Origin of the sequence: Bradyrhizobium forestalis (assembly GCF_002795245.1) — a bacterium.
GTDB classification, from domain to species: domain Bacteria; phylum Pseudomonadota; class Alphaproteobacteria; order Rhizobiales; family Xanthobacteraceae; genus Bradyrhizobium; species Bradyrhizobium forestalis.
On sequence record NZ_PGVG01000006.1, the window covers coordinates 31,687 to 89,004 of the forward strand.

Here is a 57,318-nt window from a genome sequence, read left to right on the forward strand (position 1 = left end):
GCTGACGATCACACCGGTGAACGACGCGCCGGTGCTGTCGGTGCCGCTGTCCGACGTCAATTTGCCAGAGGATACCGCGCTCTCCTACACGATCCCGACCGGCCGCTTCACCGACGTCGACGGCAACACGTTGACCTATTCGGCGACGCTGGCGGATGGCAGCCCGCTGCCGTCCTGGCTGACGCTGACCGGCACCAAGTTCGCCGGAACCCCGCCGCTGAACTTCAACGGCGCCATCGACATCCGGGTCACCGCGAGCGATGGCTCGCTCTCCGCCAGCGACGTCTTCACCCTGACGATCACGCCGAAGAACGACGCGCCGGTGCTGTCGGTGCCGCTCCCCGACGTGTCGTCGCCGGAAGATACGCCGCTGGCGATCACGCTTCCCGCCGGCAGCTTCACAGATATCGACGGCGATACGCTGACCTACACGGCGACGCTCTCCACCGGTGCTGCGCTGCCGGCCTGGCTGAGCTTCGACGGCACCACCTTCACCGGCACGCCGCCGGCGAACTACAACGGCACGCTCAACATCAAGGTCACGGCGCGCGACGGCGCGTTGTCGGCCAGCGACACCTTTGCGCTGACGATCACACCGGTGAACGACGCGCCGGTGCTGTCGGTGCCGCTGTCCGACGTCAATTTGCCAGAGGATACCGCGCTCTCCTACACGATCCCGACCGGCCGCTTCACCGACGTCGACGGCAACACGTTGACCTATTCGGCGACGCTGGCGGATGGCAGCCCGCGGCCGTCCTGGCTGGCGCGGACCGGCACCAAGTTCGCCGGAACCCCGCCGCTGAACTTCAACGGCGCCATCGACATCCGGGGCACCGCGAGCGATGGCTCGCTCTCCGCCAGCGACGTCTTCACCCTGACGATCACGCCGAAGAACGACGCGCCGGTGCTGTCGGGGCCGCTCCCCGACGTGTCGTCGCCGGAAGATACGCCGCTGGCGATCACGCTTCCCGCCGGCAGCTTCACAGATATCGACGGCGATACGCTGACCTACACGGCGACGCTCTCCACCGGTGCTGCGCTGCCGGCCTGGCTGAGCTTCGACGGCACCACCTTCACCGGCACGCCGCCGGCGAATTACAACGGCACGATCAGCCTCAAGGTCACCGCCCGCGACGGTGCGCTGTCGGCCAGCGACATCTTTGCGCTGACCATCACACCGGTGAACGACGCTCCTGTCGTCTCGGTGCCGCGGTCCGACGTCAATTCGGCGGAGGACGCCGCGGTCTCGTTCACGATCCCGACCGGCCGCTTCACCGATCCAGACGGCAACACGCTCACCTACACCGCCACGCTGGCGGATGGCAGCCCGCTGCCGTCCTGGCTGACGCTGACGGGCACCAGGTTCGCTGGCAGCCCGCCGCTGAATTTCAACGGCGCGATCGACATCCTCGTCACCGCCAGCGACGGCTCGCTCACGGCCAGCGACGTGTTCACCCTGACGATCACGCCGGTCAACGACAAGCCGGTCGCGGCCAATGACGGTCCGTTCTCCGTCACCCATGGCGACACGCTCGCGATCGCGGGCGCGAGCCTGCTCGCCAACGACACGGATATCGACGGCGACAATCTGGCCATCGTCTCCGTCGGAGCGCCGCCCAAGGGCACCGTCGTGATCGACGGGCAGGGCGTCAGCTACACGCCCGATTTCGGCTACGAAGGATCCGACAGCTTCACCTATACGATCAGCGATGGCGTCGCGACGGCGACCGCCACCGTCAGCCTCACCATCTCGAACGCCTTCGAGGGCTGGGTGGTGGGCACCGCCAGCAACGATACGCTGGTCGGTGACGCGGTTGCCCCGAACAGCATCTACGGCGCCGCCGGAAACGACGTCATCACCGGCGGCGCTGCGGAGGACCGTCTTGCCGGCGGCGCCGGAACCGACACGCTCAACGGCAATGACGGTGATGACTCGTTCTGGGGCATGGCCGGCAACGACACCATCAATGGCGGCAACGGCACCGATACCGCCTATTACAACGGTGTGATGTCGACCTATTCGATCGTCACGTCGGCGGGTTCGGTTCAGGTCACCGACAATTCCACGGCGAACGGCAGCGACGGCATCGACACGCTCACGAGCATCGAAAGGCTGATCTTCCGCAACGGCGAGACGGTCACTCTGGCGGCGCCGATCATCCTCGATCTCGACGGCCTCGGGGTGGAAACCAGAACCGCCAGCCAATCCTCCGCGACGTTCGACATCGACGGTGACGGAACGGCTGACGACACCAGCTGGATCGGGACCACGGAAGCCTTCCTGTTCCTCGATCGCGACCGCAACGGAACCGTGAGCGGTATTTCGGAGCTGAGCTTTGCCGACGATGTGGCGGGCGCGCGCTCCGATCTCGAAGGGCTGCGGGCCTTCGACAGCAACCGCGACGGAATGCTGTCGGCCGACGACGCTCGCTTCTCGTGCTTCAATCTTTGGCAGGATCGCAACGGCGACGGCTCTGTCCAGGACGGGGAGATCCTGTCGCTGTCGGCCGCAGGCGTGCGCTCGATCAATCTGGCGGCATCGGCAACGGAAGGATCCTGGGAGTTCGGCAGCACCGTGATCGTCAATCACGGAAACTATACCCGCACCGATGGGCGCACGATGGACTATGCCGATGCCGCGCTGACGCAAGCCACGGTGCCGCACCCGCCCGCCGCCAACGTCCCGGACGCCGTCACTTCGGCCCAAACTCTGGCCTCGGCGCTCGAGATCCTGTCGGCGAATCCCGCGCCCTCGATCGGCGAGCAATTCTGGCGCGCGATGGACGCGATGAGAGGGTCGGCCGTCACGGATGAGCCGGACGCAACGCGTGGTACGACAGACGCCGCTGTTCCGTCGCGCGCCCGCGCCAACCCGGGCAGCTGGGTCGGGTGCGTGGCAAGCGGTGAGGGGGCAACGGATCAGCCGCCCGCGCTGCTCGCGCTGATGCGGCAGGAGATGTCGGCGTTCGGCACCAATGCGGGTGCGGCCGATCTCGCCTGGCGCAAGGACGCGGCCGCGCACCCGATGGATTTCTTTGCTTGATGAGTCTGTCGATCGGCAAGCCAAGAGGGAACATAAGAATGCCGGCGGCGGCCTAGTAGAGAGTTGCGCCTGAGACTTCGTCTAATGTGGGCTGAAGGCTCACTTATGTTGATGGATTGGACGAACTCTGCTGCGGCGGGATGCAGCTTCTTCTGGCTGCAGCATTTGCGATCGATCTTGCTCGCTCTTCCCCGATTGCAATCTTCAGGCCGATTGCTCGAGAGCGCGATCTTGAGCATGATGCCACGAGACGCTAGGAGGTGAGAGCAATGTATGATCTAGATCGTCACACACAGGTAAATAATTGAAATCGCAAGACTATATCTTTTCTATCGCCCCCATGATGGACTGGACTGACCGGCATTGCCGCATGTTCCACCGTCACCTGACGCGGCGGGGGCTGCTCTATACGGAGATGCTGACCACGGGCGCAGTCATTCATGGCGACCGGGAGCGGCTGCTTGGGTTCGACACATGCGAGCATCCGGTGGCGCTTCAGCTTGGTGGGTCGGATCCGCAGGAGCTGGCGCAGGCTGCGCGGATCGGCGAGGCGTTTGGCTATGACGAGATCAATCTCAATGTCGGTTGCCCGTCCGATCGTGTGAAGGACGGCCGTTTCGGCGCCTGCCTCATGGCGGAGCCGGAGCTGGTGGCGAGGTGCGTTGACGCCATGAAGCGCGTGGTCGCCGTTCCCGTCACAGTGAAGTGCCGCATCGGGATCGACGATCAAGATCCGGAGGTCGCACTCGATGCGCTCGCGCGTGCGGTGGTGGCGTCCGGCTGCGATGCGCTGATCGTGCACGCGCGCAAGGCCTGGCTCAACGGCCTGTCGCCGAAGGAGAACCGCGACATCCCGCCGCTCGACTATGATCGCGTCTATCGGCTCAAGCGCGCGATGCCTGGTGTGCCCGTCATCATCAATGGCGGCGTTCGGAGCATTGACGAGGCAAAGGCGCATCTTGCCCATGTCGACGGTGTGATGCTCGGCCGCGCCGCCTATCAGGAGCCGTGGCGGCTGCTCAGCGTCGATGCCGTCATCTTCGGTGAGGCGGCACCGCACGCCTCCATGCAGGATGCGCTCGAGGCGATGATGCCCTACATCGAGGAGCAACTCGCGCACGGCACGCGGCTGCATGCCATCACGCGACATTTCGTCGGCGCCTTCCACGCCGTTCCCGGCGCGCGCGCATTCCGGCGGCATCTTGCCGAGCAAGGGGTGAAGCCGGGAGCCGGTCTCGACGTGCTGCGCGATGCGATCGCGCGCGTCGATGCCCGCGCGCCGGCCGAGGCGGCGTAGATTCGTCTAGTCGACCGCCGTGCGGGAGCGGCGGGGACTGCCCTGGAGCTCCGGATACCCTGTCAGCATCAGCTTGTCCGCGCGCACGCCCCAGCTTTCCAGGCGGTCGAGGAAGCTCATGCCGAGCAGATTGGTCTTCATCTGGCCGCGTTGCACGACGAGGGCCGGCACCGACTTCTCGACCAGCTTGCCGACGGCGAGACGGTCGAGCGTGAGCCGGGCCGCCTTGGTGTGGCCGCCCGCGGTCTCGAGGTCGACGTCGTATTCCAGCATCTCGAGCGGCAGCCCGATCGCCTTTGCGGTTTCCCAGGTCAGCACCACCGACGTCGCGCCGGTATCGATCACCATCGGTGCTGTGACGCCATTGATCTTCGCGCGCAGCGTGAATTCCCCGCCCTGACCGCGCGGGATCTGGACGGCCGGCGGCGGGGAGGCGGCCTGTGCGCGAAAAATGTGCGAGACCTTGTGGCTGGCTCGCGTGATCTGGTCGGGATCGCCATAGGCGACGACGGCACCTGCCGTGCCCGCGAGCATGGCCAGAACGAGCATGAGGCGGATCATCGCGCGCCTCCGAAGGCACGCAGGCGGATCAGATGCGTTTTGGCGATCCTGCGATCGGCGCCAGTCCAGCTTCCGTCATGCGCGCCGGCAAGAGGGCCATGATCGCGACCCGGTCTGCGCTCTCCATTGCGTGCCAGCGCGCGATCTCGGGCAAGGTGCGGCCGCAGCCGAAGCACAGCTTGGTCTTGGGATCGATCATGCAGACGGCGACGCACGGCGTTTCTTTGCTCATACGGACATAGTGAGGGATGGTCGGGCATGTCTGCAAGCATCTCGTTAAGAGCCTGTGCCAGCACTCATGATCGGCTTGTGGCGCGGCCGGCGCTTCTCGTCGGGAACGAGCGAACTCTCCGGCTGGAGCGGCGGAGAATCATCCGACAGCGGCGCAAGCGCGCTCATCACGCGCTCCGGTGGGAACGTGACGATCACCTCGGTGCCGATGCGCAGCTTCGATTTCAGCGTGAACGTGCCGCCATGCAGGTCGATCAGATTCTTGGCGATCGGCAGGCCGAGGCCGGCGCCCTGTTCAGCCGACTTGATCGAATTTGAGCCCTGGCCGAACGAGGCGAGCACGACCGGGATCTCGTCCTCGGGGATGCCGGAGCCGGAATCCTTCACCGAGAGATATTGTCCGCCGGAAGCGGTCCACCCCGCCTTGAGCCAGATCTCGCCGCCCTGCGGGGTGAACTTGATCGAGTTGGAGAGCAGGTTGAGCACGACCTGGCGGATCGCGCGCTCGTCGGCCCAAAGCCGCGGCATGGCCTGCTCGAACACTTCGTGGATGGTGATGCCGCGGCTCGAGGCACGCAGCTTCATCAGATGATGGCAGTCGGCGACGATGCCGACCAGCGACACCGCTTCCTCGTTGAGCTCGTAGCGGCCGGCCTCGATCCGCGACAGATCGAGGATCTCGTTGATGAGGTTGAGCAGGTGCACGCCGGAATTGTGGATGTCGGCGGAATATTCCTTGTAGACCGGCACCGCGTGCGCGCCGAAGATTTCGCTCTTCATCACCTCGGAGAAGCCGAGGATGGCGTTCAGCGGCGTGCGCAGCTCGTGGCTCATCTGCGCGAGGAAGCGCGACTTGGCGACGTTGGCGGCCTCGGCGCGGTGGCGCGCTTCGTCCGAGATAGCCTTGGCCTGTTCCAGCTCGCCGATCAGCGCGTCCTTCTCTGCACGCGCTTCCAGCGTGGCGAAGGTGGAGGAGTGCAGGCGGTGCGCCAGCAGGACGAAATAGCCTTCGGCGGCGACCGCCAGCGCTGCCAGAATGTAATTGTCCAGCGATCCGGTCATTGCAAAGCTCAGCGCCATCGCGACCGCAACCGGCGCCGTGGCGGCAAGAGCTGCGATCGGCAGATTGGCAGCGAGCATGCTCGATACTGCGATCACCAGCAGCATCAGGAACATCATCAGCGTTTCCGTGACCATGTCGAGCACGGGATGGATCAGGATCGCCATCCAGCACAGGCCATAGAGCAGGTCGAGCACGACGAAGCGCGTCCGCCATGCGCGCGTCGCGGCGGGCGAGGCGGGCTCGCTCAGGAAGCGCCGGCAACTGCGGATCATGGCGCTGTGGATGCAGAGCATGCCGGCGGTCCAGGCCGCGGCCGGGATCGGCTGCATCCACAGCCCGAACAGCACGCCGGTCGCCACCACCAGCAGCATCACGACATAGGAGGCAGACAGCCGTGTCTGGGCGTATTGCCGCAGCATCTCGGCGTCGAAAGCCGGCCGGGTTCCACTGGTCGACGTTAACTTGTCGCGTGCCTCGCGCACCCGCTGCGCCGCAGCCCTTCGGCTGCTCGCCGATGGCGCGCTCACCGGCTCGGCCGGAAGCTGCACAACCTCGGGCTTTTCAGCGGGGTTACTCATCAAGCAACACGATTCCTGCCCACGCCGGACGCGGGCCTTCTGCATTGTCTATCTGTGGCAAGAAATCCTTAAGAGCTGACTTAAGGAGCTAAAGAATTACGTTAACGGGGCGTTAATTCGGATCTCGCCCGCGCGGCTCAATGCAGCGCCGCGTACTGGGCAATGTAGACCATCGCCCCCGCCAGATATCCCGCCAATGCGGGGCCCGCGATGCGGCGCGCGTACCAGATGAACTCGATCTTCTCGAGCCCCATGGCAGCAACGCCCGCGGCCGAGCCGATGATCAGGATCGAGCCGCCGGTGCCGGCGCAATAGGCGATGAATTCCCAGAGGAAGCTGTCGGGCGGGTAGTGCACCAGATTGTACATGCCCATCGTCGCAGCAACGAGCGGCACGTTGTCGATGATGGCGCTCAACAGGCCGAGCAGGATGACGATGATGTCGAGACGACCGACCGTGGAATCGAGCGATTTTGCCAGCAGTTCCAGGACGCGGGCGTGCTCCAGGCACGCGACGGCCATCAGGATGCCGACGAAGAACACGATCGAGCTCATGTCGATGCGCGTCAGCGCATGGACGAGGGTGAGGGGCCGCCGCGCATCCTCGTCCTTGTGGCGGTGAACGATCTCGCCGACCAGCCAGAGGATGCCCAGCCCGAACAGGATGCCCATGAAAGGGGCAAGGTGCGTCACGGCCTTGAAAACCGGAACGGCGACCAAGGTGCCGAGGCCGAGGTAGAACATCAGATTGCGCTCGAACAGCTCGACTCTAAGCGCCCGCTCTTGCCCTTGCAGCGGCGGGACGATCTCCTTTCCCTTGAGCGAATAGCCGATGATGAGCAGCGGTATCAGCAGGTTGAACAGTGACGGCAGGAACACCGACCTCATGATGTTGACGGGAGAGATCTGTCCTCCGATCCAGAGCATCGTCGTCGTGACGTCGCCGATCACGGTCCAGGCACCGCCGGCGTTGGCGGCAATCACGATGATGGACGCAAACAGCAGGCGGTCGCTCTTGTTGCCGATCAGCTTCTGGATCAGCGAGATCATCACGATGGTGGTCGTCAGATTGTCGAGGATCGCACTCAGGAAGAACGTCACGAAGCCGATGATCCACATCAGCGTGATCTGCTTCGTGGTGCGGATGACCGAGGTGATGACCTCGAAGCCGTTGTGGGCGTCGATGACCTCCACGATCGTCATGGCACCAATCAGGAAGAAGACGATCTGCGCGGTCGAGGCGACGGATTCGTCGAGTTGGTGGTTGACGAGCGAGGCGTCGCCGACGGCGAGCGCATAGATGGTCCAAAGCAGGCCCGCTCCCAGCAGAGCCGAAGCGCTCTTGTTGACGCCGAGCGGGTGTTCGAGCGCGATGGCAGCATACGCAACAATGAAGACGGCGGCGATCACGCTCAGCAACTCAGTCCCCCCAATTCGTTGTTCTCGATGCGCCTGTCAGGCCTCGTCGCGGCGCTGGCGCCGCGTCGGGACCGTCGATGCCCGCCTCAGCGTTGCAGGCGCGCAAGCAGGCTCGACGTATCCCAGCGCTTGCCACCCATCTTCTCGACCTCGGCATAGAACTGGTCGACCAGCGCGGTGACAGGCAGAGTGGCGCCGTTGCGGCGGGCTTCAGCGAGCGAGATCGAGAGGTCCTTGCGCATCCATTCGACCGCGAAGCCGAAATCGTACTTGCCCTCGTTCATGGTCTTGTAGCGGTTCTCCATCTGCCAGGACTGCGCGGCCCCTTTCGATATGGTCTCGATCACTGCGGCGACGTCGAGGCCGCTCTTCTTGGCGAAGTGGATACCCTCGGAGAGACCCTGAACGAGGCCGGCGATGCAGATCTGGTTGACCATCTTCGTCAGCTGGCCGCTTCCGGCGGGCCCGAGCAGTTTGCACATCCGCGCATAGGCGCCAGTGATGATCGGCTCGGCGCCCGAATAGGCATCCTGCGCGCCGCCGCACATCACGGTCAGCACGCCGTTCTCGGCGCCGGCCTGGCCGCCGGAGACCGGGGCGTCGACGAATTTGAAGCCAGCCTTGATGGCGGCTGCGTCCAGCTCACGTGCGACCTCGGCGGAGGCGGTGGTGTGGTCGACGAAGGTCGCCCCCTTCTTCATGGCGGCGAAGGCGCCGTCAGGGCCGATCGTGACCGCGCGCAGATCGTTGTCGTTGCCGACGCAGCACATCACGAAATCCTGGCCCTCGGCGGCGGCCTTCGGGGTCGGTGCGGTCTTGCCGCCGAATTTGTCCGCCCATTCCTTCGCCTTGGCCGCGGTGCGGTTGTAGACGGTGACCTCATGGCCCCCTTTTTTCACGAGGTGTCCGGCCATGGGGAAGCCCATCACGCCGAGACCGAGGAAAGCGACTTTAGCCATTGTGGTACCTTGTCCGTAGTTTGGGTTTTACGGTTCTTGCCAGGCGAGGGACGCCTGGGTTCCGCGGTGAGGGCGGATCGGAGGCGCACCATAAACCGTTAGGCCGGGAGGGCAACGGCTTCGTTTGGCGGCCTCCTGTGCTCGGCGGCCTCCTGTGCTAGGATGGCGGACCTAAGGACTTCAAAACAAGGGAGCGAGAGCATGGGCGGCGTGAGCGTTGGCGTCCTCGATCATTTCAACATCCGGACGCGGAATCTGGCCGAGACCGTCCGCTTCTACGAGGATGTGCTGGGCCTGGAAAAAGGGCCACGGCCGAATTTCGCCTTCCCGGGCGCCTGGATGTACAGCGAGGGTAAGCCGGTGGTGCACCTCGTCGACATTTCTCAGACCGCCGAGCCACAAAAGCCGGATTCCGGCGTTGTCCACCACGTCGCCTTCGTCAGCCGCGGCTTTGACGGCATGAAACAGCGGCTGGCGTCAAAAGGGATGAAGTTCGAGTCCCGCCAGGTGCCCGGCGGCGACCTCTGGCAGATCTTCGTCCACGACCCCAACGGGGTCATGATCGAGCTGAATTACGAGGCCGCCCGGGAGCAGGGGGCGGCGCCTGCTGAAAAAGCTGACGATATCGGCAGGCAGTAGCCTTTTGGGCGTTTCCGCTCTAATGGGGCATCCTCAACTCTAGGAGATGCGCTTTGAGCGTGACGCAGCAACAGGTTCTCGACAGCCTCGCCAGGGTCAAGTCGCCCCGCGGGGTCGCGCTCACCCATGCCAATGTGCTGAGCGCGATCAGCGCGTCCGACGGCAAGGTGTTCTTCTCGATCAACGTCGATGCCGCCGAGGCGCGGGCCTGGGAATCCGTCCGGGCCGAAGCGGAGGCCGCCGTGCGCGCCATTCCCGGCGTCACCACCGCCATGGTGGCGCTGACCGCCGAGCGCAAGCCGGGCTCCGCGCCGCCGCCACCTCCGCAGCCGAGCCGCGGCACCCCCGGCGTGCAGCCGGTCCATGCCCACAAGCCGCCGCAGGGCGGTGGGTCGCCGATGGCGCGGCAATCGGAAATCCCCGGCGTTGCCGCTGTGATCGCGGTCGCCTCCGGCAAGGGCGGGGTGGGCAAGTCGACCACCGCGCTCAATCTGGCGCTCGGCCTGCGCGACCTCGGCCTCAAGGTCGGGTTGCTCGATGCCGACATCTACGGCCCCTCGGTGCCGCGCCTGACGGGCCTGCGCGACAAGCCGGAGCTGAACGACGCGCGCAAGATGATTCCGCTTCGGCGTTTCGGCCTCGCCATCATGTCGATCGGCTTCCTGGTCGAGGAGGAGACCGCGATGATCTGGCGCGGTCCGATGGTGATGTCGGCGGTGACGCAGATGCTGCGCGATGTCGAATGGGGCAAGCTCGACGTTCTCGTCGTCGACATGCCGCCGGGCACCGGCGATGCCCAGCTCACGCTGGCGCAGAACGTTCCGCTCAAGGGCGCCGTGATCGTCTCGACTCCGCAGGACCTGTCCCTGATCGACGCGCGGCGGGGGCTTGCCATGTTCAGGAAGGTCAACGTGCCCGTGCTCGGCATCGTCGAGAATATGAGCTACTTCCAGTGCCCGCAGTGCGGCACCAAGTCCGACATTTTCGGCCATGGCGGGGCGCGGCACGAGGCCGAAAAGCTCGGGGTGCCATTCCTGGGGGAGATCCCCCTGCACATGGCGATTCGCGCCACCTCGGACGCCGGCAATCCCGTCGTCGACAGCGAGCCGGACGGCCCTCATGCGGCGATCTACCGCGCCATCGCGGGCCAGGTCCGGGACCAGCTCAAGGGTGTCATCGCGGCGGCCTGAACCGGTCGACACAGCAAGCTGCGGGGACATGCGACTTTCGTAGAGCCCCGTCATGCCATTGTCGCGTTCCGCAAGCGGGACTTCCGTGTTAAAGGCCCACGGCAGTCAAGCCCCTTCGGTTCGACGCGGTCCCAATGCGTTGCCGGAATGAGCGGCGGCAAGAAGAGAAGTCAAGGGGAAACGCCCCAGCAAGGAGAGACCTGAAGATGAAGCGTCGTGATTTTCTCAAAGTGTCGGCAGCAGGCGCGGCGGCGACCGCGGTGGCCTCGCCGGCGATCGCGCAGTCCTCGCCCGAGGTGAAGTGGCGCCTGACTTCGAGCTTCCCGAAGTCGCTCGACACCATCTATGGCGGCGCCGAGCAGGTGGCGAAATACGTCGCCGAGATGACTGACAACAAGTTCCAGATCCAGGTGTTCGCGGCCGGCGAAATCGTCCCCGGCCTGCAGGCGCTCGATGCGACCTCGAACGGCACGGTCGACATGTGCCACACCGTCTCATACTACTACGTCGGCAAGGACCCGACCTTCGCGATCTTCGCCTCGGTGCCGTTCGGCCTCAACGCGCGCCAGCAGAATTCGTGGCTCTATCAGGGCGGCGGCAACGAGCTCGCCAACGAGTTCTTCAAGAAGTCGAACGTGATCGGCTTCCCCTGCGGCAACACCGGTACCCAGATGGGCGGCTGGTTCCGCAAGGAGATCAAGACCGTCGCCGACCTCTCCGGCCTCAAGATGCGCATCGGCGGCATCGCCGGCCAGGTGCTTCAGAAGGTCGGCGTGGTTCCGCAGCAGCTCGCCGGCGGCGACATCTATCCGGCGCTGGAAAAGGGCACCATCGACGCTGCCGAGTGGGTCGGCCCCTATGATGACGAGAAGCTCGGCTTCGCCAAGGTCGCCAAGTACTACTATTATCCGGGCTTCTGGGAAGGCGGTCCGACCGTCCATGCCTTCGCCAACCTGGAAAAGTGGAACGCGCTGCCGAAGAGCTACCAGGCGATCCTCACCAACGCGACGGCCAATGCCAACAGCTGGATGGCCGCGCGCTACGACATGCAGAACCCGGCGGCGCTGAAGCGTCTGGTCGCCGGCGGCACCCAGCTGCGCCCGTTCACCAACGAGGTGCTGGAAGCCTGCCTCAAGGCGACCAACGAATTGTGGGCGGAGATCTCGGGCAAGAACCCCGACTTCAAGAAGTCGATCGACGCCATGCAGGCCTACCGCTCCGACGAATATCTGTGGTGGCAGGTTGCCGAATACACCTATGACAGCTTCATGATCCGCTCGCGCACCCGCGGCTGATCTACGGCTTAAGTCGTAAGACCAGTAGCCCGGCCTCCCCAGGAGGCCGGGCTTTTTCTTTGGCCGCGGTGCGATCGGGGTGGCATTCGGCCCCGCGATGTTCCATGCTGTCGAAAAGCCTCGGCAAGAAGGCTCCACAAGCAGATCCATCAGGGTAGGAAATCATGAAGAGAAGAGACTTCATCAAGGTCACAGGACTTGGTGCGGCCGGCGCCGCCACGCTCGCGGCTCCCGCGATCGCGCAGTCGATGCCGGAAATCAAATGGCGCATGCCGACGAGCTGGCCGAAATCGCTCGACACGCTGTTTGGCGGCGCCGAGATGATGTGCAAGATGGTCGCGGAGGCGACCGACAACAAATTCCAGATCCAGATCTTCGCAGCCGGCGAGATCGTGCCGGGTCTCCAGGTGCTCGACGCCGTGCAGAACGGCACTTGCGAGATCGGCCACACCGCGTCCTACTATTATTTCGGCAAGGACCCGACCTTCACCTTCGGCTCGGCCGTGCCGTTCGGCCCCAACATGCGCATCAACCAGGCCTGGTACATGCTGGGCGGTGGCCGCGACGTTCTCAACGAGTTCTACAAGGGCTACAACGTCGTCTCGCTGCTCGCGGGCAACACCGGCTGCCAGATGGGCGGCTGGTTCAGGAAAGAGGTCAACACGCCCGACGATCTCAAGGGCATGAAATTCCGCATCGGCGGCTTCACTGGCCGCGTGCTCCAGAAGCTCGGCGTTGTGCCGCAGCAGCTCGCCGGCGGCGATATCTATCCTGCGCTGGAGAAGGGCACCATCGATGCCGCCGAATGGGTCGGCCCCTATGACGACGAGAAGCTCGGCTTCTACAAGATCGCGCCGCACTACTACTATCCCGGCTGGTGGGAAGGCGGACCGATGCTGCTCGCCTTCGTCAACCTCGACAAGTGGAATGCGCTGCCGAAATATTACCAGAGCGTGCTCGAGCAGGCCGGCCACTACGCCAACAACTACATGATGGCGCGCTACGACAACGCCAATCCGCTGGCGCTGAAGAAGCTGCTCGCGGGCGGCACCAAGCTGCATGCCTTCTCACCGTCGATCATGGATGCCTGCTACAAGGCCGCCAAGGAGCTGCACGCCGAAGTCGCCGCAACCAACCCCAACTTCAAGAAGGTGCACGACTCGCTCGCCAAGTTCACGAGCGACGGCTACTCCTGGTTCCAGGTCGCCGAGGTCGGCTACGACATCTTCATGGCGCGGCGCTCGCAGAGCTGATCGCCCGATCGGTCGCATGCAACGCCCCGGAGCGAAGGCTCCGGGGCGTTGCTGTTTGGAGGGGCTGGACTCAAAATATGGAAAAACAACCCCATGCACAGTAGCCAACTGCTTGATAAGTCGTGAAGAAAACTGGCGGTCCAAGCGGGCTTCGCGGAGGGGGCCGGTGCTGCGGAGTGCGGGAGAAGTCGATGCCGGCATCGGCCGATCGATGGATCGTTGCGCTCGGCAGCTCCTCGACCCAGGCGCAGTATGACCCGTCGGGCAAAACAGGAGTAGAAAGCAATCATCGAATAATCCGAAATCGAGTTCGTCGGTGCCGACCTGGAGACGTCGATGAGCTTCGATCCCGACGATGTTCAAAGAACGCTACGCAGGGCATGGTCGTTGGCGACGGCCAGCCAATGGACGGCGACCAATCCCGCGGCCGGGCAGTGCAACGTCACTGCGCTGCTCATTCACGAACTCTTCGGCGGTGACTTGCTGAAGACGCCTCTGCCGGCAGGGGACCATTTCTACAATCGGATCGAGGGCCGCAGGTATGACTTCACGGCGAGCCAGTTCGATGAGCCGATCGTTTACATGGATTCACCTGCAAGTCGGGCCGACGCAGCGTTGGGAGCAACAGGCGACCAGCTGACTGAACTCAGAGTCGCATTTCAAGAGCACCGTACTAAGCCGGCGGCAAAATGAGGCGGACCAAGCGATGCGCGACGAGACAGGTGGCAAGGAAGGCCATTCGTGATCAACTCACGGCGTTGAGGTCAACTGACGTCCGTCCATTCGCTGGCTACGATCTACTGACCAGCTTTCACCAGATGTTTTCGGAAGAAGGCCAGCGTAGCTGTGTTGAACTGCGCGTGAAAGGCGACGCGGTCGAACCCCGGCCTGTCGGTGCAGACGTCAGGCCGCTTCTTCGCCAAACCCGGCGTGCAGGGCGGAAGAAATGCATAATGACCGGCACCCGACACGAGATGATAGTCGGGTCTGACCGGCAGGTTGCGCTCAATCACTGAAACATAGTCCAGTGTAACTTCGCCGCCGGTCTTGTCCTCTGCACTCAGCGCCGACGCCCACAGCTGGATCGGGATTGTCACGTCCTTCAGAGCCTCACGGTCGAACAAGGGACCGAAGGCGGGGTCGGCGATGACAAGGGCTTTGACGCGTTGGTCGTGCACGAATGGCTGTGCCGAAATCTCGTTTCGTCGCAGTTCGGCGCAGCTGGGTTTCGGAGAATTTTCCGGGCACAGGGCGATGGCCTTTCGCAGATCGGGATTGGCGCCGGCGACGACCAGGCCGGTGTAGCCGCCCCTGGAAAAACCAAAAAAACCGATGTGATCGCCGTCGAGCTTCGCATGGTCGGACCATGCGGTGAGCATGTAGTCGATCAACCTCGTGACGTCGGCCGGGCGCTCCGTCAATGCGGCGAGCGTGTCCGCACGGCTCATGTCGCCGCCGCCGGCATCGACCGGATGGTCGAGCGCGACGACGACGAAGCCGCCATCGGCGAGCACCTCGGCCGTGTCATGGTGGCCGACGAAGCCTCCTCCATAGCCGTGCGAGATCACGATCAATGGCAGCTTTTCACCGGAGACTGCACAGTTCTGCGTTGCAGGCAGAGTGATCGCGCGAAGCTTTACTTCGCCCGCTGGCTCGCGGCAGGGAGACCAGACAGCCGCCTGGAACCCTGGAAAGCCGGCTTCGGCCGGCACCGTGATGAAACGAAAACCGGCCGCCTCGGCGAGCGTCGCCATCAGGCAGAAAGCGGCGGCGAGCGTGAACCGGTGGACGTGCATGCATTGCTCCGACGCCTATTACCCTGCGAGCTCTTGCGATGGCTATCCGGCAAGCTTCTCAAGAAGCGTGTGGGTGGCTAGTGCCACCATTGGAAGCACCACGATCGCCGTCAAAAATCGCTGTTTCAGATATTGCCTCTGCTGATCGTCTTTGGGGAAGACTTCCTACCAAGCCAGACTAGCAGCAGCGGCCGGGGTTGGTCGAATGCTTCTAGCGAACAACGCCATGCGCATCATCCGTGCCCGCAATGAGCCAATCGATCCCCAGCAGGCCAGCTTCGAGGATCACGAAGGCGACAATCCCGCCGAGCCAACCGAAGAAGACGACGGAAAAGGTCCCGAGCAAGATCGCGCAAAAGACGTCGGCGAGGATCTTGCAGATGCGAAAGTCCCGGTCCTGTCCGGATGGAAAATACGACATCGGGCTCCTCCAGGCGCAGCTCTGTCCTTGAATTTAGCCACAGCGCGAGGCGACCGTCCACTCCACCGGAAGGGCGGCCCGTCGCCGGGGCAAGACCTGGATTCACCGCGCCCTATTGCGGAATGGCTTTAGGTCGAATCGATCGCTGCGGCTCATTCACCTCTCCCGCTTGCGGGAGAGGTCGGCGCGTCCGGGCGATGCGAAGCATCGTCCCGCGCGCCGGGTGAGGGCTTTCTCCTCTTGGAGATTGTCCCAATGCGGAAGCACCCTCTCCCAACCCTCTCCCAACCCTCTCCCGCAAGCGCAGGGCTATCGCATATGACGCGTGGCGGCAGCCTGCGCGCACGCCTCGTCCTTCGAGACGGCGCTTACGCACCTCCTCTCCATGAACCACCTGCGAGACGTCGTCTGACAGGTGGTTCATGGAGAGGAGCCCGCCTAAAGCGGGCGTCTCGAAGGATGGCCGCAGGGAAAGGTTCTCAAATGCGATAGCCCTGCCCGCAAGCGGGAGAGGGAGCGCACCTCCTTCGCTGCAGCAATCAAACCTCATCTCATCACGGCTTAAGGTCCGCCGGTCAGTTCTTTGGCTGGCTGAAATCGAGTGGAGGTGGCAGCTCGATTTCCGGAATCTCGATCTTGATCTTGTCCAGATCCACCTTCGCAGGCGCGTCGAGCAGCGCAGTCACCGTTATCGGGAATGCGATGACTACAGCAACCATGATCGCCTGCAGGCCGATCCAAGGCATTGCGCCCCAGTAGATGTCTGAGCTCTTGACCTCCTTCGGCGCCACACCCCGCAAGTAGAACAACGCGAAGCCGAAGGGGGGATGCAGGAAGGAGGTCTGCATGTTGACGCAGAGCATGACGCCAAACCAGATCAAGGCGGCATCCGCGCCGACGACAGGCGTGAGCAGCTTGTGCGCGATCGGCGCAATCATGGGGATGATGATGAAGGCGATCTCGAAGAAATCGAGGAAGAAGGCGATGAAGAAGATGAACAGGTTGATGAAGATCAGGAAGCCCCAGACGCCGCCCGGCAGCGACGTCAGCATGTGCTCCAGCCAGACACCACCGTTGCAGCCGAGAAAGACAATCGAGAAGCAAGTTGATCCGATCAGGATGAAGGTCACCATGCAGGTGATGCGCATGGTGGTCTCATAGCCCTGCTTAACCAGGGTGCGCAGGTCGGGGATCCTGATTGCTTCGATGCAGACCCACGCCACTGCGAGATAGGCAATTGCAAAGGCAATCTTGAACGGCAGGTTCGGCGTGAAATAGATGCCGATCATGGTGCCGACACCAGCAGCGGCGACGCCGGCGAGCAGCACCTTCCGACCGGCCGAGCTGAAATCCTTGTGATGGATGACGGCGAGGACGATCGCGCCGACAGCGCCCATCGCGCCCGCTTCGGTCGGGGTCGCGAGGCCAAGCATCATCGTGCCGAGCACCACGAAGATCAGAACGGCGGACGGGATGATGCCAAGGAGGCACTTGCGCCAGAGCGCCCAGCCCATGAGCGTCCTCGCTTCCTTGGGCACTGCCGGGACATGACCCGGCTTGACCACGCTTAGAACAAACGTGTAGCCCGCGAACAGGGCGATCTGGAGGATCGATGGCCCCCAAGCGCCCAGATACATGTCGCCAACCGACTTCCCGAGCTGGTCGGCGAGCACGATCAGAACCAGCGAGGGAGGCACCAGCTGGGTAATGGTGCCGGAGGCTGCAAGCACGCCGGTGATGTAGCGCATGTTGTAGCCGTAGCGGATCATGACCGGCATCGAGATCAGCGCCATCGCGATCACCTGGGCCGCGACGGTGCCTGTGATCGCACCGAGGATGAAGCCGACGATGATCACGGAATAGCCGAGACCGCCTCGAATGGGGCCGAACAACTGCCCCATCGAATCCAGCATGTCCTCTGCGAGGCCGCATCGTTCGAGGATCGCGCCCATGAACGTGAAGAATGGAATGGCCAGCAGCAGCTCGTTGGCCAGAACGCTGCCGTAGATGCGCTCCGGGATCGCCTGGAGGAAGCTGAATCCGAAGAATCCCTCGTGGATCGCGAGAAATCCGAACGACAGCCCGAGAGCTGCCAGAGTGAAGGCGACCGGGAAACCGATCAACATCGCCACGACCAGTCCGCCGAACATCAGCGGCGGCATCATCTCAATCGTGATCATTGGGTCGGCCGCTCGTATTTCGCATCGATGGTGACTTCACCGCGCAAGGCGGCGGCGCGTTTGATGACCTCCGAGATCCCTTGCAACGCCACCATGAAGAATCCGGCCGGCAGGACAAACTTGATCGGCCACCGCAGGAGGCCGCCGGCATTGTTGGACATCTCGCCGATGATGAACGAGTTGTAGAACATCGCCCATGACAGGTAGCTGAGGAGCAGGCACGCGGGGACGAGGAAAACCAATGTCCCGATCAGGTCCAGCCACAGCTGCCCGCGTTCGGAAAGCATGAGGTAGAGGATTTCGACGCGCACATGCTCGTTGCGCTTGAAAGTGTAGGACGCACCGAACATCACGACGACAGCGAACATGTACCACTGGGTCTCGAGCCAGCTGTTGGAGCTGTAGCTGAAGGCGTAGCGGATCATCGCGTTTGCAGCGCTGACCAGGCAGGCCGCGAGCACCAGAACGTTGCAGACGTTGCCGACTTTTTCGTTCAGCCAGTCGATAGCTGCACTCATCGCCAACAATGGGCGCATCGATGTCTTTTCCCCGCTCGCCGAGTGCTGACTCCAAACGAGCAGGACCATGGTGCTGCATCAGCTGCCATCCATGTCTGCGCGGGAGCTCGTCCACCCTCCTGATGCTTCCGCTCGTTGTTGTTGTCGGCGAGACATGTGAGTACCTCAGCCGCGCGTGAAGCAAGGCAGCTTTACCGTCGGTAGTTTTCTGGTCAACAGAAAAATGGAAAGATTTGCCGCGGTGCTGCAAATCGATCCCCGGCTGGTCTGACGATGATAGCGCATGTTCTGAGATCGCCATGCGCGTGCCGAGGTCCGTCTAACCTTCGATGTCGTACTGCTTGCTCAGGTGATCGCCGATCTGGACAAGCATGGCAACGCATTCGGGGTAGCCGGGTCGATCCGACGTGGCCTTATCTGCACTGGCTCGAAACTCCCAGGACTTGCCATCACGGAGGATCGAAATCATCATTCCGTCGGGGCAGTCGGCGTGAACCTTCAACTCGGCCTTTGCCATAGCGATGAGTTCGCCTTGCGTTTTCACAGGTTTGCTCATGAAGCTCGTCCTTCGATCTGATGTAGAGACTCGCTGATCAAAGCTAGCAAACAAAGTCCCGCGACGCTCTGCCAGAACCCTTAGATTGGCTTACACGAAGCTGACAAGATGCCGGCCATCGTCAGCTGTTGCCCATCACAAGCCGCCAATGTTGTTGAGCGTGCGAGACTTTGCGCCAGGCATCTCGACGTCGACGCGGTAGGTAGTTTTTCGGTGTTTCTTTCGCGGAACGATCGGGCTATCGGAATCTGGCAATCGGGCTGAAGTCGCTGCGGTATCAGATGGGTTTCACCGCCGTTCCGACTTCGCGGTACTGCTTACCGGGCTCAACCAGTCCCGACGGGAATCCAGCTTTGATCGAACACGGCGGCTCTCGATCCTTGATCGGGAAGCCAGGACGGCCGTTTCCGTTGGGGACTTATCAATGAGAATGGCAAATGAGATCGTGCAACTCCTGGTGCAATCGGCCGGCAGTTGGCTTTTTGAAGGTCATCGTTCGGGTCTGAGCGATCGCGAATGGATGGCCTTGCGATTTCTCGCTCTTGCAAACAGATTCTCGAAGACGCCGACGGCTCTCGCGGACTTTCTGGGCACCACTCGCAGCGCCGCATCGCAGATTGCCGCCGTGCTCCTAGAGAAGGGATTGGTGGTCCGTAAGTCCTCTGCGGAGGATAAACGCTCGATCACGCTATGTATCACACGTGAGGGAGAGAAGTTCCTGGAGCGCGATCCGATCAACGCTCTGCGCGATCAGCTCGTGACACTCGAGGTCTCCGATCTGTCTCGGCTGCGCGACACGCTTCGCCGCGTCCTGGTGAGACTCGATGTTGCCGAGCGCCGTCATCATACCGACGTTTGCAACCAATGCATGTTCCTGGTCGAGAACGGAGGGGGGAAAGACCGTCATTTCAAGTGCCGGCTCTTTCGGAAATCCATAGCGGAGAAGGAGACGACCCTGCTCTGCACCTATTTCGAGGCGCGGAGCTAGAAGGCTCACCTGCTCTGCGCTGAACTGTCCAGAAGGGAACGGATCGTCCGGGCTCGGCTGGCTTACACGAAGCTGACAGGGCGAACGGCCGTCGGACACTTTTTCGCTGGCCGCCGCGGCCGGAATGGTGGAAGAGAGCCAAGATACCGCGCGGGCCGTGCGGCGACCTGGTTACCCGTCGGGACTAAGATGCGCCTTCTGATCGTCGAGGACAATGCCGAGCTGTCGCGGCTCGTTGCCGGCGGGCTGGCGGCGGCCGGCTATGAGAGTGACATCGTCGGCAGCGCGGCCGAGGCGCGCGAGGCGGTGAGCAGCGTCAGCTATGCCGCGATGATCCTCGACCTCGGCCTGCCCGACGGCGACGGCCTGTCGGTGCTGCGCGAGCTGCGCCTCAAGATGGAGCCGCTGCCGGTGCTGGTGCTGACCGCGCGCGGCGGCGTGCAGGACCGCGTCAACGGCCTGCGTAGCGGCGCCGACGACTATCTCGCAAAGCCGTTTGCGATGGAGGAACTGCTGGCGCGGCTCGAGGCCATCCTGCGCCGACCCGGCCAGTTGCTCGGCCGCTCGCTCACTCTCGCCAACCTCGTCTACGACACCGAGAGCCGCCAGATCTTCGTCGACGACCAGCCGCGGATCATCTCCGCGCGCGAGACCTCGGTGCTCGAGATCCTGCTGCGCCGGCAGGGGCGGGTGGTGCCGAAGAAGAACGTCGAGGACCACATCTTCGGGCTCGAAGGCGAAGTCGCCTCCAACGCGGTCGAGGTCTATGTCTCGCGGCTGCGCAAGCAGCTGGCGGAACATGGCGCCAAGGTCGTGATCCACACCATCCGAGGCGTCGGCTATCTCATGACTGAGGAGAAATAGCGTGGCCCGGCTCGGATCCAGTGCCGGGTCCTATGGCAGGTCGCCGACGTTCAAATCGCTGATCTGGCGCATCGTGTTCCTCCACATCGTTGCGGTCGCGGTGGTCGCGATCTTCCTGCCGCTGCTGCTGTTCTGGCTGCTCAATTCCGAGATCGACCAGCTGCATCGCGATGCCATGCGCGCCCAGGCCGAAGTGCTGGCGGGGCGCATCGTTGCGCAGCCGGACGGTACGCTGACTTTCAATCTGCCCGACAGCCTCAAGGGCCTCTATTCGGACGCCTATGGCCGCTATCAGTATGACATTCGCGACGCCGAGGGCCGGTTGCTGTTCTCCTCCCACCGGCGTTCCCCAGCGGTGGCAGCGCCGCGCTTGTCCGACACCATTTCCGGCGCCGGCGTCAGCCGCGACATCGACGGCAGGACGGTGCGCATCCAGGTTGCGGAGGACCTCGCGCACCGCGACGTCATCATCGACGACATCGTCTCGAACTTCTTCCGGCGGGTCGGGTGGATCACCATCCCGATCCTCCTGGTCCTGCTTGCCACCGACATCATCATCTTCCGCCGCGCGATTGCGCCGCTGTGGAAGGCCTCGGAGGAGGCCAGCAATATCGGCCCGGCGCGGACCGACATCCGCTTGCCGACGGCACAGACCCCACGCGAGATCCTGCCGCTGGTCACCGCCGTGAACCAGGCGCTCGATCGCCTCGAGGGCGGCTTTCGCGTGCAGCGGCAGTTCACGGCGGCCGCCGCGCATCAGTTGCGCACGCCGCTCGCGATCCTGCGCACGCGGATCGAGACGCTCGACGACCGTGCGGCACGGCAGGCGCTGCATGCCGACATTGAAACCATGAGCCGCCTCGTCGCCCAGCTGCTGGAGATCGCCGAGCTCGACACATTGGTGCTCGATCCCGGCGAGACCGCGGATTTGCGCGCCGTCTGCGCCGAGGTGGTCGGCTCGATCGCTCCGTTCGCGATTGCGCAGCACAAGGACATCGCGTTGAAGGGCACGGACGCGCCGGTCGAGATCCACGGCAATTCCGAGATGCTCCAGCGCGCGATCTTCAACCTTGCCGAAAACGCCATCAAGTTCACCGCGAAGGACACTTCCGTCGAGGTTGAGGTGCGCGATGACGGTTCGGTGCGCGTGCGCGATTGCGGCCCGGGCATCCCGGACGCCGAGCGCGAGCTGATCTTCCAGCGCTTCTGGCGCGCCGACCGCCGGCGCAGCGACGGCGCGGGCCTGGGACTTTCGATCGTCCGCGCGGTCGCGGACGATCATGCGGCGACGGTCACGGTGGAGAACCTTGCAGGCGGCGGCGCGGAGTTCACGCTGCGGTTCAGGCTGGCGGACGGAGCCGATGTTTCACCCTCCCCTGGAGGGGGAGGGTCGGCGCGTAGCGCCGGGGTGGGGTGATCTATCCACTCGGGCACTGTTCACGCGGAGAGACCGTCACCCCACCCCGTCTCACATTTTCGCTGCGCTCAATGTGAGCCGACCCTCCCCCTCCAGGGGAGGGTAAGAGGGCGATCGCGCCATTCGCCCGTTACTTCTGCGGCGGTCCGAGATCCAGCGGCGGTAGCTCGATCTGCGGCACCTCGATCTTGATCGTAGAGGGATCGATGTTCGTCTGCACGCCCTTGTAGTGCATCACCATCGCGGGGAATGCGATGACCAGACCGACCATGATGACCTGGATGACGACGAATGGCACCGCGCCCCAGTAGATCTGGCCCGTGGTGACCGGATCCATCCGCTTGCCGGTGACGCGATCGGTGTATCGCTCCTTCGGTGCGACCGATCGGAGATAGAACAGGGCGAAGCCGAACGGCGGATGCATGAACGAGGTCTGCATGTTGACGCCGAGGATGACGCCGAACCAGATCAGGTCGATGCCGAGGTGCTCGGCGGCGGGTCCGAGCAGCGGGATCACGATGAAGGCCAGCTCGAAGAAGTCGAGGAAGAAGGCCAGCACGAAGACGAAGGCGTTGACGAAGACCAGGAAGCCGATCTGACCGCCGGGGAGGGAGGTCAAGAGGTGCTCGACCCAGACGTGCCCGTTGACGCCGTAGAAGGTCAGCGAGAACACGCGGGCGCCGACCAGGATGAAGACGACGAAGGCGGACAGTTTGGCGGTCGATTCCGTGGCCTGCCGGATCAGGTCCCAGCTCAGCCGGCGCTTCGCGGCGCCGAGGATGAGGGCACCGGCGGCACCCATCGCGCCGCCTTCGGTCGGTGTCGCGATGCCGATGAAGATCGTGCCCAGCACCAGGAAGATCAGGAACAGCGGCGGCACCATGACGAAGGTGGTCTGCTGCGCCATCTTCGACAGGAAACGGAAGCCGGTCAGCTTGTCGATGACCCAGTTCAGCACGGCGACGACGAACGCGAAGATGATGCCGCAGAACATGCTGAGCACGACGTAATCGGCGCCATGCACGCTCGAATTGCGCATCATGAACCATCCGAACACGCAGCTCGCCAGGAACAGCATGCCGAGAGAGACGAGGCCGCGGCTGCCACTCTCCTCGCGGAAGCCGATGGCCTCCTTCGGCAGGCCTGGCGTCGCCTTCGGGAAGATCATGCTGACGAGGAAGGCGTAGCCGGCATAGAGGCCGGCGAGCACGAGACCCGGAATGAAGGCGCCCTCGTACATGTCGCCGACGGACTTGCCGAGCTGGTCGGCCATCACGATCAGGACGAGCGAGGGCGGAATGATCTGCGCGAGCGTGCCGGATGCTGCGATGACGCCGGCTGCCACACGCCGGTCATAGCCATAGCGCAGCATGATCGGCAGCGAGATCAGACCCATCGAGATCACCGAGGCGGCGACGACGCCCGTCGTCGCGGCGAGCAGCGCGCCGACGAAGATCACGGCATAGGCGAGACCGCCGCGGATGGTGCCGAACAATTGGCCGATGGTGTCGAGCAGATCCTCGGCCATGCCTGACCGCTCGAGCACCAGTCCCATGAAGGTGAAGAAGGGAATGGCGAGCAGCGTGTCGTTGTTCATCACGCCGTAGACCCGCTCCGGGAGGGCCTGCAGGAAGTCGGGGTGGAATTGGCCGAGCTCGACGCCGATCACGGCGTAGAACAGGCCGACGGCGCCGAGCGAGAATGCCGCGGGATAGCCGAGCAGCAGCACGACGACCAGCGACGCGAACATGATGGGCGCCATATTGGCGATGATGAATGCGGTCATGATTTCCCCTACACCGTCGCCAACGGCTACTTCTTCTCGATCGCTTCGACGAGATGCTCGACTTCCGCCTCAATCGCCGACACCTGCGAATCATGGGGATCCGGCATCAAGCCGCGCATGACTGCGATCCGCTTGATCAGCTCGGAGATGCCTTGCACGAGCAGGAGGGCGAACCCGATCATGATCAGGGATTTGGCCGGCCATTGCGGCAAGCCGCCGGCATTGCCGGATTGCTCGTTGATCTGGAACGAGCGCTGGAAGAACGGCACGCCGGTGATGATCATCACGACGCACAGCGGAATGAGGAAGAAGAAGTGACCGATCACGTCGATGACGTTGCGGGCGGTCTTCGGCAGCGCGTTGTTCACGATGTCGATGCGGATGTGCTCGTTGTCGAGCAGCGTCCAAGGCGAGCAGAGCAGGAAGACGATGCTGAACAGCACCCATTGCAGCTCGAGCCACGAATTGGACGAGGTGTCGAACGTCTTGCGGACGATCGCGTTGACCGCCGAGATGATGACGGCGAGCACGATCAGCCATGCCAGGCGCTTGCCCGTCCAGCGCGTGAACGCGTCAATCCTGCTGCTCAACTTTAGGAGCGCTTGCAACGATAGGTCCTCCCCCGATTGTGCCCCGGCCGTCTTGACTGCGCCGAGCTGGCGCGTGGCTTGTCTCGCCGCGCAGGCATGAGGCAGGCCGCACCAAACCAGCGGGCGTGCCGCCAGTCAATCGGAAGTTTGTTGATAGTTAAGGGGAATAAGCCCGTATAAGCCCGTGTGGCGGCCAGCTTCTAGCCGCCGGTGACGCTCATGTGCCTGGAGACGCTGGGCCGGTCGTGGCGGCGGTCGATGATGAAATCGTGGCCCTTGGGCTTCAGCCCGATGGCGCGGTCGATCGCATCCGCAAGCAGCACATCCTCGCTCGATGCACGCAGAGGTTTGCGTAAGTCGGAAGCATCCTCGTGGCCGAGGCAGGTGTGCAGCGTTCCCGTGCAGGTGATGCGCACCCGGTTGCAGGATTCGCAGAAATTATGAGTCATCGGCGTGATGAAGCCGAGCTTGCCGCCGGTCTCGGCGACGCTGACGTAGCGCGCCGGACCGCCGGTGCTCTCGGCCAGATCCGTCAGCGTGAATTGCTGGGCGAGGCGGGCACGCACCAGCGACAGCGGCAGATATTGGTCGATGCGTCCCGATCCGATCTCGCCCATAGGCATCACTTCGATCAGCGTCAGGCCCATGCCCTTGCCGTGGGCCCAGCGCATCAGCTCGGGCAGCTCGTCCTCGTTGAGGTTCTTCAGGGCGACGGCGTTGATCTTCACGGCAAGCCCTGCGGCGCGCGCGGCCTCGATCCCCTCGAGCACCTTGTCGATCTCGCCCCAGCGGGTGATCTCGCGAAACTTCTTGGGATCGAGCGTGTCGAGCGAGACGTTGATGCGGCGGACGCCGCAGTCGGCGAGTTCCCGCGCGTGCTTCGCAAGCTGGGTGCCGTTGGTGGTCAGCGTCAGCTCGTTCAGGGCGCCGCTCGACAGATGCCGCGACAGCGAGCGCACCAGCGTCATCACGTTGCGGCGGACCAAGGGCTCGCCGCCGGTGAGCCGCAGCTTCCTCACACCCTTGGCGATGAAGGCCGAGCAGAGACGGTCGAGTTCCTCCAGCGTCAGCAGGTCCGCCTTGGGCAGGAACGTCATGTCTTCAGACATGCAGTAGAAGCAGCGCAGGTCGCAGCGATCGGTGACGGAAACGCGCAAGTAGGTGATGGTCCGCCCGAACGGATCGGTCATCGCGCTCGACAGCGCGGCGCGGGGGCTCGCGGAAGGTCCGTTCATACCAAATGCCTTGTCACTTGCGGCGACGGGCGCGCCTTTGCTTCAGCGGTACTGTCGACGCAATCTAAGCATCGGACGCGGCTAGGACAATCGGGTGGTATACGCAACTTTAGCGCTTGCCTGCGTTCGGATCGGGGAAGGGCGAGCTCGCGGCGGGGGCAGCATCGGCCGGCGCTGCGGCAGGGGCGGCTGGCTTCGGCTTCTTCGGTCGATGCGGCTTGCGGACGGGTTTCGGCGGCACCGCCGGCTGGAGTTCCGCAAACACCGGATTCGGATCGGTGACGACCGAGGCGGGCGTGGTGAAATCGCCGGGATTCTTGATCACATTCACCGGCACGCTCGTTGGCTGGTACTTGGGCAGCGCGAAGGCGACCGTGAACGGTGCGTCGGGCGCGGGAACCGAGACCGAGCAGGGCGTCTTGCAGCCCGGACCGAGCGAGGTCGTGGCGTCAGCGCCCGGGGGATTGGATTCGAGCCGGACCTGGACGGTCGGCGGCGCCGATTTGAACATGTCCCAGGACATCGAGGAGCAGCCACCCAGGCTCGCTCCCGCAAGCGCTACCGCGATGACACGACGCATGAACCACCCACTTTGACTGCGGCGAACCGCCACATCCCCAGCTTGAGCTTAGGAGTGTCGTTTGGGGCAAGCAATTGGCGCGCGCCGCATAGATAGTAGATGGTTAACGCCGGGCTCCGGGAAATAACCTAGCTCTATCAGTTGGTTATAAGGGGCGAGACCGTCATCAGGCTGCTGGCGGCCGCCGGCAGGTCGCGCATGTGATGGATCAGCCGGTCCGGCTTCAGCTCGGCAATCGGCACGTCGGTGTAGCCGAAGCTGACCCCGATCACGGGAACTCCGGCCCGCCGCGCCACCCCGACATCGGTTCCGGCGTCGCCGACCATGATGCTGGCCTTCACATCGCCGCCGGCCCGGGCCACCGTCTCGCGGAAGATGGTCGGATCGGGCTTCTGGACGCCAAAAGTGTCGGCGCCGCAGATCGCCGCGAAGCGGCGGCTGAGGTCGAGCTGGTCCAGCAGCCGCTTGGACAGCCATTCCAGCTTGTTGGTGCAGACCGCGAGCCGATGGCCCTGCGCCGCGAAATGATCGAGCGCGGCCTCGAGCCCCTCGAAGGGGCGCGATTCGACCGCGATATGGTCGGCGTAATAGGCGATGAAATCCGCGGTCATCCGGTCCATGTCTGCGGGGGTGACGGTGCGGTCCTCGGCCTCCAGCCCTCGCTCGATCAGCTTGCGGGCGCCGGCGCCGATCATGTTGCGGGCCGAGGCCATCGGGACGGGCGGCAGGCCTTCGCGGTCGAGCACGTAGTTCAGGGCAGTGATCAGGTCGGGCGCCGTGTCCACAAGCGTGCCGTCGAGATCGAAAACGATGGTGTGAGGGCAAGTCTTCTCGAAGGAGGTCATGATCCAAGCGCTACCGGCCCGGGCGTATCCGCGCAAGAGGCCGGCCCATAAGATCACCTTATAGGTCTGTTCCCGCGAGAAAAACGAGGCTACATAGGCCGCCGAAAGCGGCCGCTATGGCGGCTCATCCTCCCAATTCAGAGGCGGGCGCACACGTGAACATGGACCAGTTGAAGCGGCAGGCTGCTGCGCGCGCCCTCGAGGAGGTGCGCGACGGCATGCAGCTCGGGCTCGGCACCGGCTCGACGGCCAAACATTTCGTCGAGCTGCTCGGCGAGCGCGTGGCCGCCGGGCTCAAGGTGATTGGCGTGCCGACCTCCGAGGCGACGCGGGCCGATGCTCTGCGCTGCGGCGTGCCGCTGACGACGCTGGATGAGATCGACCATCTCGACATCACCGTCGACGGCGCCGACGAGATCGATCCCGAGCTCAATCTGATCAAGGGCGGCGGCGGTGCGCTCTTGCGCGAGAAGATCGTGGCGGCCGCCTCGGATCGCATGATCGTGATTGCCGACGACAGCAAGTGGGTGCCGACGCTCGGCAAGTTTCCGCTGCCGGTCGAGGTCATCCCGTTCGGCCTCGGGGCGACGCGCCGCGCGATCGAAAAGGCATTTGCCGAATGCGGCGTTTCCGGGCAAATGGCGGTCCGCAAGGCCAAGGACGGCCACGTTTTCGTCACCGATGGCGGCCACTGGATCGTCGATGCCCAGCTCGGACGTATTGTGGATCCACCCGGTCTCGCCAAGGCGCTCAGCGCCATCCCCGGGGTGGTCGAGCATGGCTTGTTCATCGGCTTGGCCAGCTCGGCCGTTCTGGCGGGCGGCGGCGGAATCCGCGTGATTGAACGGCGCAAGCCGAAAGGAGACCAGGAATGAAGAACGCGTTGAAATTGTTGCCGGCCGCGACTCTCGCTGTGGGACTGGCCCTCTCGGCCGCCCCGGCCATGGCGCAGCAGCCGGCGCCGGCCCCCAAGGCTGCCGCAGCACCGGCTCAGGCGAAATCCTCGCCGGCGGCCATCGCAGCGGCCAAGGAAATTTTGCAGATCAAGAACGCCACGGCGATGTATCAGGGCGCCGTGCCCGGCCTCGTCGAGAAGACCAAGATCGCGCTGACGCAGCAGAACCTCAACTACCAGAAGGATCTCAACGAGGTCGCGCCGATCGTGGCCCAGCAGCTCGCCGGCCGCCAGAACGAGATCGGCGAAGGCATGGCGCAGATCTACGCCAGCGAGTTCACCGAGCAGGAGCTGAAGGACCTCGTCACCTTCTACAAGTCGCCGCTGGGCAAGAAGCTGATCGAAGCCGAGCCGCGCGCCATCGGCCTCAGCATGGCCTTCATGAACTCCTGGGCCCAGAACTTCTCCGAGACCGTGATGGGCGCCTTCCGCGCCGAGATGCGCAAGCGTGGCAAGGAGATCTGATCGATCCTATCTGATCAGAGTTCACTAAAGCGCGTCATCGCGCTTTAGTTTGCTATTTGAGCATGATCTTTTCGGAAAACCGCGCCACACTTTGCGCTGGCGCGGCCCTTCGGGTCCGGATCATGTTCTGAAAGGGGTCGGAGTGACAATGGCTAAATTCGACGTCGACCTCTTCGTCATCGGTGGCGGCTCGGGCGGCGTGCGTGCCGCCCGCATCGCGGCCGGTCACGGCGCCCGCGTCATGATCGCGGAAGAGTACCGCATGGGCGGCACCTGCGTGATCCGCGGCTGCGTGCCGAAGAAGCTGTTCGTGATCGGCTCGCATTTTCGTCAGGAGCTCGAGGACGCCGCGGGCTTCGGCTGGACCGTTCCGTCCGTCAGCTTCGACTGGCCGACTCTGATCGCCAACAAGGACAAGGAGATCGCGCGGCTGGAGGCGGCCTACACGACGAATGTCGAGAAGTCGGGCGCGCAGATCGTCAAGAGCCGCGCGGTGATCGAGGACAAGCACACCGTCCGCCTGTTCGAGAACGACAAGAAGATCACCGCGAAGTACATCCTGATCGCGACCGGCGGCGCGCCCAACCATGGCGCAGCAATTCCCGGCATCGAGCACGTCATCTCCTCCAACGAGGCGTTCCACCTTGCGAAGCTGCCGAAGCGGATCGTGATCCAGGGCGGCGGCTATATCGCGCTGGAATTCGCCGGCATCTTCGCCGGCTTCGGCTCCGACGTCACCGTGATCTATCGCGGCGACAACATTCTTCGCGGTTTTGACGAGGATGTTCGGACCCACGTCCGCAGCGAGATGGAGAAGCAGGGGATCACGATTCTCACCGGCTGCACGGTGACAAAGGTTGACCGCCACGGCGAGGGCTTCACCACCCATCTGTCGAACGGATCGAGCATTGGCTCCGATCAGGTGATGTTCGCCATCGGCCGCCATCCCAACGTCGCCAATCTCGGGCTCGATAAGGCCGGCGTCGCCATCAACCCGAACAATGGCGGCATCGCCGTCGACCATTTCTCCAGGAGTTCGGTCGACAGCATCTATGCCATCGGCGACGTCACCCACCGCTTCAACCTGACGCCGGTCGCGATCCGCGAGGGCCATGCCTTCGCCGACACCGTGTTCGGCAAGCGCGAGGTGAGTGTCGATCACGCCAACATCCCGACCGCGGTGTTCTCGCAGCCGGAGGTCGGCACGGTGGGGCTGACGGAAACCGAGGCGCGCGCGCAATTCAGCCACGTCGACATCTACAAGACGACGTTCCGCCCGATCAAGGCGACGATGTCGGGCCGCGACACGCGCGTGCTGATGAAGCTCGTGGTCGACGGCGCGACCGACCGCGTGCTCGGCTGCCACATCGTCGGCGACGCCGCCGCCGAGATCACGCAAGCTGTCGCGATCGCGGTGAAGATGAAGGCGACCAAGGCCGATTTCGACACGACCATCGCGCTGCATCCGACCGCGGCCGAAGAGCTCGTCACCATGCGCACGCCGACCGCACGCCACGTGCGTCAGGCGGCGGAGTAGGGCGGCCAGACGAGCTCGGCTCTTAATTGGTGCGCGCTAACCCTCCTCCCTTGTGGGCAGGGCTATCGCATATGCTTTCACGGGGACTGTCCGCGGGCTTGCTCCGCCTCTCCCGCTTGCGGGAGAGGCCGACGCGCCCCGGGCGATGCGAAGCATCGGCCCGCGCGCGGCGGGTGAGGGCTCTCGCCGCGCAGGGACATACTCGGCAAATTCTCAACAACCCCAACGCGGAGACACCCTCTCCCCAACCCTCCCCCGCAAGCGGGGGAGGGAGCCCAGTGCCGATGCCGCCGCATCGTGCACGCCATATGCGATCGCCCTGCCCTTGTGGGGGAGGGTGGCTTCGCGGAACGCGAAGCCGGGTGAGGGGTATCTTTCCTCACGAACGGTGTGTCGAGCGGAGAGAACCCCTCATCCGGCGCTTCGCGCCACCTTCTCCCACAAGGGGAGAAGGAAGGAACATCGAGCGGCAGGCGAACCCAATCACTACGCGTGCCCGACAGCGACGCGCGGCTACCCGTACAGATACCCGACCGGCCTGCCTTCCGTGCGCAGGGGACGGATGTCCTTCTGCGTGATGATCTGACCGGCGAGGCCGTCGATCTCGTCACGCTGCGTCGGGGTCCAGCTCCGCAGCTCGTTCATGCCCTTGAGCAGGCCGAGCCGCAGGATCTGGGTGTTTTCGCCGACACCCGTGAGGCGGATGGACTCCTTGCCGGCCGTCACCACGTCGCCGGCGGAAAGGTCGAAGCTCTCGCCGGCCTTCTTCTGAAATTCGGCGGTGCCGCGAATGACGCGATAGATCACGACCTCGCCCTTGGCGAAACAGGTCGCGTCCGCAGCGGCCGACGTGCTCTTGGGCAGCAGCGAATGACTGCGCGGGTCGGTTGCAATGATGTGGCCGGTGACGAGGTGGCCGCTCGGACTCTCGATGCCGATATCGCGCACATAAACTGGCAAGGTCGATTTGACGGAGCCATCGGCGAGCGGCTTGAACAGCGCGTCCAGCGCCAGGGGATCCTGAAGCCAGAAGCCGGCATCGGCCGGCCGGTTGTGCAGGGGATGGCCCCAGGCCACGCGTGGTGTCTCGGCTTCATTGATCTGGTCCGGACCGACGATGGTCGGGTTCGGAAACGTCGTCGGATCGGTGATGAAGGCTTCGAGGAATTTGCCGGAATAGCCCATCGAGATCGGATCGGGCACCACGGTCTGCGGCGTCTTCAGGTTCTCTTCGGTCGACAGCCCCGACCAGGTGTAGAACAGCTGGCGGTGCACGATCGCGCTTTGCAGCATCACCGCGCCGGGGCCGACATTGTAGAAGCGCCCGTCATAGTCGAAGGTGAATGCGCCCGAGGTGACCAGCACGAGCTGAAAGCCGCCCGGCGGCAGATGAAGATGGAAATCGGTGGGGCCGGTGTCGGGCCGATAGATCGGCAGGTTGGTCGCGACCTCGTGCAGGAGGAAGGTCTCGTTGTTGGCGTGAAAGCCTTCATTGGCGCGGTTGTAGAGCGCCTGCGGCCGGTACGTCGCCTCGAATTTCGCATCCCGGTCGCGATCGATCGCCACGAAATCCCGATCGTTGAGGCACAGCCGCGCGCCGTTCGGATGGGTGAGACCGGTGAATTTGAGAGCTCCGGCAGCATGCACGTTCATGGCATTCTCCGATCTGAGGCCATTCATCCCGGAGCTGGGCGCGCGTAACTTGCCGCTCCTTGTCGTGGCCGGGCAGGGAATTGGCCTGATGCTGTCTTGCGAATTTTAGGCCAGTCGGAGCGCGACAGCGGCGCTGCAGGCTCACCGGCTGCACGCGGCGCGAAAATAATCGAGATTGCACCTGAGGTTAGGCAACAGAGGTCGCCAACATGCCTGGCCTGTCCGCGCAAGCCGCATGTCGGGTGGAGCGACTTAGCTTGTCTAATTTGTCGGCATGTCCAGCAAAGGGCATGCAGCCGTGCCGGTTGCGGCGACAGGTAAATGCCGGCGGCGTCAGCGCCTGACGCGGTTCATTCGAACGATCGACGGACGGTCCGCCCGGGCTTGCCGAACGGGCTATCGGCCCACTTCGCCATGTCCAACGCGCGCGCATCGAACACTTCGCACCAGAGGCAGCTCAGCTCCGCGCGGCCTTTGGCCGTCAGCATGGGGACAAGCGCGTGGCCGCAGCCGGTGCAGGATGTGATGCGATTCATGCGCTTGTCCGCGATCGTCGAATTCATGAATGGCATTCTCGTTGCCGAAGCTTGCGCGGGCGCTATGGCGGCACGCGCGTCGGCAGCTCAATGCCGGTCCCAACTCGCAATGATGGCGTTGACGTAGTTGCAAGCTAAACAACGCTCTCGTGCCCCGGACGCAGCGCAGCGCTCCTTAGCGGTACGCTGCAGAGCCGGGGCCCATATCGCGGCAGGTTGGGGTGCGGCGTTCTGGGTCCCGGCTCTGCGCAGCAACGCCATCAGCGCGTTTACGCGCGTCTTCGACGCGCTATGGCGTTGCTGCGCGTCCGGGACACGGAGACATGCGCGTCAATGCTTGACCAAAGCCAGCAACACGGAACCGATGCGGCGGCTGGTCGCAGTCGCATCGCCTTGATTCCGACAGACCCACCTTTATCTCTGAGACGAACAAGAATCCGGGCCCCTCTGGCGAGGACGCCGACAGATGTCGGCAAACCTCGCGATGTCGGATGACCTGTCCCGCGCGAATGCGATGGATCGGCCGATTGTCGGGCCTCTGTTAGTTCTCTCCGACCATTCGTCTCCATCGCAGCTCCGTGCGGCCATTTCGCAAGTTAAGGGAGCTACGATGTCTGAAGCCAAGACCTCACATCCGATCGAGATCACGGAGCCGTTCAGCCTGAACGAGCAGGCAGCGGTCGCGCTGGTGATCGTGGGCGCGCTGGTTGCGGTTGCCGACCGCCGCGTCTCGCCGGTCGAGCGCGACGAGGTGATTCGTTTCATCAGGGATCGCAGGCTGGCGCCGCACGTTTCGGACGAACGGCTTTGCGCGATGTTCGATGAACTCGCCGAACGGCTCGAAGAGCCGGATTTTGCCAATGTCGTGATCGACACGCTGCGGCCGGTTTCGAATCTGCCGCTCTCGTCCCATCTGATGGAGCTGTCGGAGCGCGTTGCTGCGGCAGATGAGGACGTACATCCCCACGAAGTCCAGGCGATCAAATTGTTGCGCTTGCTGACGCTGGTGCTGCCGCGCGCGAAGCCGGTCGTGCCGAGTGTAGCGGGCGCCGAGCTGCAGGCCGCCTTGAAGGAGTAAGCATGAGCACAGTTCCGGACGAGCGCACCACGGAAATCGAGGATACCACCGGCCAGATCGCCGGTGGAGACCCGCGCCTGGCCAGGCTCGTCCACCGCCTGCCGCCGCGCATGGGCGACACCTTCACCTATCTGCTCAAGCCGTCCAGCCGCTGGGTCAGGATCCCCTCGGGCACGCTGCTGGTCGTCGGCGGTGTGCTCTCCTTCCTGCCGGTGCTCGGCGTCTGGATGCTGCCGCTCGGCCTCGCGCTGCTCGCCGAGGACGTGCCTGCGCTGCGCTCCTCCCGTTCAAAGGTCTTCGACTGGATCGAGCGCCGCAAGCCGCATTGGCTCGATCCGTCGGCATTGAAAAATGATCAATCATGATTGAATTCATCACCCCCGATGCGCTGACCGCGCTGTTCCAAGTCATCCTGATCGACCTCGTGCTCGCCGGCGACAACGCCGTCGTGATCGGTCTCGCCGCGGCGGGGCTGCCGGCCGGGCAGCGCCGCCGGGCCATCATCGTCGGCATCGCGGCCGCCACCGCGCTGCGCATCGCCTTCGCTGGCGTCGCGACCCAGCTCCTGCAGGTCATCGGCCTCCTGCTCGCCGGCGGCGTGCTGCTGCTCTGGGTGTGCTGGAAGATGTGGCGCGAGCTGCGCGAGCGGTCTGCGCATTCGAGGCAGCTCGCCTTCAGCCATGGCAGCGGCGCGGCTGACGCGCCGGCACAGGGAAAGACGTTCGGCCAGGCGGCGGTGCAGATCGTCGCGGCCGACGTCTCGATGTCGCTCGACAACGTGCTCGCAGTCGCGGGCGCCGCGCGCGAGCATCCCTACATCCTCGCCTTCGGCCTGCTGCTGTCGGTTGCGATGATGGGCGTCGCCGCCGATCTGCTCGGCCGCGTGCTCCAGAAGCATCGCTGGGTCGCCTATGTCGGCCTCGCCATCATTATTTACGTCGCCTTCGAGATGATCTATCGGGGCTCGCTCGAGCTCGCGCCCGTTATCGCGAGTCTCTGAGGCGCATGCCTGTCTGCAATCCGGAGTGATCAATGACGTTTGAAACCAAAGCACTTTCGGCGCCGGCCGCGCCGCAACCGCCGATTGGCCTGTTTCCGAAGCTGATCTTCGGCTCGCGCTGGCTGCAATTGCCGCTCTATATCGGCCTCATCGTCGCGCAGGCCGTCTATGTGCTGTTGTTCCTGAAGGAGCTCTGGCACCTCGTCGCGCACTCGTTCGACGCCAGCGAGCAGCAGATCATGCTGGTCGTGCTCGGGCTGATCGACGTCGTCATGATCTCGAATCTGCTGGTGATGGTGATCGTCGGCGGCTACGAGACCTTCGTCTCCCGCCTGAACCTCAGTGGGCATCCGGACGAGCCCGAATGGCTCAGCCACGTCAATGCCAGCGTGCTCAAGATCAAGCTCGCGATGGCGATCATCGGCATTTCATCGATTTCGTTGCTGAGGACCTTCATCGAGGCCGGCAATCTCGGCACCACGCGCAGCAATTTCACCGAGACCGGCGTGATGTGGCAGGTGCTGATCCACATGACCTTCATCATCTCGGCGATCGGCATCGCCTGGGTCGACCGTCTCAGCGAGGGCGGCCATCGCAAGGGGGCCGGCCACGGCTGATGAACCTGGCCGCCTCAAGACCTCCCGAGCGGCCCAATCCTGAGCCCGCCTGATCGTCCGGTCGGGCGGGCTCTTTTTTCGAGATCGCTAAAATTGTCTGCAATCCGTTCAGCGGCGGCAAACGCTTCGGACAAGAAGCACGGTGCCTTAAACCAGGCCTTTGGAACCGATCTGCATCCTGCCCCGCAAAAGGGCAGGGCATCAACATGTCAATTCTCAGGGAGATCGTCGCAGCGGTCGCGGGAGTCTACGCGCTCCTGTTCGTCTGCGACGCATTGTTCGGGGCCGGCGAGGCGCGCTTCGACGACGCCTATTACAGCGCCAGCTTCTACGCGCCGCGGCCGAAGGAATTTCGGTTCGCGAGCGACACGCCGCCAGCAGTCCGCGTCAGCGACGCCTTCGCGCAGTTTGCGCCGGGTGAAGCCAAGCCGAACAGGCGCTACTCGTCGCTGACGACGATCATCCGCTAAGGGCCTGGACTCACTAATCGGCTGTCCGCCTCACGTCCGGTTTACCGCCGGCATCGGCCGAATAGCGGATAGGCTCCGAGGTTGCGGATGGGCCATAAGCCGACTTGCGGTCTGCGGAGGCGGTCGCTTGCCTTCGCACATAGTTTCAGCAAATGCGATGGCTAACGATTGGTGAAAACGAAGCCGCAAAAGATGGCAGGTCACGGATTACAACCTCTGTTTGCTATGAGGCTAAACTGCTAGCAGTCTGACTGTAATCGACGCGCACAAATTGGCATGAAGAAATTACCCAGTTCGATCTTCGCAATCGTTGTCGTTTTACTTAGCCTGGGGCTTATGCTGTTGATCGGGCAACCTCGGCTCTTCTTCAGTCGCTGGAGCTTCACGAAATCGGTCGAGGTCACCGTGCCCGGTGAGGATCGCGGGTACTATTATCGGTTCAAGGCGGGCTATCTGTACAAAGGCGAGCCGCTTGATTTCGACATCGTGGTCGGTTGCCGTGTCAAAATCACCACGTACAAGGATAACGACCGAACAGTCGAAGTTGGCGTCGTCCCCACAATCTTCGGGCTCAAGACAAGAGATCAGCATGGTGTCGCAGTGCTGCTGCCTAACGCCTGCCATGGCGAGACCACGCAGAACGGCAGAGTCCCAAAAGCGCTACTGCCGCTCGTGGTCACGTACGAACATGCTAATGAGCCTTGGTCTGGCGTAGCCTATGTGTCGGAGGATGCGTACGACAGGCCGCGTTCTGAGTTGAAGTTCCTCGGAGCCACGATTACCCGAGCAACGCGCGACGAGTGGCAAGCATGGCGTGAGACCGACGCGGAAAAGAATTTCATTGCTTATGAGCTGTTGGGCATCAACTCGAAAAATATGTGGGATCCACCTAAGTGGAAGCCGGGGCTTCGTGTGATGGCCTCACAGTGCCTCAGCATCTCAAGACTGAAGCTCTCCGACGCGGTGCGCGATGTCGTGACACCCGGCTGGCCTTCCAGCAGACCAACCTATTGGTTTCCTGATGAGCGGACACGGCAATCGCTTTGGGAGGTGGCGTTTGGGCCTAACAAACCTCCGCTCATCGAAGGGTACCGGTTTCAAGATTACTTCCCTGGTGCCTCTCCGGGTCATAACGGATTGGCTCGCCGCGAACCCGGCGCAGTCATTTTCTTCAATCGCGAAGTCGAAGGCGATGTTTACCCGGCTCACACAGATATTTCGGTCAACAAGCTAGAGCCCACCGGTGAGCTTCCAGCCGAAATGACCGCAAAAGAACGGTTGGATTGGTCATCGGCTGAGGTAAAGCCGGATCTGCGAGGCTTCGCCTTTTGCGAGAGTTCAATCGTCTCAATTGATGGCGTGCCACAGTGGCCTCCCAAATATCTGTACCGCAATGCGAACCGGATCAACGGCGAGGCGATCAGCGAACAACTTGCCAAGTGGGGCACCAACTACTTCTTCGCATTCGAGCGCGACGAGTACATCATCTTTTTGCGAATGTACGAACTTGCAAGCAGCTTCGCAAAATTGTGAGGGAGCCGACTAAGTTTGAGCGGTCGTAATCGGCCGCCGTCTTCGGTCACAAGCCAGCTATGGGTCAAGGGCTGCCTTGGCCAGCTAGCATGGCCCTGTTCGGGTCATCTTCAAGAAGCAGACCTCGCGGCGGTCTGAGCCAAGATTGCCGAGGGCCATATGGGCCGTTTAGCTGGTATTAGTCTTGGTGTTGCAAATTGACATTGTGTCCGACCGTGGGGCCGCTATGAAGCGCACAAAACAGAGGCTGGCTTTAGTTGGCTCGACGCTTTCGATCATCGTCGTTGCGGGCGCGACTTACTTTCTGTTCTGGCATAAGAGTCTGACGGCAATTCTTTCCTTTGTGGCTATCGTCCCGGTCTTCCTAATTCTCGCGCTCGGCCTCCTGAAACTAGCGCGCGCAACGTGAGCACACGCAGGTCGGCTTCGGGCCACAAGCCGCAGATCACGCTCAAGATGGTTGACTTCCGCTTTACGATGGTGAGCCGACATCCGGCGAGAAAAAGCCGCGAGGACACCAAGGCGTCTCTCATTCTCCCTGGATCCATTCCGCGACGCCGCGCCATAGCGTGTCGCGATGTTCGGGGCGGAAGAAGCCGAAATGGCCGATCGCCTTGGCGCCGACGTCGGACGGTTTCACCGTCAACACCTCCGGCTTGATCGCCGTGAATCCGCTCGTGAGCAGTTCGACCGCAGGCCGCGTGGCCCAGGGATCGTCGGAGAAGCAGAGCGCGCGCAGCTCGCCCTTGAACTTGGCAAAGTTCTCGAGCGCCGGCAGTTTTGAATCGAAGAGATAGCGCGGGCTCGAGACCCACTCGGCCCATTGCAGGAAGACGCCCTTGGGCAGATCCTCGCCGACGCCGGCCCAGCCGGGGGCATAACCGAGCGCGTGGACCAGCGGCACGCCGACGAAATTCATGAAAGCATAAACACGGTATTTCTCCGGCGAGGTCATGAGCCGCCAGGTCGCGGCCTGCGAGGCCACCAAGGCGGCGCGCGAGATCTCGCTGTTGTTCGCAATCAGTCCGAGCGCCTGGCCGCCGAAGGAATGGCCGACATAGCCCAGCGGCAGGGTATGATAGCGCTCGCGCATCCAGCTGACCGCGGCGGTGACGTCGAGCGCGGCCCAGTCTGACATCGAGGCCTTGAAGCCGACCAGCGATTTGGGCCGGTTGTAGCCGACCATCGCCGGCAGCCTGGAGTCGCCGATGCCGCGATAATCGTAGGTCAGCACCGCGCAGCCGCGATGGGCGAGGTAGGAGGCAAAGCCGCGATAAATCTTGCGCGGGACGGCGGTGGCGGAGTTGATCAGCACGGCATGCCGCTTGGCGCCCCGTGGCAGGAACAGGGTGCCGGTCAGCGCATACCCGTCGGCGGCCGGAAAGCTGATCTCGTCGATGAAAACGTCGTCCAGTGCCGCGTCCATGGGCGGTCAATGTCCTGCCAGTTCTTTGCCGGCCCCAAGCAAATGCGAATTCGGCTTTGCCCGCAAGGGTTTGCAGTGCGAGACGGATTTACAACTGGCGGGGCGGAGCCAGCCTGTGTATAAGGCGGCCCTCGCAACCCCTAGATCAGGTTGTGCTTTTTGCTTCACGGAGAGATTGCGATGTCCGAGCGGTGGACGCCCGAGTCCTGGCGCAGCAAGCCGGTGCTACAGGTGCCCGAATATCCCGACGCCAAGGCCCTGGCCGACGTCGAGGCGCAGCTTGCGACCTTTCCGCCGCTGGTGTTCGCCGGTGAGGCACGCAATCTGAAGAAGGCGCTGGGCCGCGTTGCGACCGGCGAGGCCTTCCTGCTCCAGGGCGGCGACTGTGCCGAGAGCTTCGCCGAGCACGGCGCCAACAACATCCGCGACTTCTTCCGCGTGCTTCTGCAGATGGCGGTGGTGCTGACCTATGCCGGCGCGGTGCCAGTGGTGAAGGTCGGCCGCATTGCCGGCCAGTTCGCCAAGCCGCGGTCGTCCCCGACCGAGACGGTCAACGGCGTCGAGCTGCCGAGCTATCGCGGCGATATCGTCAACGACATCGCCTTCACCAGGGAAGCGCGGGTGCCCGATCCGCAGCGCCAGCTGATGGCCTACCGCCAGTCGGCGGCGACGCTGAACCTGCTGCGCGCGTTCGCCACCGGCGGCTACGCCAATCTCGGCAGCGTGCATCAATGGATGCTCGGCTTCCTCAAGGCCTCGCCGCAGTCCCGCCGCTACAAGGAGCTGGCCGACCGCATCTCGGACGCGCTCAACTTCATGCGTGCCTGCGGCCTCGACCTTGAGAGCCATCCGGAGCTGCGCGCCACCGATTTCTACACCAGCCACGAGGCGCTGCTGCTCGGCTACGAGCAGGCCATGACCCGCGTCGATTCTACCACCGGCGACTGGTACGCAACCTCGGGCCACATGATCTGGATCGGCGATCGCACCCGCCAGCTCGATCACGGCCATGTCGAATATTTCCGCGGCATCAAGAACCCAATCGGGCTGAAGTGCGGCCCTTCGCTCAAGCCCGACGAGCTCTTGAAGCTGATCGATGTGCTCAACCCCGACAACGAGCCGGGCCGGTTGACGCTGATCGGTCGTTTCGGCTCCGACAAGGTCGGCGAGCATCTGCCGAACATGATCCGCGCCGTGAAGCGCGAGGGCCGGGTGGTGGTCTGGTCGTGCGATCCCATGCACGGCAACACGATCACCTCGACGTCGGGCTACAAGACGCGACCGTTCGACCGCATCCTGTCCGAGGTGAAGTCGTTCTTCGCGATCCACGCCGCCGAAGGCACCCATGCCGGCGGCGTGCATCTGGAGATGACCGGCAAGGACGTCACCGAGTGTCTCGGCGGCGCCCGCGCGATCACGGACGAGGATCTCAACGACCGCTATCACACGGTCTGCGATCCCCGCCTCAATGCCGAGCAATCCATCGATATGGCTTTCCTGGTCGCCGAGCTGCTCAAGCAGGAGCGCGCCGGCAAGGCCCAGCCGATTCCGGCCGCAGCGGGGCTCTAGGACCTTGCTGCGGATCTGGAAGGCCACGATCAATTCCCGCAACGGTCTGGCCTTTGCGTTCCGGTCGGAGCAGGCCGTCCGTGAGGAGATCTTTGCGCTCCTGCTGTCGATGCCGCTCGCCTGGTTCATCGGTGCGACCGCGATGCGCGCGGTCGAATTGGTGTGCTCTGTCGCGTTCGTGCTGACGGTCGAGCTGCTCAACACCGCGATCGAGAAGCTCGCCGACCGGCTGACCATGGATCACGACAAGCAGATCGGCCGCGTCAAGGACATGGGCTCGGCCGCGGTTGGCGTTGCGCTGTTGATGACCGGCGCGTTCTGGATCATCGCCGTCATCGAGCGGTTGGGGTTCCTCTAGCTAGGGATCGGACTAAGCGGCCATGACCGAACGACTCAACACATTCGCGGTCACGCTCGCCCAGCTCAATCCGACCGTGGGCGACGTGGAGGGCAATGCGGACAAGGTGCGCGCGGCGCGTGCGCGAGCTGCCGCTGACGGCGCCGATCTCGTGCTGTTTCCGGAACTGTTCATCGCCGGCTATCCGCCGGAAGATCTGGTGCAGAAGCCGGCCTTCCAGGCCGCCTGCCGCGCCGCGATCGAAAGCCTCGCGCGCGAGACCGCCGATGGCGGGCCCGCCATGCTGGTCGGCACGCCCTGGGTCGAGGACGGCAGGCTCTACAATGCCTGCGCGCTGCTCGACGGCGGCCGCATCGCCGCGCTGCGCTTCAAATGCAATCTGCCGAATTACGGCGTGTTCGACGAGAAGCGGCTGTTTTCGCGCGGCCCGGCGGCCGGCCCTGTCACCGTGCGCGGTGTGCGGATCGGCGTGCCGATCTGCGAGGACATCTGGCTGGAGGAGTCCGAGGATTACGAGAATGTGGTCGAGACGCTGGCCGAGACCGGCGCCGAGATCATGCTGGTGCCGAACGGCTCGCCTTACGCCCGGGACAAGAACGACGTGCGCCTGTCGGTCGCGGTGGCCCGCGTCACCGAGAGCGGACTGCCGCTGGTCTATCTGAATCAGGTCTGCGGCCAGGATGAGCTTGTGTTCGACGGCGCATCCTTCGCGCTCAACGGCGATCTTTCGCTGGCGGCGCAGTTGCCGGCCTTTGAAGAGAGCATCGTCACGCTGCGCTTCGCCAGAAACGACGACGACTGGCGCTGCACGGGGCCGATCGCCGAACAGCCCGAGGGCGACAAGGCCGACTACGCCGCCTGCGTGCTGGGCCTGCGCGACTACGTCGCCAAGAACGGCTTTCCCGGCGTGCTGCTCGGCATCTCCGGCGGCATCGATTCGGCGCTGTGCGCGGCGATCGCGGTCGACGCGCTCGGCGCCGACCAGGTGCATGGCGTGATGCTGCCCTATCGCTACACGGCCGCACACTCGATCGCCGACGCCGGCGAACTCGCCGGCCATCTCGGCATCCGCTACGAGGTGCTGCCGATCGCGGAAGCCGTGAACGGATTCGAGACCATCCTGTCCGGCATTTTCAAGAACCTGCCGCCTGATATCACCGAGGAAAACCTCCAGGCCCGCACCCGCGGCACGCTTCTGATGGCGATCTCCAACAAGACCGGACTGATGGTGGTGACGACGGGCAACAAGTCGGAGATGTCGGTCGGCTACGCCACGCTCTATGGCGACATGAACGGCGGCTTCAACCCGATCAAGGACATCTACAAGACGCAGGTGTTTCGGCTGGCGGGCTTGCGCAATTCGTGGAAGCCAGAAGGCGCGCTCGGGCCGGCTGGCGAGGTCATTCCCCCCGACATCATCACGCGTCCGCCGACGGCGGAGCTGCGCGAGAACCAGACCGATCAGGACTCATTGCCGCCTTACGATGCGCTCGATGCCATCCTGGAGCGCCTGGTCGAGCGCGAGCAGCCGCTGGATCAGATCATCGCCGCCGGCTTCGACCGCGACACCGTCACCCGCATCGACCATCTGCTCAACGTCGCCGAATACAAGCGCCGCCAGGCCGCGCCCGGCGTGAAAGTGACGGCAAGGAATTTCGGCCGCGACCGCCGCTATCCCATCACCAACCGTTTTCGCGACAGGGGCGAGAGGCTGCCCGCGTCGGACGAGACGCTGGTTTCGCCCGGCAGCACGGCGTCGATCGACGCGTTCGAGGGATGATGGGAAAGCCATTTGGCGTGGTGGGCGATCTCGCCAAACATTCCGCTGTCATCATCCGCGAAGGCGGATGATCCAGTACTCCGCGGCGGACGTTGTGGAAACCAACTGGTGCCGCGGAGTACTGGATGCCCCGCCTTCGCGGGGCATGACAGTTGAGAGAGATGCGAATTCCTGCAATGCTACGAGGGGCCTGCGAAGAACAGCACCCGAAGGAAGTGCGTGTACTCGGATTCGAGCACCATGATCGACACGAATACCAGCACCGCGACCGGCGGCAGCAGGATGGCATAGGCCAAGGCCAGCCGCTCCCAGGCCATGTGCATGAAGACGGCGACGATCAGGCCGGCCTTCAGCACCATGAACAGCAGGATCAGCGACCACCTCAGATAGCCGTGCAGGCCAAAGTAGTCGACGAGGTAGGAGCACGTGCTGAGGACGAACAACCAGCCCCAGACCAGGAGGTAGAGCTTGATCGGGTGCTGTTGCCCCTTGGCGTGAACGGCTGCCGTTGCGACTGCGCCATGCGCCGGAGCGAGGAGCCCTTCTTCCATGTGTACCGCCGCGTTTGTCATGCGCCACCTCACCAAAGATAGAAGAATGCAAAGATGAAGACCCACACGAGATCGACGAAGTGCCAGTACAGGCCCGTGATCTCGACGATCTCGTAGTACCCCTTGCGGCTCGTGAAGAAGCCGCGCCTCTCGACGTCGAAGTCGCCGCGAAAGACCTTCCGCGCAATGGCGATCAGGAAGATCACACCGATCGTCACATGGGTGCCGTGGAAGCCGGTGATCATGAAGAAGCTCGCGCCAAATTGCGGCGCACCCCATGGATTGCCCCAGGGCCGAACCCCCTCCATGATCAGCTTGGTCCATTCGAAGGCCTGCATTCCGACGAAGGTCGCGCCGAAGGCTGCGGTGACCAGCATCAGGATTGCGGTTCTCACGCGATCGCGGCGGTAGCCGAAATTGACGGCCATCGCCATCGTACCGCTGCTGCTGATCAGGATAAACGTCATGATGGCGATCAGGATCAGCGGAATGTGCTTGCCGGCGATGTTGAGAGCGAAGACCTCGCTGGGATTGGGCCAGGGCACGGTCGTCGACATGCGCGCCGTCATGTAGGAGAGCAGGAAGCAACTGAAGATGAAGGTGTCGCTGAGGAGGAAGATCCACATCATGGCCTTGCCCCAGGACACGTTCTTGAAGGCGCGCTGATCGGACGCCCAATCGGCGGCGATGCCACGCCAGCCTTCAAGCCGCGCAGGCGATTGCCCCGGATTTGTCAGCACGGTCTCAGCCATCTGGTCTCGCCTCCCTAGCTCAGCAATTGGCGGCAGATGTTGACGAAATCGTCGGTCCAGCCGGTGAGAAGACCGAGCAGGACAAGCCACACCAGCAGCAGGAAGTGCCAGTAGATGGCGCACAGCTCCACGCTCAAGCGCATGTCGGCGATCTCGGCGCCGCGCCACATCTTGGCTGAGGTTCGGCCCAAGGCCACCAGACCGCCCGCCAGATGCAGCCCGTGCACCGCGGTCAACAGGTAGAAGAAGGAGTTCGCCGGGTTGGACGCCACGAAATATCCGGCAGCCCCGAGCCGTTGCCAGGCCAGGAGCTGCCCGGCGAGGAAGATCACGGCAGATGCTCCGCCCGCGAGCAGACCGATGATGACGCCTTCAGTATCGTGTCGCCGCGCGGCCACGTACGACCATTGCAGCGCGACACTGCTCAGGACCAGAACGCCCGTGTTGAGCCACAGCAGCCGCGGCACCGGCAGCGGCCGCCAATCGACCACGCTCATGCGCATCGAGTAGGCGCTGATGAAGAGGACGAACAATGCGCTCGCGACAGCGAGGAACACGCCAAGTCCGACCTTCGCCGCCGGCCAGGTCATGGCATCGCCGCCGGGGAAGTCACCGGCCGGTCCTTCCTCCAGCCAGGGCTTGGCCGTCAGCCGTTGCTGCGACAGCCACCATCCGGCGATCACTGCAAGCACAGTCAGGAACAGGATGATGGCGCTCACGAAGCGGCTCCCTGAGCGAGCTGCGTCGCGCGCGGCGGCTGGTTCTGCGGAATGAAGTCCTCCGCGGCGCCGGGCACACTGTAGTCATAGGCCCAGCGGTACACGACAGGGAGCTCCTTGCCCCAGTTGCCGTGCCCAGGAGGCGTCTCCGGCGTCTGCCACTCCAGCGTCGTCGCCCGCCACGGATTGCCGCCTGAGGCCTCGCCTTTGAAGAAGCTCCAGGCCAGGTTGAACAGGAACACCATCTGGCTGAAGCCGACGGTCAAGGCCACCACGGAGATGAAGGCGTTGAGTGAATGGGCCGAGGACGGGATGAACGTCGCATCCCCGAGTTCGAAATACCGGCGCGGGACCCCGAGCAGTCCAAGGTAGTGCATGGGGAAGAAGATCAGATAGGCACCCAGGAAGGTGACCCAGAAGTGAAACTTGCCGAGGGCGTTATTGAGCATTCGCCCCGTGACCTTTGGATACCAATGATAGATCGCGCCGAGCACGACCATGATCGGCGCCACGCCCATCACCATGTGGAAATGCGCGACCACGAACATGGTGTCCGAGAGGGGCACGTCCACGACGACGTTGCCGAGGAAGAGGCCGGTGAGACCGCCGTTCACGAAGGTGATGATGAAGCCGAGGGCGAACAGCATCGGCACCGTGAGATGAATGTCGCCACGCCACAGCGTCAGCACCCAGTTGTAGACCTTGATCGCGGTGGGGATGGCGATGATGAGCGTCGTGGTGGCGAAGAAGTACCCGAATTGCGGGAACATGCCGCTCACATACATGTGGTGCGCCCACACGATGAAGCTGAGCGCGCCGATGGCCACGATCGCCCAGACCATCATGCGGTAACCAAAGATGTTCTTGCGCGCATGCGTGCTGATCAGATCGGAGACGATGCCGAAGGCGGGCAGGGCGACGATGTAGACTTCGGGATGGCCGAAGAACCAGAATAGGTGCTGGAAGAGCAGCGGGCTGCCGCCGCCATATTTCGACAGCGTGCCCATCTCGACGAGGGAGGGCATGAAGAAGCTGGTTCCCAAGAGACGGTCGAGCAGCAGCATGACCGAGGCAACGAAGAGTGCAGGGAATGCCAGGAGCGCCATGACGGTCGCCGTGAAGATGCCCCACACCGTCAGGGGCAGGCGCATCAAAGTCATGCCGCGGGTGCGGGCCTGCAGCACCGTCACCACATAATTCAGACCGCCCATGGTGAAGCCGATGATGAACAGGATTAGGGACGCCATCATGAGAATGATGCCCCAATCCTGCCCGGGCGTTCCGGAGAGGATTGCTTGCGGCGGGTAGAGCGTCCAGCCGGCGCCGGTGGGGCCGCCGGGTACGAAGAATGTCGAGGCCAGCACCAGGACTGCGAGCAGGTAGACCCAGTAGCTCAGCATGTTCACATAAGGAAAGACCATGTCCCGGGCGCCGACCATCAGCGGGATCAGGTAGTTGCCGAAGCCGCCAAGGAACAATGCGGTGAGCAGGTAAATCACCATGATCATGCCGTGCATGGTGATGAACTGGAGGTACTGGTTGGCATCGATGAAAGAGAAGGTGCCGGGGAATCCCAGTTGGAGCCGCATCAGCCACGACAGCACCAGGGCCACCAGCCCGATGGCCGTGGCGGTCAGCGAATACTGGATGGCGATCACCTTGGCGTCCTGCGAGAAGACATACCGTGTCCACCAGCTCCGCGGATGATAGAGCTCGACATCAGGTACTTCGGCAGGCGGGATGCCGCGGATCCCTTCATATGGAATATCGACCATAGAAACCTCCTCGGTCGTTTCCATCGGGGGTGAGGCGTTGGCCTCTTGCGCCCGATCTATCTTCGACGGCAGCTTGCTACTTGCCGCCAGATTGGTACGTCGCCTTCACGACGGCTTTTGCCGGCGATAGTTCTGCGAACGTTTTTTGTTGCTCCAGCCAAGCGTGATATTCACGCTCTTCGTCGACGATGACCTTGGCCCGCATCTGATAGTGAGCAGCGCCACAAAGCTCCGCGCAGAGAACATCGAACGTTCCGGTTCGGATCGGCTTTATCCAGAAATAGGTCACCATGCCTGGAACCATGTCCATCTTGGCCCGGAATTCGGGCACGTAGAAATCGTGCAGGACATCAACTGAGCGGAGGAGCACCTTGACCGGCTTTCCGACTTGAAGGTGCAGGTCGCCGTTCTCGATCACGACATCGTCCTGCGCGTGTCGGTCGTCACGATTGAGCCCCATCGGATTGTCGGAGGCGATGTTGCGGACATCGGATGTGCCCAACTGTCCATCCTTGCCCGGAAGGCGGAAGCTCCACTGCCATTGCTGGCCCATGACCTCGACCTCGCTGGCATCCGCAGGAACCGTCACGAACTGGTGCCAGACCACGAGGCCAGGCGCCAACATGGCCGCGACGCCGACGCCGGTCCCGACGCTCAGCCACCACTCGAGCCTTTTGTTTTCCGGATTGTAATCAGCCCGTCTTCCCTCTCTGTGGTGAAAGCGGAAGACGCAGTAAGCCATGAAGGCGATCACGGCGACGAAAACAAAGCCCGTGATCCAGAACGTGATGTTGATGGTGTGGTCGATATAGGCCCAGTTGGTGGCGATCGGCGTCCACCACCACGGGCTGTAGATGTGAAACAGCACCGAGCCGATCGCGACCAGAAGCAGTATCAGTGCGACAGCCATCCTGATCCATCCTTGCCATCGAAGGCTACGGATACGAATCCAGGGCGGAGCTCATGTCTGTCGCGATGGCTGGCCTTTCTTGGTTGGCATTCATGCCATCGCCGGCCTGTTGCCTCGCCCATTCCACCGATCGCGAAATCAAGAGAACGCTCGCGACCATCAACTCTAAGGGCGTCTGCATCTAAAATGATACCAGCCCAATCCGGCGTCAATAGACCATATCGGCGTGCCGCCGTGCGGGCGTGGCCGTCGCAAGCTGGCAAAGCATCAGCGTCCTGGGTGATGCAACGCACAAATCAGGCGCACAATTCACCCAACCGTGAGTGCAGTCGTGTTCTGCGCGCGCTAAGCTGGGGAGGCAGGTCGCGACGGGTTCCGTCCGGCCAGGCTCGTTCGCTGAACCTGGGTTGCCGTACCCGACCCATCGCGTTTCTGCCCATCTGGCGGACACGCGTGACTGGAAAGCGCGTGTTGTCGAAACCGCGGTCTTCAGCCCGGGAGGTCTGCTCATGGCCACTCTGTACTCCCACGACATCAGGCGGCACGTATTCGGCGAAGCGGCCTCCTATCCCATTCGCAAGATCAGCTTGTCCGACCTGACCGAGGCCCTGCGCCTGGGTTGGGAGGATTTCCAGGCGATGCCGAGCCACGCGATCGTCGTGTGCCTGATCTATCCCGTTCTCGGTCTCGTCCTGTTCAGGATGGTTCTCGGCTATTCGGTGTTGCCGCTCCTGTTTCCGCTGGCCGCCGGCTTTGCCTTGATCGGTCCTTTTGCCGCGATCGGTCTCTACGAACTCAGCCGTCGTCGCGAGCGCGGCGAAGAGGTCGAAGCATGGGATGCGATCAAGGTGCTGCGCGCACCGTCGTTCGGCGCCATGGTCGAACTCGGCGTGCTCCTGCTGGTCCTGTTCGGGGCTTGGATCGGTGTCGCGAACGCGATCTATGTCTCGATCTTCGGTCATGCGGCGGCCGCAAGCATTCCCGACTTCGCAACGCGCGTGCTGACGACACCGGAAGGCTGGTCGCTCATCATCGTCGGTTGCGGTGTCGGCTTCCTGTTTGCGGTTCTGGCATTGTGCGTCAGCGTCGTGTCATTTCCGTTGATGCTCGACCGCCATGCAACTGCGATCGACGCGATCCGCACGTCGCTCCGAGCGGTGACGGCGAATCCGGTTGCGATGGCCGGATGGGGCCTCATCGTGGCGGCGCTGCTCGTGATCGGCTCGCTGCCGCTCTTCGTCGGTCTCGCCGTCGTTCTGCCGGTGCTCGGTCATGCCACCTGGCACCTCTATCGGCGGGTGGGCGAGCCCAATCCGAACCCACCGGATGCACCGCCGCCGCCCCCGAAGGGCAGGCGCTACGCAGCAGACTTTCCGGCCAATCTCTTCCCGTGGAGCCGCGAGGGCGAGCAGTAACGGTGAAGCGGCCGCGCGCGGCGGCCGCCTTGGCTCGAGTTGCCGAAGAGCTATTGCTGCGGAGCGATGAAAGTCGGGCCGAGCGAGCGATTTGGCTTGTTTTCGGAGGGGCGCAGCCGTGAGGCGTGAGGTGTTCTGCCTATTCCGGCTTCGGCTAAGTATCCAGTTTCCCTGTCATCGAACGTGTATTCCCAGCAACACTCAGCAAAAAACACCTGGTTGGTGGCCAGATTTGCCGCTTCATCAGGCTACAGCATCGTTATTGTGCACAATGTATACTTGAACGGTGCTACTCATCGCCCCGAAACTTGGCGTTGCGCGGGCGACCGTGACGCGCAGAGAATTGACGACGGCGCAATACCGGCGAATTGCGAATCAGGCCGGGCGCCGCGGAGCAGGCGGGGGCGCGCGTGCGTTTTGATCTCGGGTGGAGAGTGTCTCGGCGTGTGGCCTGGTCGGCGTCGGCGAGTGTGCTCGCGCTGGTCGCATTCAGTCCTGCGGCCCATGCTGCGTGTACCCCGGCGGCGGCCGATAATGTGATCGCAACCTGCAGCGGCGTGTCCCCGGGCTACGGCTCCGGGACTGAAACCGGGGTCACGGTCACCGTTCTCACCGGAGCGACGGTCTCCGGCGTCGCTGGCATCAATGTTGCTGACGGCACGTTCATCAACGAAACGGGCGCCACCATTTCCGGCGTGAATGCAGGAATTAACGCCGCGCTCGGCGATGCCAGCGTCACGAATTCCGGCAGCATCACAGGCTCGGGGGTCTACGGCATTCTCGGGGCCATCAATGTGACGGTGACCAACAATGCCGGTGCAAGCATTACCGGCGGTGGTTACGGAGTTGTCGCCAACGCCGGCTTTGCCAACGTCACCAATTCCGGCAGCATCAAAGGTGGGGGCGTCGCCATCTACGCCGGCAACGGTGCGACGGTGACCAACAATGTCGGTGCCGGCATCACGGGTGATGGTACCGGGATTTTCGCCAACAGCGGTGTAGTCAACGTCACCAACTCCGGCAGCATCACGGGTACGTTTAACGCTGGCATCTACGCTGACATCGGTGCCACGGCGACGGTGATCAACAACGCCGGCGGCAGCATCACAGGCGGACAGTACGGGATTCAAACCGCGGCCAGCGTCAACATCACCAATTCCGGCAGCATTGTCGGCACGTCGATCTTTGGAATTAGTGCCGGCGCGAGCGCAACGGTGATCAACAACGCCGGCGCCTCCGTCACCGGCTCGGCGATTGGAATCGTTGCACTGGCTGATGCCGACGTGACCAACTCCGGCAGCATCAGGGGCACCACTCAATTCGGCATCGCCGCGGGCACCAGCACGACCGTTGTCAACAACGCCGGCGGGCTCATCAGCGGCTTCCTCGCCGGAATTCGCGCGGTCGCCGGCGGCTCGTCAGTGACCAACGCCGGCGCCATCACCGGCGGCACGGCGGCGATCCAGTTCTCGGGCGTCGGCAACACGCTGACACTGCTGGCCGGCTCGGCCATCACCGGCAACGTGCTCGGCGGCGGCAGCGACACGTTCCAGCTTGGCGGCAGCGCTGCGGCGAGCTTCGACGTCTCGCAACTCGGTGCCGCCGCGCAGTATCAGGGCTTCGGCACCTTCAACAAGATCGGCAGCTCGGTATGGACGCTGACCGGCACCAGCACCTTTGCCGGCACGGTCAACGTCGACGGCGGCACGCTCGCCGTCAACGGCGATCTGTCCGCGGCCTCGAGCCTCACCGTGAACGCGGGCGGCACGCTCGGCGGCAACGGCATCGTCGGCACCACGCTCATCAATGGCGGCACGCTGGCTCCCGGCAATTCGATCGGCACGCTGACGGTCGCCAGCCTGACGATGACCGCGGCCTCGACCTATCTGGTGCAGGTGTCCGGCGCCAGCGCCGACAAGACCATCGTCACTGGCGCGGCCAATCTTGCCGGCAAGGTGGTGGTGGATCCGCTGGCGCGGGTCTCGGCCACCACGACCTATACGATCGTGAGCGCAGGTGCGGTGAGCGGCGCCTTCTCCGCTGCGGAAGTTGCCAACAGCTTTGCCCGCAACGCGCGGCTGAGCCAGGTGGGCAATGATGTGCTGCTGACACTCGATCCTGGTCTGCTGGCGCCGGCGGTGTCCGGCATCGGTAACGTCAACCAGCGCAATGTTGCCGCGGGGATCGACAATGGGCTGGCCGGGGGCGCTTCCACGCCGGCCGGCTTCAACGCGCTGTTCGCGCTGACCGGCGATCCGCTGCTCAACGCGTTGACCCAGGCCTCGGGTGAGACCGCGACCGGATCGCAACAAACCACGTTCAATGCGATGGGCCTGTTTCTCGGCGTGCTCACCGATCCGTTCGTAACCGGACGCAATGGCGCCGACGGTTCGTCCGGCGGCGCGGTCGGCTATGCGGCAGAAGACGGCGATGCTTACGCCTATGCCGCGACGGGCCGCAAGCGCCCGAAGGCCGAGCGCGAGGCCTACGCCGCGATCTATCGCAAGGCGCCGCAGGGGCAGGTTTATGATCGGCGCTGGACCGTGTGGGCCGCAGCCTTCGGCGGCACGCAAACCACCGACGGCAACACGGCACTCGGCTCCAACGCCACGACCAGCCGGATCGCCGGCGCTACTGCTGGCGCGGACTATTGGTTCTCGCCCTACACCGTTGCCGGCTTTGCACTTGCCGGGGGCGGCACCAGCTTCAGCGTTGCCAATGGCGGCACCGGCCGTTCCGATCTGTTCCAGATCGGCGCCTTCGTGCGGCACACGATCGGCCCGGCCTATGTCACCGGCGCGCTGGCCTATGGCTGGCAGGACGTCACCACCGACCGGATCGTCACCATTGCCGGCACCGATCATCTCCAGGCACGCTTCAATGCCAATGCGTATTCGGGGCGGCTCGAGGGCGGCTACCGTTTCGTCGCGCCCTGGACGTCCGGCGTCGGCATCACGCCCTATGCCGCGGGCCAGTTCACCACCTTCGATCTGCCGGCCTATGCGGAGAGCGCGATCACCGGCGCCAACAATTTTGCCCTGAGCTACGCCGCGAAGAGCGTCACCGCGAGCCGCTCCGAACTCGGCCTGCGCGCCGACAGCTCCTGGGCGCTGACCGATGCGGTTCTCACCTTGCGCGGCCGCGCCGCCTGGGCGCACGATTTCAACCCCGATCGCAATATCGCGGCGACATTCCAGACGCTGCCCGGCGCGAGCTTCGTGGTCAACGGTGCCGCGCAGGCACATGACGCCGCACTCACCACCGCCTCGGCGGAGGTGCGGTGGCGAAGCGGATGGTCTGCCTCTGCGACCTTCGAGGGCGAGTTCTCCGATCTCGCCCAAAGCTACGCCGGCAAGGGCACCGTGCGCTACGCTTGGTGACGCCGCTACCGCGCGGGAGAGGCTACTTCTGCTGCTGCGGCAGGAACGTCGGGCCGACCGAACGGATCGGCTTGTTCTCAGAACTCGGCGCAGCCGTGGTGGTGTCCGCCGGCGGCGTTGCAGCCGGTGCCGTCGCCGTGGTCGGCGCCGCGCCGGCCGCGCCCTTCTTGGCATTGGCAGGCGTGCCCTTGTTGAGCCGCTGCTGCTGCATCTTCCTGGCGCTCTCCTCGGTGACGATGATGTCGCCCTGCTGCTCGGCCGCGGCCTTGTCGTCGGCCGATTTCAACGCGTCCGCCCAGGTCTGGCCCGCCGCCTTGCAGGAGCAGGACGGGTTGAACTCGCTGCGGAATTTGAACGCGGTCGGCAGCGCGGTGTAGGGCTGGCCGCCGATCGAGACCGCCGAGTTCATGTCCTCGCCGGGATTGCGATGGGTGTAGAGCACGGCTTCGGCTGCGGGGCACAGCGCCTTGCAGGTCTTTTCGTCGTCGGGGAAGCGCGCCGGCACGGTCGCAAAGGAGATCGGGAAATAGGCACCGTCGCAGGTGCGCACGCACACGGTGCGGAAGGTGCCGGATTGCGGGCCGAGGTCGGAGGGCGGCACGGCTTGCGGATTGTTCGGGTTGTTGTTGCCGCCGAACAGGTTGCTCAGGAAGTTGCCGCCGCCTTGTGACTGCGCGGCGTTGGCATATTGCGGGCCGCAATTGTTCTGCGCCAGCGCCATCAGCACCGAGCGGCGCTGGTTGTCGCGCTCCGGGCTGAAGCCGCCGGGGCCGCCGCCGCGCAGCCGTTCGAGGTTGCCGGTGATCTGGTCCAGATTGGCGCGCATCTGCTGGATCTGGGTGTTGACCGGGCCGCACTGCGCCGACTGGCCGTTGAACAGCGAGAAGAAGCCGGAGGAATCGCAGCCCATGCGCTTGGCCTGCATGGTGACGCGGTCCAGCTCGGCCTGCTGCCTGGCCTGGGAATCCTGATAGCGGCGGATCTGCTCTTCGCGCGCCGGGTCGCCGCCGCCGCCGCGATCGAGCGCGGCGAGCTGGCCTTCCAGGCGCACGCACATCGGGTTCGGTCCGAGCCCGTTCTGGCCGGGCTGAGGCGGCGGGCCAGGCGGGCCAGCCTGCGCGAAAGCGCCATTGGCGAGCACGACAGTGCTCAGGAGCACGGTGCAGGCAAGGAGGAAGCGGGCACGGGAGAGCGACAAAAATTCAGGCATATCCGCCATTCTAGCGAGGTCACGGCCCCAAGTGACTTTCCAATGCGATCTGGGGGCCGAAGCGCGCCCTCCAATAGCCGCTTCCTGCGGCATCGTCACGTCGTTTCAGGGGCCAAAGATTGGGCCTAAGGTCCGCCAGCTCCGAGCGAATTCAGCGCTGGCAGGTGATTGCGACATATTCGTCGCAACGGCCATGGGAGCAGTTTGCGCCGGATTTGGGGACGGAGCCGGTAATTTCGTCGGGATCGACCCGGCGATAGCTTGATGCCTGGGCAAAATCTCGTGACTGGCAATAGGTGCGCGCGGCAGACGCGCCGCATTTGTCGCCCCTGGCCAGGCACTGGCCGACGCCGCCATCCGCCTGGTTGGCGATGATGAAGACGCGGGTCTCGGCGCAAGCGCTGGGTGCTGCAAGGATCGAGGCGCTAAAAATGAGCGCGAGCAGGGATCGCATGAAAATACCGAGGCAATAAATTGGGGAACCGCAGGTTCCAGAATGGCCTCAAATGGTTAGGGGATCATGAACCATCAGGGCGGGCGGCGCGCTTTGCGGAGATAAAGCGGCGTTTTCGCGGCTCTCTTGACGTGGGGCCGCCTCATAGCCCATATGTCGCCTTATGAACGGTCTCCTCGCCATTTGCGCCATTTGCCGCGAGATTACGAGCTAGCGATTCGCTGGCTGGAGCCGTCTTTTCTCAACCACATTGAGAGCCTTGGACGCCCGGCCGAGAGGGATGGGTTGTCATGGAATTGCGTCTTTACGATACGCTGAGCCGGGAAAAGCGCGCCTTCGTGCCGCTCGATGCGAACAACGTCCGCATGTATGTCTGCGGACCGACCGTCTACGACTTCGCCCATATCGGCAATGCGCGGCCGGTGATCGTGTTCGACGTGCTGTTTCGGCTGCTGCGCCATCTCTATGGCGAGACGCATGTCAAATATGTCCGCAACATCACCGACGTCGACGACAAGATCAACGACCGCGCCGCGCGCGATTTTCCGGGCCTGCCGCTGAACGAGGCTATTCGCAAGGTCACCGAGCAGACGGGCAGGCAGTTTCACGCCGATGTCGATGCGCTGGGCGCGCTTCGGCCCAGCGTCGAGCCGCGGGCGACCGAGCATATCGCCGAAATGCGCGAGATCATCGAGCGGCTGATCAAGGGCGGCTTTGCCTACGCCGCCGAGGACCACGTGCTGTTCTCGCCGCAGGCGATGAACGCGGCCAATGACGGACTGCCGCGCTATGGCGCACTGTCCAATCGCTCGCTGGACGAGTTGGTCGCCGGGGCCCGCGTCGATGTCGCGCCCTACAAGAAGGGCAATACCGATTTCGTGCTGTGGAAGCCGTCCAAGCCGGGCGAGCCGTCATGGCCGTCACCGGCCGGCATCAAGGCGGAGGGGCGTCCGGGCTGGCACATCGAGTGCTCGGCGATGGCCTGGAAGCATCTCGGCGAGCATTTCGACATCCATGGCGGCGGCATCGATCTCGTGTTTCCGCATCACGAGAACGAGGTCGCGCAGAGCTGCTGCGCCTTTCACCAGCAGCGGATGGCGAACTATTGGATGCACAACGGCTTCCTGCAGGTCGAGAGTGAGAAGATGTCGAAGTCGCTCGGCAACTTCATCACCATCCATGAGCTGCTCGCGGATTGGCCGGGCGAGGTGCTGCGTCTGAACATGTTGAAGACGCATTATCGCTCGCCGATCGACTGGACCATGAAGTCGCTGGAGGAGAGCGCCAAGACGCTCGACGACTGGTATCGCGTCGCGGCCGACGTCGAACCGGGCAGGCCGGCCACGTCCGTGGTCGAGCCGCTGCTCGACGACCTCAACACGCCGCTGACGATCGCGGCGCTGCATGGCTTGCGCGGTAGCGACGTCAATACCCTTGCTGGATCGTTGCGGCTGCTCGGCTTCCTGTCGGAAAGCGCGGCGCAGTGGGAAGGGCGCAAGCAGCAGGCGAGCGGCGTCGATGCCAAGGAAGTCGAGCGTCTGATCGCAGAGCGGACGGCCGCCCGTAGCCGCAAGGATTTCAGGGAATCCGACCGCATCCGTGATCTGCTCGCGACGATGGGCATCGCGATCAAGGACTCCAAGGAAGGCACGACCTGGGAGTTTTCGCGATGAAGCGGCCCGACACGCCGTTCCCGCGGCACTGGCTCTATTACATCGCGCTGAAAATCCTGCTGCTCGGCGCCGCGGTGGCGATCGTGCTCAAACTCTATGGGATGTGGTGAGGACGATGGGACAGACTTTGCCAAAGCCCGCACTTAGGCCGTTCCTGCCCGATGACGTGCCGGTGCTCGCCGCGATCTTCACCGCCAGCATCGAGCAGCTGACCGGCGACGATTACAGCGAGGCGCAGCAGGAAGCCTGGATGGCGGCGGCCGAGGACGAGGAGTTCGGCAAGCGGCTCGCCGCCGACCTGACTCTGATCGCGACGCTGGAGGGTTCGCCCGTCGGCTTCGCCTCGCTGCGCGGCAACGATCACATCCGAATGCTCTATGTGCATCCGGCGGTGGCCGGGCAGGGCATCGCGACCATGCTGGTGGACGCGCTGGAAAAGCTCGCCGGCGGCCGCGGCGCGACGAGCTTGTCGGTCGATGCCAGCGACAACGCGCAGGGCTTCTTCGCCAAGCGCGGCTACACCGCCCAGCAGCGCAACAGCGTCACCATGAACGACGAATGGCTCGCCAACACCACCATGAAGAAGACGCTCGGAGCTGCGCCATGAGCAAGCAGCGTCTTTATCTGTTCGACACCACGCTGCGCGACGGGGCCCAGACCAACGGCGTCGATTTCACGCTGGCCGACAAGCAAATCATCGCGGCGATGCTCGATGACCTCGGCATCGACTATGTCGAGGGCGGCTATCCCGGCGCCAATCCGCTCGACAGCGAGTTCTTTGCGACCAAGCCGAAGCTCAATCATGCGCGCTTTACCGCCTTCGGCATGACGCGCCGGGCAGGGCGCTCGGTCTCCAACGATCCCGGTGTTGCCGGGCTCCTGGAGGCGAAGGCGGATGCGATCTGCTTCGTGGCAAAATCGTCGGCCTATCAGGTGCGGGTCGCGCTGGAGACCACGAAGGAGGAGAACCTCGCCTCGATCCGTGACAGCGTCGCAGCCGCGAAGGCCGCCGGCCGCGAGGTCATGCTCGACTGCGAGCACTTCTTCGACGGCTACAAGGAAGATGCCGCTTTCGCGCTCGCCTGCGCCAAGGCGGCCTATGAGGCCGGCGCGCGCTGGGTGGTGCTGTGCGACACCAATGGCGGCACCATGCCTGATGAGGTCGAGGCCATCGTCACCGAGGTGACGAAGCATATTCCCGGCGATCATGTCGGCATCCACGCCCATAACGATACCGAGCAGGCGGTCGCGAATTCGCTCGCCGCGGTGCGCGCCGGCGCGCGGCAGATCCAGGGCACGCTGAACGGCCTTGGCGAACGCTGCGGCAACGCCAATCTCTGCTCGCTGATCCCGACGCTGAAGCTGAAGAAGGGTTTTGCCGACGCCTTCGAGATCGGCGTCACGGCGGAGAAGCTGGCGACGCTCGTCAAGGTGTCGCGCACGCTCGACGACATGCTCAACCGCGTGCCGAACCGGCATGCGGCCTATGTCGGCGAGAGCGCCTTCGTCACCAAGACCGGCATCCATGCCTCCGCCGTGTTGAAGGATCCGCAGACCTACGAGCACGTGCTGCCGGAGCTGGTCGGCAATCACCGCAAGGTGCTGGTATCCGATCAGGCCGGCCGCTCCAACGTCATCGCCGAGCTCGACCGCGCCGGCATCGCTTACGACAAGAGCGATCCCAAGCTGACGCGCCTCGTCGAGGAATTGAAGGAGCGCGAGGCGCTCGGCTATGCCTATGAGTCCGCCAATGCTTCGTTCGAGCTCCTGGCGCGCCGCACGCTCGGCAAGGTGCCGCATTATTTCGAGGTCGAGCAGTTCGATGTCAATGTCGAGCAGCGCTACAACGCGCTCGGCGAGCGGGTCACCGTGGCGCTCGCGGTGGTCAAGGTCGACGTCGCCGGCGAGCACCTGATCTCGGCGGCCGAGGGCAACGGCCCCGTCAACGCGCTCGACGTTGCCCTGCGCAAGGATCTCGGCAAGTACCAGAAATACATCGACGGCTTGACGCTGATCGACTATCGCGTCCGTATCCTCAACGGCGGCACCGGCGCGGTCACGCGCGTGCTGATCGAGAGCGAGGATGAGAACGGCGACCGCTGGACCACGGTCGGCGTCTCCCCGAACATCATCGATGCCTCGTTCCAGGCGCTGATGGATTCGGTGATCTACAAGCTCGTGAAGTCGGGCGCGCCGGCG

The 57,318-nt window shown here is 63.7% G+C and carries 52 protein-coding genes (1 of these 52 only partly in view); 27 read left to right on the plus strand and 25 right to left on the minus strand.

The genetic code is table 11. The annotated features are described in order from the left end of the window. Positions 1-3,043 (plus strand): tandem-95 repeat protein (locus tag CVM73_RS09260; protein WP_158237558.1); only part of this gene is annotated, 3,043 nt, incomplete at its 5' end. 322 nt (positions 3,044-3,365) lie between these two features. Further along, a complete protein-coding gene (gene dusA, locus CVM73_RS09265) occupies positions 3,366-4,340 on the plus strand; it encodes a tRNA dihydrouridine(20/20a) synthase DusA (protein WP_430641295.1) in 975 nt (324 codons plus the stop codon). Positions 4,341-4,346: 6 nt separating this feature from the next. On the opposite strand, the gene CVM73_RS09270 is transcribed toward dusA, so the two are convergent. The 5 genes from CVM73_RS09270 to CVM73_RS09290 all read right to left on the minus strand — a co-directional run bounded on the left by CVM73_RS09270 (position 4,347) and on the right by CVM73_RS09290 (position 9,150). After that, on the minus strand, positions 4,347-4,901 hold the full coding sequence (locus CVM73_RS09270; RefSeq protein ID WP_100231705.1) for a TIGR02281 family clan AA aspartic protease: 555 nt from the start codon (positions 4,899-4,901) through the stop codon (positions 4,347-4,349). A gap of 28 nt (positions 4,902-4,929) precedes the next feature. Continuing rightward, the gene (locus tag CVM73_RS09275) at positions 4,930-5,133 is read right to left on the minus strand and encodes a DUF1289 domain-containing protein (RefSeq protein WP_100231706.1); all 204 of its coding nucleotides are present in this window, start codon (positions 5,131-5,133) and stop codon (positions 4,930-4,932) included. Between the two features lie 44 nt (positions 5,134-5,177). After that, complete coding sequence (locus CVM73_RS09280) at positions 5,178-6,773, minus strand: sensor histidine kinase (protein WP_167406736.1); 1,596 nt, start codon at positions 6,771-6,773, stop codon at positions 5,178-5,180. A 137-nt stretch (positions 6,774-6,910) separates the two neighbouring features. Beyond that, positions 6,911-8,191: a sodium:proton antiporter NhaD gene (gene nhaD / locus CVM73_RS09285; RefSeq protein WP_100231708.1), complete on the minus strand. Its 1,281-nt coding sequence runs from the start codon at positions 8,189-8,191 to the stop codon at positions 6,911-6,913. A gap of 86 nt (positions 8,192-8,277) precedes the next feature. Then, on the minus strand, positions 8,278-9,150 hold the full coding sequence (locus CVM73_RS09290) for an NAD(P)-dependent oxidoreductase (RefSeq protein WP_100231709.1): 873 nt from the start codon (positions 9,148-9,150) through the stop codon (positions 8,278-8,280). A 201-nt stretch (positions 9,151-9,351) separates the two neighbouring features. Here CVM73_RS09290 and CVM73_RS09295 point away from each other — a divergent pair, with 201 nt between their 5' ends. The 5 genes from CVM73_RS09295 (at position 9,352) to CVM73_RS09315 (ending at position 14,220) form a co-directional block, all read left to right on the plus strand. Then, positions 9,352-9,789 carry a VOC family protein gene (locus CVM73_RS09295; RefSeq protein ID WP_100231710.1) on the plus strand — a complete coding sequence of 146 codons (438 nt, stop codon included), beginning with the start codon at positions 9,352-9,354 and terminating at the stop codon, positions 9,787-9,789. 53 nt (positions 9,790-9,842) lie between these two features. Further along, positions 9,843-10,979: an Mrp/NBP35 family ATP-binding protein gene (locus tag CVM73_RS09300; RefSeq protein WP_100231711.1), complete on the plus strand. Its 1,137-nt coding sequence runs from the start codon at positions 9,843-9,845 to the stop codon at positions 10,977-10,979. Between the two features lie 206 nt (positions 10,980-11,185). After that, positions 11,186-12,274: a TRAP transporter substrate-binding protein gene (locus CVM73_RS09305; RefSeq protein WP_100231712.1), complete on the plus strand. Its 1,089-nt coding sequence runs from the start codon at positions 11,186-11,188 to the stop codon at positions 12,272-12,274. Positions 12,275-12,438: 164 nt separating this feature from the next. Then, on the plus strand, positions 12,439-13,527 hold the full coding sequence (locus CVM73_RS09310) for a TRAP transporter substrate-binding protein (RefSeq protein WP_100231713.1): 1,089 nt from the start codon (positions 12,439-12,441) through the stop codon (positions 13,525-13,527). 336 nt (positions 13,528-13,863) lie between these two features. Then, positions 13,864-14,220 (plus strand): YunG family protein, encoded by a 357-nt coding sequence (locus CVM73_RS09315; protein ID WP_100231714.1) that lies wholly within the window; start codon positions 13,864-13,866, stop codon positions 14,218-14,220. 104 nt (positions 14,221-14,324) lie between these two features. Here CVM73_RS09315 and CVM73_RS09320 read toward each other — a convergent pair whose 3' ends face one another. The 5 genes from CVM73_RS09320 to CVM73_RS09340 all read right to left on the minus strand — a co-directional run bounded on the left by CVM73_RS09320 (position 14,325) and on the right by CVM73_RS09340 (position 18,998). After that, on the minus strand, positions 14,325-15,281 hold the full coding sequence (locus CVM73_RS09320; protein ID WP_245452268.1) for an alpha/beta hydrolase family protein: 957 nt from the start codon (positions 15,279-15,281) through the stop codon (positions 14,325-14,327). A 253-nt stretch (positions 15,282-15,534) separates the two neighbouring features. Continuing rightward, positions 15,535-15,744, minus strand: a complete 210-nt coding sequence (locus tag CVM73_RS09325; RefSeq protein ID WP_100231716.1) for a hypothetical protein — start codon at positions 15,742-15,744, stop codon at positions 15,535-15,537. 575 nt (positions 15,745-16,319) lie between these two features. Continuing rightward, entirely contained in the window at positions 16,320-17,924 is a 1,605-nt protein-coding gene (locus CVM73_RS09330; protein ID WP_100231717.1) for a TRAP transporter large permease, read from the minus strand. Continuing rightward, positions 17,921-18,460: a TRAP transporter small permease subunit gene (locus CVM73_RS09335; protein ID WP_100231718.1), complete on the minus strand. Its 540-nt coding sequence runs from the start codon at positions 18,458-18,460 to the stop codon at positions 17,921-17,923. The genes CVM73_RS09330 and CVM73_RS09335 overlap by 4 nt, the downstream gene beginning before the upstream one ends. A 301-nt stretch (positions 18,461-18,761) precedes the next feature. Then, entirely contained in the window at positions 18,762-18,998 is a 237-nt protein-coding gene (locus tag CVM73_RS09340) for a hypothetical protein (protein WP_100231719.1), read from the minus strand. Between the two features lie 424 nt (positions 18,999-19,422). Between CVM73_RS09340 and CVM73_RS09345 the strand changes: the two genes are divergently transcribed. From CVM73_RS09345 to CVM73_RS09355, 3 genes are all read left to right on the plus strand, one after another. Beyond that, positions 19,423-19,986, plus strand: a complete 564-nt coding sequence (locus CVM73_RS09345) for a MarR family winged helix-turn-helix transcriptional regulator (protein ID WP_100231720.1) — start codon at positions 19,423-19,425, stop codon at positions 19,984-19,986. Positions 19,987-20,175: 189 nt separating this feature from the next. Then, positions 20,176-20,850 carry a response regulator gene (locus tag CVM73_RS09350; protein ID WP_100231721.1) on the plus strand — a complete coding sequence of 225 codons (675 nt, stop codon included), beginning with the start codon at positions 20,176-20,178 and terminating at the stop codon, positions 20,848-20,850. A gap of 1 nt (position 20,851) precedes the next feature. Next, complete coding sequence (locus tag CVM73_RS09355; RefSeq protein WP_100231722.1) at positions 20,852-22,267, plus strand: sensor histidine kinase; 1,416 nt, start codon at positions 20,852-20,854, stop codon at positions 22,265-22,267. Between the two features lie 130 nt (positions 22,268-22,397). On the opposite strand, the gene CVM73_RS09360 is transcribed toward CVM73_RS09355, so the two are convergent. The 5 genes from CVM73_RS09360 to CVM73_RS09380 form a co-directional block, all read right to left on the minus strand. Further along, entirely contained in the window at positions 22,398-24,053 is a 1,656-nt protein-coding gene (locus CVM73_RS09360) for a TRAP transporter large permease (protein WP_100231723.1), read from the minus strand. A 26-nt stretch (positions 24,054-24,079) separates the two neighbouring features. Beyond that, positions 24,080-24,661: a TRAP transporter small permease subunit gene (locus CVM73_RS09365; RefSeq protein WP_100231724.1), complete on the minus strand. Its 582-nt coding sequence runs from the start codon at positions 24,659-24,661 to the stop codon at positions 24,080-24,082. Positions 24,662-24,843: 182 nt separating this feature from the next. Then, positions 24,844-25,878, minus strand: coding sequence for a GTP 3',8-cyclase MoaA (moaA, locus tag CVM73_RS09370; protein ID WP_100231725.1), 1,035 nt, complete (start codon positions 25,876-25,878; stop codon positions 24,844-24,846). Between the two features lie 109 nt (positions 25,879-25,987). Next, entirely contained in the window at positions 25,988-26,458 is a 471-nt protein-coding gene (locus CVM73_RS09375) for a hypothetical protein (RefSeq protein WP_167406737.1), read from the minus strand. A gap of 137 nt (positions 26,459-26,595) precedes the next feature. Continuing rightward, positions 26,596-27,303: an HAD-IA family hydrolase gene (locus CVM73_RS09380; protein WP_100231727.1), complete on the minus strand. Its 708-nt coding sequence runs from the start codon at positions 27,301-27,303 to the stop codon at positions 26,596-26,598. Between the two features lie 155 nt (positions 27,304-27,458). On the opposite strand from CVM73_RS09380, the gene rpiA reads away from it, so the two are divergent. From rpiA to gor, 3 genes are all read left to right on the plus strand, one after another. Beyond that, positions 27,459-28,178 (plus strand): ribose-5-phosphate isomerase RpiA, encoded by a 720-nt coding sequence (gene rpiA, locus CVM73_RS09385; RefSeq protein ID WP_100231728.1) that lies wholly within the window; start codon positions 27,459-27,461, stop codon positions 28,176-28,178. Further along, a complete protein-coding gene (locus CVM73_RS09390; RefSeq protein ID WP_100231729.1) occupies positions 28,175-28,723 on the plus strand; it encodes a DUF2059 domain-containing protein in 549 nt (182 codons plus the stop codon). Before rpiA ends, CVM73_RS09390 begins: the two co-directional genes overlap by 4 nt. 148 nt (positions 28,724-28,871) lie before the next feature. Beyond that, complete coding sequence (gor, locus tag CVM73_RS09395; protein WP_100231730.1) at positions 28,872-30,260, plus strand: glutathione-disulfide reductase; 1,389 nt, start codon at positions 28,872-28,874, stop codon at positions 30,258-30,260. A 513-nt stretch (positions 30,261-30,773) separates the two neighbouring features. Here gor and CVM73_RS09400 read toward each other — a convergent pair. Both CVM73_RS09400 and CVM73_RS09405 read right to left on the minus strand, forming a co-directional pair. Next, the gene (locus CVM73_RS09400) at positions 30,774-31,913 is read right to left on the minus strand and encodes a hypothetical protein (RefSeq protein WP_100231731.1); all 1,140 of its coding nucleotides are present in this window, start codon (positions 31,911-31,913) and stop codon (positions 30,774-30,776) included. A gap of 350 nt (positions 31,914-32,263) precedes the next feature. Further along, entirely contained in the window at positions 32,264-32,476 is a 213-nt protein-coding gene (locus CVM73_RS09405; RefSeq protein WP_245452269.1) for a hypothetical protein, read from the minus strand. Positions 32,477-33,059: 583 nt separating this feature from the next. Between CVM73_RS09405 and CVM73_RS09410 the strand changes: the two genes are divergently transcribed. The 6 genes from CVM73_RS09410 (at position 33,060) to CVM73_RS09435 (ending at position 37,147) form a co-directional block, all read left to right on the plus strand. Continuing rightward, positions 33,060-33,527 carry a TerB family tellurite resistance protein gene (locus CVM73_RS09410; protein WP_100231732.1) on the plus strand — a complete coding sequence of 156 codons (468 nt, stop codon included), beginning with the start codon at positions 33,060-33,062 and terminating at the stop codon, positions 33,525-33,527. Positions 33,528-33,529: 2 nt separating this feature from the next. After that, on the plus strand, positions 33,530-33,892 hold the full coding sequence (locus CVM73_RS09415; protein WP_100231733.1) for a hypothetical protein: 363 nt from the start codon (positions 33,530-33,532) through the stop codon (positions 33,890-33,892). After that, a complete protein-coding gene (locus CVM73_RS09420) occupies positions 33,889-34,527 on the plus strand; it encodes a TerC family protein (protein ID WP_100231734.1) in 639 nt (212 codons plus the stop codon). Before CVM73_RS09415 ends, CVM73_RS09420 begins: the two co-directional genes overlap by 4 nt. A 32-nt stretch (positions 34,528-34,559) precedes the next feature. Then, the gene (locus CVM73_RS09425) at positions 34,560-35,144 is read left to right on the plus strand and encodes a TIGR00645 family protein (protein WP_100231735.1); all 585 of its coding nucleotides are present in this window, start codon (positions 34,560-34,562) and stop codon (positions 35,142-35,144) included. Positions 35,145-35,350: 206 nt separating this feature from the next. Continuing rightward, the gene (locus CVM73_RS09430; protein WP_100231736.1) at positions 35,351-35,614 is read left to right on the plus strand and encodes a hypothetical protein; all 264 of its coding nucleotides are present in this window, start codon (positions 35,351-35,353) and stop codon (positions 35,612-35,614) included. A 276-nt stretch (positions 35,615-35,890) separates the two neighbouring features. Beyond that, entirely contained in the window at positions 35,891-37,147 is a 1,257-nt protein-coding gene (locus CVM73_RS09435) for a hypothetical protein (protein WP_100231737.1), read from the plus strand. Between the two features lie 529 nt (positions 37,148-37,676). Here the strand turns inward: CVM73_RS09435 and CVM73_RS09445 are convergent. Then, positions 37,677-38,573, minus strand: coding sequence for an alpha/beta hydrolase family protein (locus CVM73_RS09445; RefSeq protein ID WP_100231739.1), 897 nt, complete (start codon positions 38,571-38,573; stop codon positions 37,677-37,679). 180 nt (positions 38,574-38,753) lie between these two features. Between CVM73_RS09445 and CVM73_RS09450 the strand changes: the two genes are divergently transcribed. Genes CVM73_RS09450 through CVM73_RS09460 form a run of 3 tightly spaced genes read left to right on the plus strand, consistent with a single transcriptional unit; the run spans position 38,754 to position 42,280 of the window. Continuing rightward, positions 38,754-40,142 carry a class II 3-deoxy-7-phosphoheptulonate synthase gene (locus tag CVM73_RS09450; RefSeq protein WP_100231740.1) on the plus strand — a complete coding sequence of 463 codons (1,389 nt, stop codon included), beginning with the start codon at positions 38,754-38,756 and terminating at the stop codon, positions 40,140-40,142. Positions 40,143-40,146: 4 nt separating this feature from the next. Next, positions 40,147-40,500, plus strand: a complete 354-nt coding sequence (locus CVM73_RS09455; RefSeq protein ID WP_100231741.1) for a diacylglycerol kinase — start codon at positions 40,147-40,149, stop codon at positions 40,498-40,500. Positions 40,501-40,522: 22 nt separating this feature from the next. Beyond that, positions 40,523-42,280, plus strand: coding sequence for an NAD+ synthase (locus CVM73_RS09460; RefSeq protein WP_100231742.1), 1,758 nt, complete (start codon positions 40,523-40,525; stop codon positions 42,278-42,280). Positions 42,281-42,459: 179 nt separating this feature from the next. Here CVM73_RS09460 and CVM73_RS09465 read toward each other — a convergent pair whose 3' ends face one another. From CVM73_RS09465 to CVM73_RS09485, 5 genes are all read right to left on the minus strand, one after another. Beyond that, positions 42,460-42,852 (minus strand): cytochrome C oxidase subunit IV family protein, encoded by a 393-nt coding sequence (locus CVM73_RS09465; RefSeq protein WP_167406738.1) that lies wholly within the window; start codon positions 42,850-42,852, stop codon positions 42,460-42,462. Positions 42,853-42,860: 8 nt separating this feature from the next. After that, positions 42,861-43,583: a heme-copper oxidase subunit III family protein gene (locus CVM73_RS09470; RefSeq protein WP_100231744.1), complete on the minus strand. Its 723-nt coding sequence runs from the start codon at positions 43,581-43,583 to the stop codon at positions 42,861-42,863. A gap of 14 nt (positions 43,584-43,597) precedes the next feature. Beyond that, entirely contained in the window at positions 43,598-44,302 is a 705-nt protein-coding gene (locus CVM73_RS09475) for a cytochrome c oxidase subunit 3 (protein ID WP_100231745.1), read from the minus strand. Continuing rightward, positions 44,299-46,077, minus strand: coding sequence for a cbb3-type cytochrome c oxidase subunit I (locus CVM73_RS09480; RefSeq protein WP_100231746.1), 1,779 nt, complete (start codon positions 46,075-46,077; stop codon positions 44,299-44,301). The genes CVM73_RS09475 and CVM73_RS09480 overlap by 4 nt, the downstream gene beginning before the upstream one ends. A 76-nt stretch (positions 46,078-46,153) precedes the next feature. Continuing rightward, entirely contained in the window at positions 46,154-46,987 is an 834-nt protein-coding gene (locus tag CVM73_RS09485) for a cytochrome c oxidase subunit II (protein WP_100231747.1), read from the minus strand. Between the two features lie 509 nt (positions 46,988-47,496). Between CVM73_RS09485 and CVM73_RS09490 the strand changes: the two genes are divergently transcribed. Further along, the gene (locus CVM73_RS09490; protein WP_167406739.1) at positions 47,497-48,402 is read left to right on the plus strand and encodes a DUF2189 domain-containing protein; all 906 of its coding nucleotides are present in this window, start codon (positions 47,497-47,499) and stop codon (positions 48,400-48,402) included. Between the two features lie 434 nt (positions 48,403-48,836). Beyond that, positions 48,837-51,782, plus strand: coding sequence for an autotransporter outer membrane beta-barrel domain-containing protein (locus CVM73_RS09495; RefSeq protein ID WP_245452270.1), 2,946 nt, complete (start codon positions 48,837-48,839; stop codon positions 51,780-51,782). A 22-nt stretch (positions 51,783-51,804) separates the two neighbouring features. Here CVM73_RS09495 and CVM73_RS09500 read toward each other — a convergent pair whose 3' ends face one another. Further along, a complete protein-coding gene (locus CVM73_RS09500) occupies positions 51,805-53,001 on the minus strand; it encodes a DUF2865 domain-containing protein (protein WP_100231748.1) in 1,197 nt (398 codons plus the stop codon). 142 nt (positions 53,002-53,143) lie between these two features. Further along, positions 53,144-53,446, minus strand: coding sequence for a hypothetical protein (locus CVM73_RS09505; RefSeq protein WP_100231749.1), 303 nt, complete (start codon positions 53,444-53,446; stop codon positions 53,144-53,146). 290 nt (positions 53,447-53,736) lie between these two features. Here CVM73_RS09505 and cysS point away from each other — a divergent pair, with 290 nt between their 5' ends. From cysS to cimA, 3 genes are all read left to right on the plus strand, one after another. After that, positions 53,737-55,119, plus strand: a complete 1,383-nt coding sequence (cysS, locus tag CVM73_RS09510) for a cysteine--tRNA ligase (RefSeq protein WP_100231750.1) — start codon at positions 53,737-53,739, stop codon at positions 55,117-55,119. A gap of 115 nt (positions 55,120-55,234) precedes the next feature. Beyond that, complete coding sequence (locus tag CVM73_RS09515; protein WP_167406741.1) at positions 55,235-55,726, plus strand: GNAT family N-acetyltransferase; 492 nt, start codon at positions 55,235-55,237, stop codon at positions 55,724-55,726. Continuing rightward, a protein-coding gene (gene cimA / locus CVM73_RS09520; RefSeq protein WP_100231752.1) for a citramalate synthase crosses the window boundary here: on the plus strand, positions 55,723-57,318 show its 5' portion. Its footprint extends 3 nt past the window's final position; only the first 1,596 of its 1,599 coding nucleotides appear in the window; the start codon lies at positions 55,723-55,725; its stop codon lies off the right edge, out of view. The genes CVM73_RS09515 and cimA overlap by 4 nt, the downstream gene beginning before the upstream one ends.

Bases quoted from the DNA above. Each gene is read 5' to 3' on its own strand.
- CVM73_RS09390 (WP_100231729.1), top strand. From the start codon at position 28,175: ATGAAGAACGCGTTGAAATTGTTGCCGGCCGCGACTCTCGCTGTGGGA.
- CVM73_RS09280 (WP_167406736.1), bottom strand. From the start codon at position 6,773: ATGAGTAACCCCGCTGAAAAGCCCGAGGTTGTGCAGCTTCCGGCCGAG.
- CVM73_RS09330 (WP_100231717.1), bottom strand. From the start codon at position 17,924: ATGATCACGATTGAGATGATGCCGCCGCTGATGTTCGGCGGACTGGTC.
- CVM73_RS09380 (WP_100231727.1), bottom strand. From the start codon at position 27,303: ATGACCTCCTTCGAGAAGACTTGCCCTCACACCATCGTTTTCGATCTC.
- CVM73_RS09470 (WP_100231744.1), bottom strand. From the start codon at position 43,583: ATGGCTGAGACCGTGCTGACAAATCCGGGGCAATCGCCTGCGCGGCTT.
- CVM73_RS09295 (WP_100231710.1), top strand. From the start codon at position 9,352: ATGGGCGGCGTGAGCGTTGGCGTCCTCGATCATTTCAACATCCGGACG.
- CVM73_RS09305 (WP_100231712.1), top strand. From the start codon at position 11,186: ATGAAGCGTCGTGATTTTCTCAAAGTGTCGGCAGCAGGCGCGGCGGCG.
- CVM73_RS09500 (WP_100231748.1), bottom strand. From the start codon at position 53,001: ATGGCGGATATGCCTGAATTTTTGTCGCTCTCCCGTGCCCGCTTCCTC.
- CVM73_RS09415 (WP_100231733.1), top strand. From the start codon at position 33,530: ATGAGCACAGTTCCGGACGAGCGCACCACGGAAATCGAGGATACCACC.
- CVM73_RS09515 (WP_167406741.1), top strand. From the start codon at position 55,235: ATGGGACAGACTTTGCCAAAGCCCGCACTTAGGCCGTTCCTGCCCGAT.
- gor (WP_100231730.1), top strand. From the start codon at position 28,872: ATGGCTAAATTCGACGTCGACCTCTTCGTCATCGGTGGCGGCTCGGGC.
- CVM73_RS09375 (WP_167406737.1), bottom strand. From the start codon at position 26,458: ATGCGTCGTGTCATCGCGGTAGCGCTTGCGGGAGCGAGCCTGGGTGGC.
- CVM73_RS09480 (WP_100231746.1), bottom strand. From the start codon at position 46,077: ATGGTCGATATTCCATATGAAGGGATCCGCGGCATCCCGCCTGCCGAA.
- CVM73_RS09275 (WP_100231706.1), bottom strand. From the start codon at position 5,133: ATGAGCAAAGAAACGCCGTGCGTCGCCGTCTGCATGATCGATCCCAAG.
- CVM73_RS09465 (WP_167406738.1), bottom strand. From the start codon at position 42,852: ATGACAAACGCGGCGGTACACATGGAAGAAGGGCTCCTCGCTCCGGCG.
- CVM73_RS09410 (WP_100231732.1), top strand. From the start codon at position 33,060: ATGTCTGAAGCCAAGACCTCACATCCGATCGAGATCACGGAGCCGTTC.
- CVM73_RS09405 (WP_245452269.1), bottom strand. From the start codon at position 32,476: ATGAATTCGACGATCGCGGACAAGCGCATGAATCGCATCACATCCTGC.
- CVM73_RS09325 (WP_100231716.1), bottom strand. From the start codon at position 15,744: ATGTCGTATTTTCCATCCGGACAGGACCGGGACTTTCGCATCTGCAAG.
- CVM73_RS09420 (WP_100231734.1), top strand. From the start codon at position 33,889: ATGATTGAATTCATCACCCCCGATGCGCTGACCGCGCTGTTCCAAGTC.
- CVM73_RS09400 (WP_100231731.1), bottom strand. From the start codon at position 31,913: ATGAACGTGCATGCTGCCGGAGCTCTCAAATTCACCGGTCTCACCCAT.
- CVM73_RS09340 (WP_100231719.1), bottom strand. From the start codon at position 18,998: ATGAGCAAACCTGTGAAAACGCAAGGCGAACTCATCGCTATGGCAAAG.
- moaA (WP_100231725.1), bottom strand. From the start codon at position 25,878: ATGAACGGACCTTCCGCGAGCCCCCGCGCCGCGCTGTCGAGCGCGATG.
- CVM73_RS09350 (WP_100231721.1), top strand. From the start codon at position 20,176: ATGCGCCTTCTGATCGTCGAGGACAATGCCGAGCTGTCGCGGCTCGTT.
- CVM73_RS09310 (WP_100231713.1), top strand. From the start codon at position 12,439: ATGAAGAGAAGAGACTTCATCAAGGTCACAGGACTTGGTGCGGCCGGC.
- cysS (WP_100231750.1), top strand. From the start codon at position 53,737: ATGGAATTGCGTCTTTACGATACGCTGAGCCGGGAAAAGCGCGCCTTC.
- CVM73_RS09430 (WP_100231736.1), top strand. From the start codon at position 35,351: ATGTCAATTCTCAGGGAGATCGTCGCAGCGGTCGCGGGAGTCTACGCG.
- CVM73_RS09490 (WP_167406739.1), top strand. From the start codon at position 47,497: ATGGCCACTCTGTACTCCCACGACATCAGGCGGCACGTATTCGGCGAA.
- CVM73_RS09485 (WP_100231747.1), bottom strand. From the start codon at position 46,987: ATGGCTGTCGCACTGATACTGCTTCTGGTCGCGATCGGCTCGGTGCTG.
- CVM73_RS09270 (WP_100231705.1), bottom strand. From the start codon at position 4,901: ATGATCCGCCTCATGCTCGTTCTGGCCATGCTCGCGGGCACGGCAGGT.
- CVM73_RS09360 (WP_100231723.1), bottom strand. From the start codon at position 24,053: ATGACCGCATTCATCATCGCCAATATGGCGCCCATCATGTTCGCGTCG.
- CVM73_RS09435 (WP_100231737.1), top strand. From the start codon at position 35,891: ATGAAGAAATTACCCAGTTCGATCTTCGCAATCGTTGTCGTTTTACTT.
- CVM73_RS09345 (WP_100231720.1), top strand. From the start codon at position 19,423: ATGAGAATGGCAAATGAGATCGTGCAACTCCTGGTGCAATCGGCCGGC.
- CVM73_RS09450 (WP_100231740.1), top strand. From the start codon at position 38,754: ATGTCCGAGCGGTGGACGCCCGAGTCCTGGCGCAGCAAGCCGGTGCTA.
- CVM73_RS09445 (WP_100231739.1), bottom strand. From the start codon at position 38,573: ATGGACGCGGCACTGGACGACGTTTTCATCGACGAGATCAGCTTTCCG.
- CVM73_RS09505 (WP_100231749.1), bottom strand. From the start codon at position 53,446: ATGCGATCCCTGCTCGCGCTCATTTTTAGCGCCTCGATCCTTGCAGCA.
- CVM73_RS09335 (WP_100231718.1), bottom strand. From the start codon at position 18,460: ATGCGCCCATTGTTGGCGATGAGTGCAGCTATCGACTGGCTGAACGAA.
- CVM73_RS09320 (WP_245452268.1), bottom strand. From the start codon at position 15,281: ATGGCGACGCTCGCCGAGGCGGCCGGTTTTCGTTTCATCACGGTGCCG.
- CVM73_RS09425 (WP_100231735.1), top strand. From the start codon at position 34,560: ATGACGTTTGAAACCAAAGCACTTTCGGCGCCGGCCGCGCCGCAACCG.
- CVM73_RS09290 (WP_100231709.1), bottom strand. From the start codon at position 9,150: ATGGCTAAAGTCGCTTTCCTCGGTCTCGGCGTGATGGGCTTCCCCATG.
- CVM73_RS09460 (WP_100231742.1), top strand. From the start codon at position 40,523: ATGACCGAACGACTCAACACATTCGCGGTCACGCTCGCCCAGCTCAAT.
- CVM73_RS09315 (WP_100231714.1), top strand. From the start codon at position 13,864: ATGAGCTTCGATCCCGACGATGTTCAAAGAACGCTACGCAGGGCATGG.